The organism is Acinetobacter entericus, from assembly GCF_026168575.1.
Classification (GTDB): domain Bacteria; phylum Pseudomonadota; class Gammaproteobacteria; order Pseudomonadales; family Moraxellaceae; genus Acinetobacter; species Acinetobacter bouvetii.
In genome coordinates, this window is sequence record NZ_JAPEQW010000027.1 from 1 (window position 1) to 44,699 (window position 44,699).

35 protein-coding genes and 1 pseudogene are annotated in these 44,699 nt (G+C 42.5%); 29 read left to right on the forward strand and 7 right to left on the reverse strand.

What is annotated here, in order from left to right; all coding sequences use genetic code 11:
• Positions 1-270: 270 nt before the first annotated feature.
• Both OKC24_RS16105 and OKC24_RS16110 read left to right on the forward strand, forming a co-directional pair.
• Positions 271-486, forward strand: coding sequence for a DUF1653 domain-containing protein (locus OKC24_RS16105; RefSeq protein ID WP_130147519.1), 216 nt, complete (start codon positions 271-273; stop codon positions 484-486).
• A gap of 49 nt (positions 487-535) precedes the next feature.
• Complete coding sequence (locus OKC24_RS16110; protein WP_131275952.1) at positions 536-1,126, forward strand: O-methyltransferase; 591 nt, start codon at positions 536-538, stop codon at positions 1,124-1,126.
• 107 nt (positions 1,127-1,233) lie between these two features.
• Here OKC24_RS16110 and OKC24_RS16115 read toward each other — a convergent pair whose 3' ends face one another.
• Complete coding sequence (locus OKC24_RS16115; RefSeq protein WP_005010728.1) at positions 1,234-1,440, reverse strand: hypothetical protein; 207 nt, start codon at positions 1,438-1,440, stop codon at positions 1,234-1,236.
• Between the two features lie 497 nt (positions 1,441-1,937).
• Between OKC24_RS16115 and OKC24_RS16120 the strand changes: the two genes are divergently transcribed.
• Positions 1,938-2,984 (forward strand): linear amide C-N hydrolase, encoded by a 1,047-nt coding sequence (locus OKC24_RS16120; RefSeq protein ID WP_131275951.1) that lies wholly within the window; start codon positions 1,938-1,940, stop codon positions 2,982-2,984.
• A 113-nt stretch (positions 2,985-3,097) separates the two neighbouring features.
• Here OKC24_RS16120 and ahpC read toward each other — a convergent pair whose 3' ends face one another.
• Positions 3,098-3,661, reverse strand: a complete 564-nt coding sequence (gene ahpC / locus OKC24_RS16125) for an alkyl hydroperoxide reductase subunit C (RefSeq protein ID WP_005010724.1) — start codon at positions 3,659-3,661, stop codon at positions 3,098-3,100.
• 409 nt (positions 3,662-4,070) lie between these two features.
• On the opposite strand from ahpC, the gene hrpA reads away from it, so the two are divergent.
• The 16 genes and pseudogenes from hrpA (at position 4,071) to OKC24_RS16205 (ending at position 24,600) form a co-directional block, all read left to right on the forward strand.
• Positions 4,071-8,006 carry an ATP-dependent RNA helicase HrpA gene (gene hrpA / locus OKC24_RS16130; RefSeq protein WP_131275950.1) on the forward strand — a complete coding sequence of 1,312 codons (3,936 nt, stop codon included), beginning with the start codon at positions 4,071-4,073 and terminating at the stop codon, positions 8,004-8,006.
• Positions 8,007-8,036: 30 nt separating this feature from the next.
• Positions 8,037-9,152 (forward strand): beta-ketoacyl-ACP synthase III, encoded by a 1,116-nt coding sequence (locus tag OKC24_RS16135; protein ID WP_265465999.1) that lies wholly within the window; start codon positions 8,037-8,039, stop codon positions 9,150-9,152.
• A gap of 11 nt (positions 9,153-9,163) precedes the next feature.
• On the forward strand, positions 9,164-9,928 hold the full coding sequence (locus OKC24_RS16140; RefSeq protein WP_131275965.1) for a lysophospholipid acyltransferase family protein: 765 nt from the start codon (positions 9,164-9,166) through the stop codon (positions 9,926-9,928).
• 176 nt (positions 9,929-10,104) lie between these two features.
• On the forward strand, positions 10,105-12,120 hold the full coding sequence (locus OKC24_RS16145) for a PcfJ domain-containing protein (RefSeq protein ID WP_265466000.1): 2,016 nt from the start codon (positions 10,105-10,107) through the stop codon (positions 12,118-12,120).
• A gap of 139 nt (positions 12,121-12,259) precedes the next feature.
• Positions 12,260-13,975, forward strand: coding sequence for a DEAD/DEAH box helicase (locus OKC24_RS16150; RefSeq protein WP_131275947.1), 1,716 nt, complete (start codon positions 12,260-12,262; stop codon positions 13,973-13,975).
• Positions 13,976-14,067: 92 nt separating this feature from the next.
• Positions 14,068-15,054: an ion transporter gene (locus OKC24_RS16155; RefSeq protein ID WP_130147501.1), complete on the forward strand. Its 987-nt coding sequence runs from the start codon at positions 14,068-14,070 to the stop codon at positions 15,052-15,054.
• Positions 15,055-15,244: 190 nt separating this feature from the next.
• On the forward strand, positions 15,245-16,165 hold the full coding sequence (locus OKC24_RS16160) for a LysR family transcriptional regulator (RefSeq protein WP_130147499.1): 921 nt from the start codon (positions 15,245-15,247) through the stop codon (positions 16,163-16,165).
• A 151-nt stretch (positions 16,166-16,316) separates the two neighbouring features.
• The gene (locus OKC24_RS16165) at positions 16,317-17,324 is read left to right on the forward strand and encodes a sensor domain-containing diguanylate cyclase (RefSeq protein WP_219189603.1); all 1,008 of its coding nucleotides are present in this window, start codon (positions 16,317-16,319) and stop codon (positions 17,322-17,324) included.
• 316 nt (positions 17,325-17,640) lie between these two features.
• Positions 17,641-18,054: a RidA family protein gene (locus OKC24_RS16170; protein ID WP_086212132.1), complete on the forward strand. Its 414-nt coding sequence runs from the start codon at positions 17,641-17,643 to the stop codon at positions 18,052-18,054.
• Positions 18,055-18,074: 20 nt separating this feature from the next.
• Entirely contained in the window at positions 18,075-18,746 is a 672-nt protein-coding gene (locus tag OKC24_RS16175) for a DUF1028 domain-containing protein (RefSeq protein ID WP_131275964.1), read from the forward strand.
• A gap of 34 nt (positions 18,747-18,780) precedes the next feature.
• Entirely contained in the window at positions 18,781-19,758 is a 978-nt protein-coding gene (locus OKC24_RS16180) for a LysR family transcriptional regulator (protein WP_130147493.1), read from the forward strand.
• Positions 19,759-19,768: 10 nt separating this feature from the next.
• On the forward strand, positions 19,769-20,896 hold the full coding sequence (gene argE / locus OKC24_RS16185) for an acetylornithine deacetylase (protein WP_131275963.1): 1,128 nt from the start codon (positions 19,769-19,771) through the stop codon (positions 20,894-20,896).
• 239 nt (positions 20,897-21,135) lie between these two features.
• Positions 21,136-21,786, forward strand: a pseudogene (locus OKC24_RS20125) (amino acid ABC transporter permease); the annotation flags it as partial.
• A 135-nt stretch (positions 21,787-21,921) separates the two neighbouring features.
• Entirely contained in the window at positions 21,922-22,644 is a 723-nt protein-coding gene (locus OKC24_RS20130) for an amino acid ABC transporter ATP-binding protein (protein WP_228738008.1), read from the forward strand.
• Positions 22,645-22,837: 193 nt separating this feature from the next.
• A complete protein-coding gene (locus OKC24_RS16200; RefSeq protein ID WP_130147487.1) occupies positions 22,838-23,683 on the forward strand; it encodes a transporter substrate-binding domain-containing protein in 846 nt (281 codons plus the stop codon).
• Positions 23,684-23,730: 47 nt separating this feature from the next.
• A complete protein-coding gene (locus OKC24_RS16205) occupies positions 23,731-24,600 on the forward strand; it encodes a phytanoyl-CoA dioxygenase family protein (RefSeq protein WP_131275944.1) in 870 nt (289 codons plus the stop codon).
• A 401-nt stretch (positions 24,601-25,001) separates the two neighbouring features.
• On the opposite strand, the gene OKC24_RS16210 is transcribed toward OKC24_RS16205, so the two are convergent.
• Positions 25,002-25,727, reverse strand: coding sequence for a class II aldolase and adducin N-terminal domain-containing protein (locus tag OKC24_RS16210; RefSeq protein WP_131275943.1), 726 nt, complete (start codon positions 25,725-25,727; stop codon positions 25,002-25,004).
• Between the two features lie 160 nt (positions 25,728-25,887).
• On the opposite strand from OKC24_RS16210, the gene OKC24_RS16215 reads away from it, so the two are divergent.
• Complete coding sequence (locus OKC24_RS16215; protein ID WP_252151866.1) at positions 25,888-26,760, forward strand: ABC transporter substrate-binding protein; 873 nt, start codon at positions 25,888-25,890, stop codon at positions 26,758-26,760.
• A 45-nt stretch (positions 26,761-26,805) separates the two neighbouring features.
• Complete coding sequence (locus OKC24_RS16220; protein ID WP_165499118.1) at positions 26,806-27,978, forward strand: hypothetical protein; 1,173 nt, start codon at positions 26,806-26,808, stop codon at positions 27,976-27,978.
• 343 nt (positions 27,979-28,321) lie between these two features.
• On the opposite strand, the gene OKC24_RS16225 is transcribed toward OKC24_RS16220, so the two are convergent.
• Positions 28,322-29,314, reverse strand: coding sequence for a TauD/TfdA family dioxygenase (locus tag OKC24_RS16225; RefSeq protein WP_265466001.1), 993 nt, complete (start codon positions 29,312-29,314; stop codon positions 28,322-28,324).
• A 136-nt stretch (positions 29,315-29,450) separates the two neighbouring features.
• Positions 29,451-30,725 carry a flavin-containing monooxygenase gene (locus OKC24_RS16230; RefSeq protein WP_131275941.1) on the reverse strand — a complete coding sequence of 425 codons (1,275 nt, stop codon included), beginning with the start codon at positions 30,723-30,725 and terminating at the stop codon, positions 29,451-29,453.
• Positions 30,726-31,077: 352 nt separating this feature from the next.
• On the opposite strand from OKC24_RS16230, the gene OKC24_RS16235 reads away from it, so the two are divergent.
• Positions 31,078-32,202, forward strand: coding sequence for an S-(hydroxymethyl)glutathione dehydrogenase/class III alcohol dehydrogenase (locus OKC24_RS16235; protein ID WP_131275940.1), 1,125 nt, complete (start codon positions 31,078-31,080; stop codon positions 32,200-32,202).
• 334 nt (positions 32,203-32,536) lie between these two features.
• On the opposite strand, the gene OKC24_RS16240 is transcribed toward OKC24_RS16235, so the two are convergent.
• Both OKC24_RS16240 and OKC24_RS16245 read right to left on the reverse strand, forming a co-directional pair.
• A complete protein-coding gene (locus OKC24_RS16240; protein ID WP_131275939.1) occupies positions 32,537-33,328 on the reverse strand; it encodes a phytanoyl-CoA dioxygenase family protein in 792 nt (263 codons plus the stop codon).
• Between the two features lie 483 nt (positions 33,329-33,811).
• Complete coding sequence (locus tag OKC24_RS16245; RefSeq protein WP_130147469.1) at positions 33,812-34,240, reverse strand: OsmC family protein; 429 nt, start codon at positions 34,238-34,240, stop codon at positions 33,812-33,814.
• Between the two features lie 147 nt (positions 34,241-34,387).
• Here OKC24_RS16245 and crp point away from each other — a divergent pair, with 147 nt between their 5' ends.
• From crp to OKC24_RS16280, 7 genes are all read left to right on the forward strand, one after another.
• Positions 34,388-35,095, forward strand: a complete 708-nt coding sequence (gene crp, locus OKC24_RS16250; RefSeq protein ID WP_005010706.1) for a cAMP-activated global transcriptional regulator CRP — start codon at positions 34,388-34,390, stop codon at positions 35,093-35,095.
• A 220-nt stretch (positions 35,096-35,315) separates the two neighbouring features.
• Positions 35,316-36,365, forward strand: a complete 1,050-nt coding sequence (locus OKC24_RS16255; RefSeq protein WP_265466002.1) for an NADP(H)-dependent aldo-keto reductase — start codon at positions 35,316-35,318, stop codon at positions 36,363-36,365.
• Positions 36,366-36,652: 287 nt separating this feature from the next.
• Entirely contained in the window at positions 36,653-39,232 is a 2,580-nt protein-coding gene (clpB, locus tag OKC24_RS16260; RefSeq protein ID WP_131275937.1) for an ATP-dependent chaperone ClpB, read from the forward strand.
• Between the two features lie 232 nt (positions 39,233-39,464).
• On the forward strand, positions 39,465-40,295 hold the full coding sequence (locus tag OKC24_RS16265; RefSeq protein ID WP_131275936.1) for a hypothetical protein: 831 nt from the start codon (positions 39,465-39,467) through the stop codon (positions 40,293-40,295).
• 2 nt (positions 40,296-40,297) lie between these two features.
• On the forward strand, positions 40,298-41,842 hold the full coding sequence (locus OKC24_RS16270) for a GH3 family acyl-acid amido synthetase (RefSeq protein WP_131275935.1): 1,545 nt from the start codon (positions 40,298-40,300) through the stop codon (positions 41,840-41,842).
• Between the two features lie 10 nt (positions 41,843-41,852).
• Positions 41,853-43,022 (forward strand): GNAT family N-acetyltransferase, encoded by a 1,170-nt coding sequence (locus OKC24_RS16275; protein ID WP_131275934.1) that lies wholly within the window; start codon positions 41,853-41,855, stop codon positions 43,020-43,022.
• Positions 43,023-43,710: 688 nt separating this feature from the next.
• Positions 43,711-44,679: an IS4 family transposase gene (locus OKC24_RS16280; protein ID WP_249312345.1), complete on the forward strand. Its 969-nt coding sequence runs from the start codon at positions 43,711-43,713 to the stop codon at positions 44,677-44,679.
• The last annotated feature ends 20 nt before the right edge of the window (positions 44,680-44,699 follow it).

A 44,699-nucleotide genomic window follows, 5' to 3' on the forward strand; every position in this document is an offset into this window, starting at 1 on the left:
AACGTTCAAGCAGAGTTTTTAATTGAGCAGAAGTATTTTGATCCAGCATTGCTAACGCCTCCAAAGGAGTCAATATTTATTTGATAAGTAGATAATAGGAGATTTTAATAAATAGGTAAAACAGTTTGTTTTTATATTATTAATCGTTTTATTGAATAAACTTCTTGTACTTGCAAAACCTGCTTTGAAAGTACAAGAAATTTGTCTGTTCACTGGAATTCTCCATGCTATGCTTTATACAGAAATTCATCACCATCTCTGGGTAAGTTTATGCTTCAAAAAGGTATTTATCAGCATTATAAGGGTCAGCTGTATCAAGTGTTTAATGTGGCGACGCATAGTGAAACAGAAGAAAAGCTAGTGGTATATCAATGTTTATATGGTGATTATTCATTATGGGTGCGGCCTTTAACGATGTTTAGCGAGACGGTAGAGCATGAAGGCAAAACAGTTGAGCGTTTTAAGCTGATTCAGGAAGTGGAATAGTCATTGCTGTTCTACTGTTGCAAATGTATTCACTAAGGCAGGAGGGCTGATGAGCATTCCGGAAGAATTTTTAAAGCAAGTTAATGCGCTGTATGAGCAATTTCAAGCGCATGACGCACAGCAGTCAGACCGTTTAAACCGTTACCGCAATATAGAACCGGAGTCAGCGCATGTATTGGCTGTGCTGATCCGTGCCCAGCAGGCGCAGAACATTTTGGAAATTGGCACATCGACTGGCTATTCAACATTGTGGCTGGCCAATGCTGCGCAAAGTACACAGGGCCATGTTACGACCATTGAAATTGATTCCGAGCGCACAAAGCAAGCCCAGTCATCTGCAGAACAGCTTCAGCTGCGCAATCTGGTTGATTTTCAAGTTGCAGATGCTTTGTGTTTTCTAAGACAATGTACTGAAATATATGATTTTATTCTGCTGGATGCAGAGCGCGATGCCTATGTTGAATATTGGGAGTATCTGCCGAATCTATTGAAAAAGAAAGGCGGATTGCTCGTGGTGGATAATGTGCTGTCGCATGCATCCGAAGTGGCGGAATTTATTGCTTTGGTGCAGGCGAATAAGCAATTCATGTGTGTCACACTGCCTGTAGGCGCTGGATTGCTCTTGGTCACAGCCAATTAAAATAATTCTGTATTATTCATGTAAAAAGCCATCAATTTGAATAGTTGATGGCTTTTAGAATTCAGCACAATTTCAAAGCATGTATTTTGATCAGCGAAAGAATTTAATTACTGGATGCTGACTCGGGTAAAGTGAAGATCATATTCTAAATATTTATGCACAAAGGCCATTTTGTCATTACATCGCATCATATTGTTATAAATAAATTCAGGCACAGGATGAAATAAATCACCTGTTCCATTGGTGTAAAAAATTTTTAGATAGCGTGAAGAAGCGCTGTATTTCCAAGTTTTTACAGCAAGCGGCGTTCCCATAAGCAACCCCCTTAAAATTATTATGTTTCAGCTGCTGAACTGCTGCAGGCTTCATTTGAACTTATGATAAATCTGAGTGGGGCGATGTAGCAGAATTGTAAAAATAAATCGAGTATTTAAGTATTTTTCAGCTGTTAAAACTGCTTTTATGATTTGGCGCTGAAGTGCGGATGGCCCAATAAAACGGCAATATATGCGCTGGCGTAAATACAGTATATTTTAAGAAATCTAAAAGTTTAACAATTATTAATTTTGCAGAGGGCATGTTATAAAAATAAATGCCAATCTGAATGGAAAAACAATCATTTTATGCTTGGGATAAGGGCTTAACTCGAACAGCCGTGCTTTTAGCCGGTTTTAGATCGGCGCTTGATAGGAAATTGAGTCAATTCTCGGACTGCTTCAGTCCGATAAGATAGCTGCGCAGTTTTACATATTTTACATCAACAGACTTTATAACAAATTTGTATTTTTTATGTTTTAGAGAGGTTTCAGGTATGAAAAAGACGATTTGCTGCGTATTAGCGGCTTCTGGAATTATGCTGTCGTCGTTGGCTGAGGCATGTACGCGCGTGGTTTTTCATGGTGAAAATAATAATATCATGACAGCCCGCTCTATGGATTGGAAATCTGATGTGGGGACTAATCTTTGGATTTTGCCCAGCGGTGTAAAGCGTACTGGACAGGCAGGGCCTCAATCTGCAAGCTGGACTGCGAAATACGGCAGTGTTGTTGCAACGGGCTATGACATTTCTACTACGGATGGTGTGAACGAAGCTGGCCTGAATGCGAATCTGCTGTGGCTGGTAGAATCTGAATATCCGAAAACTGGAAAATCAAAAAAACCAAAATTGAGTATTTCCTTATGGGCTCAGTATATTTTAGATAATTTTTCAACTGTGGATGAAGCCATTAAATTTCTGCAAAAAGAACCATTTGATGTGATTACGGATCAAGTTCCGGGTGAAAAGCGCCTCGCTACACTGCATTTATCTATTTCGGATAAAAGCGGCGATAGTGCAATTGTTGAATATATTGGCGGCAAGCAGGTGATTCATCACAGCAAAGCTTATCAGGTCATGACCAACTCTCCGACCTTCGATCAGCAGCTGGCGTTAAATCAGTATTGGAAACAAATTGGCGGCACAACCTTCCTTCCGGGAACGAATCGTGCGGCTGATCGTTTTGCGCGTGCATCTTTTTATATTCAAGCTATTCCAAATAAAGCTGATTCCAACAGCAGTCTAGCCAGTGTATTCAGTGTAATCCGCAATGTTTCCGTCCCATTTGGCTTGAACACGGAAGAAGAGCCGAATATTTCATCTACCCGCTGGCGAACCGTTGTGGACCATAAGCGCAAACTTTATTTCTTCGAGTCTGCTGTTTCACCGAATGTGTTTTGGGTCGATTTAAACAAAATTAATTTTAAAGACGGCAAAACAAAAATGCTGAATTTAGGCAAAGACCAAAGCAATACTTATGCAGGGGATGCAACGGCATCTTTTGTCGAAACAAAGCCTTTTGTCTTTTTAGGCATTAGTTAATGTAAATCGGAAGAGCTGAATCAGCTAACTTTACGGGCGGGTTCTAGACTTAACGTGAAGCAAAAAAAACCGCGCAATTTGCGCGGTTTTTGATCAGTTCAATCTAATGCAGATTAGATTTTACCAACTAGGTCGATTGAAGGAGCAAGAGTTGCATCGCCTTCTTTCCATTTAGCTGGGCAAACTTCGCCTGGGTGAGCGTGAACGTATTGAGCTGCTTTAACTTTGCGAAGAAGTTCTTGAGCGTCACGGCCAATACCGCCAGCATTGATTTCAACGATTTGGATTTTGCCTTCTGGATCGATAACGAAAGTACCGCGGTCAGCAAGGCCAGCAGATTCAATTAATACGTCGAAGTTTTTAGCAAGCGTCCAGTTTGCATCACCCACCATTACGTATTGGATTTTTTTGATTTCTTCTGAAGAATCATGCCAAGCTTTGTGAGTGAAGTGCGTGTCAGTAGAAACTGAGTAGATTTCAACGCCTAATTTTTGGAATTCAGCGTAGTTGTCTGCAAGGTCGCCAAGCTCAGTTGGGCAAACGAAAGTGAAGTCTGCTGGATAGAAGAATACAACTGACCATTTGCCTTTAAGATCGGCTTCGGTAACTTCGATGAATTTACCGTTTTGGAATGCTTGTGCCTTGAATGGTTTAACTTCAGTATTAATTAAGCTCATCATTGTCTCCATGATTGAGGTTTGTATTTAATTTCCAATAGAGTATAGGACTTCTTGTTATTGTTGAAATGGTATTTTTACATTAAATAGATCGGAAAAACCGAACTAAGCCAAAATGCCATCTCATCAAAATCATGATTTTAAACGTTTCAGCCACTTTTATGACGCTGTTCCAGCAAAGCTGTTTTAACATAGCCATATGATGCTGAAATGACAAAACCAGTAAAAAACATCTGTTCCTCAACTTGCCTAAGAACATGAAGCCATTGCTGTTAAAATTCAAGGCTAAATTAAAAAAAAGTTAAAATTAAACAAAATTTATCTACTTGATCGGGGCTGAGATGTTCTTCCGCTTCATGTCATTACAGCGTAAAATAGCGCTTTGTTGTTTTATTAGGAATCTTGTTCTGTGCAGAGTCGTTTAAATGTAGATCAGCTTGTGATGGCGCGTGACCTTCACCGTTTAAACCGACTGAAAAAGGGCAAAGATGCAGATCAAAAACAGCATCAGGAATTATTTGAAAAATCCAATGCTAAAGTCCGTGAGCGTATTCAACGCATTCCAAATGTCAAGCTCAATCAAGATTTGCCTGTTACTCAATATGCAGACCAGCTGATTGAAGCGATTCAAAAGCATCAAGTGATTATTGTGGCAGGTGAAACCGGTTCAGGTAAAACCACGCAGCTGCCGCAAATTGCCATGCTGGCAGGTCGCGGTTTAACCGGCTTGATTGGCCATACGCAGCCGCGGCGACTGGCTGCGCGCAGCGTATCTCAGCGTATTGCAGAAGAAGTGGGTGAAAAGCTAGGCGAATCCATTTCGTTTAAAGTCCGCTTTAATGAACAGGGTTCACAGGATTCAATACTCCGCTTAATGACGGATGGTATTTTATTGGCAGAGCTTTCAAATGACCGCTTTTTAACCAAATACGACACCATTATTATTGATGAAGCGCATGAGCGTTCGCTGAATATTGATTTCATCATGGGCTATCTGAAGCAGCTCTTGCCGCGCCGCAAAGATTTAAAAGTCATCATCACGTCTGCAACACTCGATGTAAACCGTTTCAGCAATTATTTTCATGGCGCGCCGATTTTTGAAGTAGAAGGCCGCAGCTTTCCTGTAGAACTGCGCTACCGTCCAATTTCAGAACTGAATATCGGCGGCAGCGATGATGATGAATTTGATAATTTTGAGGAAAATCTGCCGCGCGCTGTTGTACAGGCTGTCGAAGAATGCTTTCGGGATGCGCAGGAAAAAGGCCATCCAGAATATGCGGATACCCTCATCTTCGCCAGTACGGAACAGGAAATCCGTGAACTGCAAGAAACGTTAATTAAGCATGGTCCGCGCCATACTGAAGTCTTGCCGCTGTATGCGCGCTTAGCCCTTGCAGAACAGCAAAAAATCTTTAATCCCGCTGGTGGCGGGCGGCGTATTATTATTGCGACCAATGTTGCGGAAACGGCTTTAACCGTACCCAATATCCGTTACGTGATTGATAGCGGTTTTGCCCGTATTTCCCGCTACAACTACCGGTCCCGGGTGCAGCGCTTGCCGATTGAAGCCATCTCGCAAGCGGCAGCCAATCAGCGTAAAGGGCGATGCGGCCGTATTGCCCCAGGTGTCTGTATCCGCCTGTATAGCGAAGACGATTTCCAAAGCCGCCCTGAATTTACCGAACCTGAAATTAAGCGGACCAACTTAGCTTCGGTTATTTTGCAAATGCAAAGTTTGGGTTTAGGAACTTTAGAAGACTTTGACTTTATTGAGCCGCCCGATCATCGCTTGGTGAATGATGGCCGAAAATTGCTGATTGAACTTGGCGCGATGCAGGAGAAGAATAAAGCCCCGCTTTTAGAAAGTGTGAGCGGCGCTGCGGCGCAAAAAGCTTCTTCCTTTGGTCAAGGAGGGCTTCAAAGCAAGGGTGATTCTCTGACCAAAATCGGTCAGCAAATGGCGAAAATGCCGATTGATCCGCGTTTGGCGCGGATGATTTTAGGCGGCGCGCATTTTGGCGTGCTGAATGAAGTTTTGGTGATTGTCGCGGCTTTGGCGGTGCAAGACCCGCGTGAACGCCCTGCAGATAAGCAAATGCAGGCCGATCAAAAGCATGCCTTATTCCGCGAAGAGGATTCAGATTTCCTGTTCTATCCTAAGCTTTGGGAAGCCTTGGTTGCCAACCGTGACATGAGTGAAAACAAACGCCGCACATTTGCGCGCAATCACTTTTTAAGCTGGCTGCGATTGCGGGAATGGAAAAAAACCCATGAACAGTTGGTCGATTTGGCAAAAGGCTTAAAGCTTTCATTTAATGAAAAGAAAGCCAACTATGAAAATCTGCATCGCGCTTTACTTACAGGCTTATTGTCTTTTATTGCCAATAAGACCGATGAGCGCAATGTCTTTATGGCAGTGCGCCAGCAGAAGGCCCGGGTATTCCCGGCATCGACGTTGCACAAGAGCAATACGCCTTGGGTGATGGCTTTTGAAATGGTTGAGACGTCTCAAGTGTATCTGCGGACTTTGGCTAAAATTGAACCTGAGTGGATTTTGCTTGCTGCGGGCGATTTGCTGAAGCATCATTATTTTGAACCGCATTGGTCGAAAAAAGCCGGTGTGGTGAATGCCTATGATCAAATATCATTGTTTGGCTTAATTATTGAACCTAAACGTCAGATCAATTATGAAAAAGTGGATCAGCCCGCTGCGCATGAAATTTTCCTTCGTGATGCGCTGACGACTGGAAATCTTGGAATTTCACCGCCATTTTTGCAGCATAATTTGCTGAAACTGGAAGAAGTTGAGCGGGTAGAAGATAAGCTGCGCCGGCGTGACTTGGTGGTGGATGAAGAAACCATTTACCAATTCTATGCTTCTAAAGTGCCGGAAGAGGTGGCCAGCCGCCGTTCGTTTGAGGATTGGCGCGCTACGGTTGAGTCTAAAGAGCCGCGCTATTTATTCGTCGATGATGATGCGCTGTGGCTGAATGACCGTCCAGCCACGCAGCAGTTTCCTGATTATTTGCGCAATGGCGAACTGCGTTTAGCCGCCAGTTACCGTTTTGATCCAAGCCATGATGAAGATGGCGCAACAGTGAAAATTCCAGTTCAGGCGCTGCCGCAGGTGGATGAAAATATCTGGTCGTGGGGCATTCCTGGCTGGCGGCAAGATTTAATAGAAGCCCTGCTTAAATCTTTGCCTAAAGATAAGCGGCGTCACTTGGTGCCTATCCCAGATACTGCACGAAAGCTGTCTGAACGAATAGATGCGGTGCATCTGCAGCAGCATATTTTTAGTTTTTTAGCCTTCCAGTTGCGAGGCGAACAAATCACTGAAAAAGACTTTAGCTTTGAGCGGGTTGAACAATATTTATTGCCATTGATTAAAGTAATCGATGAAAAGGGCCGTGTGATTGAACAAGGCCGTGATTTATCTGAGTTAAAAGCGCGCTGCCGCACAGAGACTCACAGTCCAGTCAAGCAATTGAAAGGGGAATTCCAGACTTTTCCTGAAAATTTTGTTTTTGAAGCATCGCAAAAAGTCACGGGTGTGGTGGTGAAGCAGTATCAGGCGCTTGTCCCTGTGAAAGATTTTGCTTCATTGGAGCAAAAAGATGAATCGGGCGTCGTGATTCAAACCTTTAATGATCAATTTGAAGCGGTGAAGCAGCACCGTGAAGGGGTTATCCGTCTAGTGTATTTGCAGTTGGGCGACCTCGTGCGTCAGCTGAAAAAGCAGATTTCAAAACCGCTGGCATTAGCTTATTCCCCGCTGGGAGACCGGGCGAAATTAGAGCAAATGTTAGTTTATGCCACACTGCAGATTGCAATAAATGAGCTTCCTGTCAATGTTAATGAATACCAAAACTTAGTTTTAAATGTAAAAAAGTCTTTCTTAACGCATGGGCAAAACGTTTTGGCAATGCTTAGCGATATCTTCATTCAATGGCAGGATATACGGCGCAAACTGCTGGTTTTAGACGATTCTGTGTTTGGAAAAAATATTGATGATGTCGAAGATCAGCTTGACTTAATGAGCCTTTCTGATTTTGTCTATGTGAAATCTTCCGATATTTGGCAAGAATTTCCGCGTTATTTAAAAGCCTTGGTCTTGCGTTTGGAGCGCTTACCAAATAACCTTCAAAGGGACAATTCTGCCATTGATCAAGTAGATCCATGGATGGAAAAATTATTTAAGTTTAAAAATGACACTCGCCTTAAAGAATTGTATTTCATGGTTGAGGAGTTGCGTATCTCTTTATTCTCCCAGCCGATGAAAACCAAGATGCCGATTTCTCCTTCCCGCTTGCAGAAAGCATGGGAAAAACTTGGAATCAATTAAAATACAGGTAATTTGAAACAGGAGTTTTACATGGGCATCCGCATTACAGGTACTGGCTTATTTCATCCAGAAGATGTTATTACCAACGAAGAGTTAGTTGAAGGTTTGAATGCCTATGTGGAACAGTACAACTCAGAGAATGCTGAAAAAATCGCTGCAGGCGAATTAGAAGCGCGCCGCGGATCTAGCGCAGAATTCATTGAAAAAGCGTCTGGTGTAAAGCGGCGCTATGTGGCGGAAAAGACCGGTATTTTAGATCCGAAACGCCTGCGTCCGCTGTTGCATGTACGTTCAAATGACGAGTTGTCTATTCAAGCTGAATGGGGCGTTGCCGCAGCGAAGCAAGCGATGGAAAATGCAGGCGTCACTGCGGCTGATATTGATGTCGTGATTCTGTCTTGCTCAAATATTCAGCGTGCATATCCAGCTGTAGCCATTGAGATACAAACAGCGCTTGGCATAGAAGGCTATGCTTACGATATGAATGTTGCATGCTCTGCAGCAACTTTCGGTATTAAGCAGGCGTATGACGCCATTAAGGCTGGCGCGCGCCGCGTATTATTGGTGAATGTGGAAATTACCTCTGGCCATACAGACTTCCGTTCGCGAGACTGCCACTTCATCTTCGGTGATGTTGCTACAGCTTCGATTATTGAAGACACAGAAACTAAGACGGGCTTTGAGGTGCTTGATTTCAGCCTGTTTACGCAGTTTTCTAACAATATCCGCAACAACTTCGGTTACTTGAATCTGAGTGAAGTGGATGCGGATATTGACAACAACCGCTTCCGTCAGGACGGGCGCAAAGTGTTTAAAGAAGTCTGCCCGCTGGTTGCCAAAATGATTACCAAGCAGCTTGAGAAAAACGAAATTGCGCCGCAAAGCGTGAAGCGTTTCTGGCTGCATCAAGCCAATGCCAGCATGAATGAACTCATTTTAAAACTGGTGGTGGGTAAAGAAAATGCACAGCCGGATCTTGTGCCGATTATTTTAGATGAATTTGCCAATACTTCTTCAGCAGGCGTCATCATTGCATTGCACCGTACCGCAGACCAAGTGGATGACGGTGAATTCGGCGTATTGTGTTCATTTGGCGCGGGCTATTCCGTGGGTTCAATCCTCGTGCAAAAACACGTTGCAGCCTAAGAAAAACAGCATTGCAGGTTGAGCATGATGCAAAATGGATCAAGCGTGTTAGCGCTTTGTCTAAACTGTATTTCAGGCCAACATTTTTAGGCGCGGAGCATTTAGACGCATCTAAGCCTGCAATGTATGTCGGCAATCATACGATTTACGGTGTGCTGGATGCGCCGATGATTATTGATTACTTGTTCAATGAACATAAAGTGGCTGTGGTGAGCTTGGCTGACCATAGCCACTTTTATTTGCCGGTTTGGCGCAGTATTGTCAAAAAGTTTGGCGCTGTGGATGGCGTGCGTGAGTATGCGCGACCCTTAATGGCGCAGGAGTATTCCATCCTGGTTTTTCCAGGCGGGGGCCGTGAAGTGCTGAAACGTAAAGGCGAAGCCTATCAACTGATATGGAAAGAGCGTTACGGCTTTTTAAAATTGGCACAAGAGTTTGGCTATGACATTGTGCCTTTTGCCGCCTTAGGCGGTGATGAAGTTTTTGATTTGGGTTTTGATGCCAACCATATTATTCAAAATAAATACTTTCAGAAATTGTTGAAAATTCCAAAGCTGGGCAAACTGCTGCGTCATGGCGATGTTATTCCGTCATTGCCGAGCCACTTGATTCCGAAGCGGATACCGTTTTATTTTCAGTTTATGCCGCGGCAAAGCCTCAAGCAGATTGAAAACATGGAACAGCTGGGCGCTTTCAGATTGCAAATTCAGCAAGCAATTTACCGTTCATTAGACGATTTAAAAGAATTAAGAAACGGCATGGCTGATAAGCTGTAAAAATAGCAAAGTCATTTTGCCTGGCTGCTTATCATAGGTAGTGCATAAAGATTTTTCTTGAAGGCGTGAGCCAGCGGCGGCGCTTGAGTCCAAAATTAGATAAAAAACATAGAGGCATTGATTTAGTTTGATTATATTGGATAAATTGAGAGCGCATTGAAGATGCAGGAGGCGTTATGCACAAGGAGCGGTCAGTTTCCGAATTGGCGAATGCTGCGCAGCAGCTTTTGCGCATTTCTCCTGAGCTGAGTTATTTGGTTCAAGATCAGCAGGATTTAGCGTCTCAAATCACTGCGCATCAGCTGTTTAAAATCAATCAAGAACAGCGCAGAATTCAGATTGCGTATCCATTTTTTGATATTCAGTTTTTCACGCCTCAGCCCACTGCAGAATATGCAGCTGACAGTTTGGTCCGCAGCAATTTTGATTATCAGCATCACAAGTCGGAACAGCTGGAAGATTTTTTGCTGCAAGATATTCATTTTCAGACCGGTGATTTAAAAGCGCAGCATCCGCTTTTTTTGCGCGGGAAAGCCCAGCAGTTAAGGGAGATCTTGGCTGATGATATTTTCAATCGGGTATTGGGGGAACAAAAGCTGGCCGCGGCGCTGCAGCGCATGAATCCGTCTCAAGCGCAGTTTACCGATCAGCTGATGATGGATTTACAGTTTTATCATGTGCCGGCGGTTCAGAATTCTTTGGTTGATCAAACGCCCATAGCCAAAAATATTTTGCAGTGTTTTCAACAGCTGTGCCGCTTAGATACGGTCTTGACGCATGATTTTCTGCCTTTGCAGCCATTAATGGAAAGTTTTGATGAGTTTTGTTTTAGTGCTGCGCAATTTTTAGATCCCGCAGTTTATCGAATTGTATCGTTGTTCTATCGCGAGCAATTTAATCTGAATGAACTGATAGAGCTGGAAGATGATGTCCGTTTGCTTTATCTGCATGCCAAGGAGCAGCCGCATCTTTTAGGTTTTGTGCGTTTGATGAATCGTGAAGTGTGGCACCGTTCTGACCTGCTGTCTAAGCAGTATTTCTTAACGGCAAACCACCGGATTTGGCAAAAAAAGGCAGCGCTGCTGCCGTTATTTGACTGCAAGCGCGCTGTGAATTGGCTGTTTAAGCAATCCGCTGAGGTCTTGGACTGGATCAGCCTAAATATTCAGCATAGCAACATCCGCACTGCGGTGACTGCGCTAAGCTTTGTGGATTGCAGTCAGATGCACCCGCAGATTATTCTCGCCGTCTTGCAATATTTTCAGCATGTGTGCGCACGCTTATTTATACAAAGCTGCCATGCCATCGCGATAGAGCAGAACTGGTTTGAACACCCGCAAAATCAAACGGTCGTGCTGCAGGGGACTAAGCAGGCCATGGATGATCACCGCGTGGCCATCCGCCCCTCTATTTTGTATTTAGATGAATGGATGGCTTTGGCCAGCAATATTGCCAAGCATGATGATTTAGCCTTGAAAAAAGTTTATCTGCGCTTGAGCCGTGTCATGCAGGCTTTCATGCTGCATTTGCAGAAAGTCACCCTGAATTTTCCAGAAGATCTGATGGCTTTTATTTTGCCCGAAACGCAGCGGGACAGAGACTTCTATACAGTACTGCAGCGCCATAAAATGCCGCAGGATGTATTCCGTCAGCAATTTTATGTGCAGAACAACGGCACAATACGCAAAAGTATTTTCGACGCCTATGTGCGGGACTATTTAAGCGCGTATTTTGCAGAAACAAAAGCGGTGCCAAAAACTGTGACATGGTCAGGACTGTTTCAGCAATCAGTGGCTTGGCACGAAAATAATCAGAAAGAGGAAATACTGGCAAAATTAAAAAAAGAGTTTTCTTTAGCCGATTGGAAACCGTTTTGTGCAGCGGCTGATGTGTATTTTGAGCAGTGGCGTTTTCAGGAGCTGCAAAGTGTGGAACGCATTATCGAAGAGTCAAAAAAATTTCAGCACTGCCTTGCTGCCAGTTATGCGCAGCGCATTATAGAGGGGGAATATGCGGCTTTTCACATGTCGCATTTGCTGCATCCGCTGCGGATGACTTTAGGCTGTATCCGTCAAAATGGGCAGCTGAGTTTTGATCAGCTGGAATTGCCTAATAATGAAAAAGCGGCTGAACATTTGGTACAGGCAGCCCGGAAGTTTATTCAGTGGCTGAATGCTGAAATCGATAAATAAAAATTCAGGATAAAACTTTTTAAAATTTATAGCGTTGGATTGCTGATGGTTGCTTTGATGTATTGGAAATTTCTTTGCGTGCTTAACTTTTTAGCCAAAACTCGGTAGGCTATAGCCGTTCTTTCACGGTCTAGGTCATATGAAACAGGAAACTGCACTCAAGTTATTAAAAGCGGGCGAAAATGTCTTTTTGACAGGTTCAGCCGGTGCAGGGAAAACCTATACGCTGAATCAATACATCAATTATTTAAAAGCGCGCAAAGTGACGGTCGCCATTACTGCATCCACAGGGATTGCGGCTACCCATATGAATGGCATGACCATACATACATGGGCAGGCATTGGCATTAAAGATGCCATTTCAGAAGATGAACTGAAACGCATGAAAGAGCGCAAGTACCTCAAGGAACATCTGGAAAACGCGCAAGTGCTGATTATTGATGAAATCTCAATGCTACATGCTAAACAGCTGAATTTGGTCAATAAAGTGCTGAAATATTTTAAAGAGAGCGATGAGGCTTTTGGCGGCATTCAAGTGATTGCGGCTGGAGATTTTTTCCAGTTACCGCCTGTGGGGAAAAAAGAGGAAAGCAACCGTGACAAATTCTGCTTTATGTCTGAGGCTTGGGTGGAAGCAAAATTCCGCGTGTGCTATTTGACCGAGCAGCACCGTCAGGGGAATGATTATTTAAATGATATCCTGAATGCGATTCGCGGACAGAGCATTACAGAGGTTCATTTGCAGGCCTTAGAGCAAACCCGCAATCAAGATGTCGGAGATACCTTTACCCGCCTGTATACCCATAATATGGATGTGGACAGCATCAATTTTAAGCACTTGAATGAAATTGATCAGGAATCCCGTCAATTTGATGCGCAGTGTGACGGCAATGAAAAACTGATTGATACTTTAAAGTCATCTGTGCGCGCGCCGGAAAATCTGACTTTAAAGAAACATGCCAAAGTGATGTTTGTGAAAAATAACTTTGACTTAGGGTATATTAATGGCAGCTTAGGTGAAGTGATTGCCTTTGAAGAAGATGATGAATATGGCGTACTGCCGAAGGTGAAACTGACGGATGGAACCACCTTAATTGTGGAGCCAGAAACATGGTCGGTAGATAATGATGAAGGCAAAACTATTGCCAGCTTTCAGCAGATTCCGCTGCGATTGGCTTGGGCCATCACCATTCATAAATCTCAGGGCATGACGCTGGAAGCGGCGGAAATTAATTTGGCGCATACCTTTGAAAAAGGTCAGGGCTATGTGGCTTTATCACGCTTAAAAAGTTTGGGCGGTTTAAGATTGCTGGGCATGAATGCGCAGGCGCTGGAGCTGGACAGTTTAGCCATTAAAGCGGACCGCCGTTTTCAAGAGCTTTCTGAAGAAGCGGATGTGCATTTTGAAAATGCAGATTTTACTGTGCAGCATAAAGCGTTTATTCGCCATTGCGGCGGCACTTTGAATGAATATGAAATTGAGCGCAATGAGAAAAAACTAGCAAAATCGGGCGGCAAGCAAAGCTTTGCATCTGCAACCTTAGATGAAACCCGCGCCTTGTTTGAAGAAGGCTATGAAATTCAGGATATTGCTGTGGAGCGTGGTTTAACGCCAGCAACCATCATCAATCATTTAGGCCGGTTGCGCAAAGAGCAGGGGCTGGATATTTCTGTTGCGAATCCAGGCGAAGAATCCGTCGAGCAAGTCCGCAAAATTTATAAGCGCTTAACTAAACGCAATGATGCGGAGCATTTTAATGATGACGGCAGCATTAAGCTGCGTCCGATTGTCGAGCTGACCAGCCCGCGCATGGGCTATGATCAAGTCCGCTTAGCGCTGCTGTTTGTAGAGTGACGCGGATTTGGGCATAGAATGCCCTAGCAGCTGGTTTTTTCTAAATAATATCAGTTAAACTGATGCATATTTTTAGATGAAATCCGATCGCTATGGCATTTACGGCTTGGTATACGCTTCGAAAGTTTGTCTATAATAATTTGCATAATGATGAATACGAAACGGCCTTTAGCCGCGCAGTTAATTATTTTCTTATTCTGTTGATTCTAGGCAATGCCACAGCCGTGCTGCTTGAATCCGTCAATGATATCTATCAATCTTACCGGCTGCTGTTTGACAGCTTTGAACATATTTCAATTTTCATTTTCAGCATGGAATATTTACTCCGGCTCTGGTCTATTGCGGAACAGGAACCCTTTGAATCGGGCTGGAAAAACCGGCTGAAGTGGATTAAAAGCGGCGGCGCCATTATTGATTTGCTGGCGATATTGCCAGCTTATATTAACTTCTTTGTGCCTATTGATTTAAGATTCCTTCGAATTTTACGTTTATTGCGCCTGCTGAAACTGACACGTTATTTCGTCTCTCTGCAAATTTTGCTTCGGGTTATAGAGCGTGAAAAGGGTTCATTTCAAGCGGTCATCTTCATCCTCAGCATTATGATTGTGATGGCTGCTGCCTGTATTTATGTAGTGGAAAATAAAGCGCAGCCTCATGTGTTTACGTCTATTCCCGCCTCGATGTGGTGGGCGGTGGTAACGTTGACTACAGTCGGCTATGGCGATGTTACCCCGATCACGCCTTTGGGCCGGTTTTTAGGCGCCCTGATTACGATACTGGGCGTGGGGCTGGCAGCCTTGCCTGCGGGTATTTTGGCTAATGGCCTGGCCAATGAATTGGAACAGCGCAAACAATTTCTGGAACTTAAATTTAGGGAACTTTTACAGCATTCGGAAATTGATTTAGTTGCTGATCAGGAAAAAATAGAAGAAATACGTAAAGATGTAGGCCTAACCAAAGAGCAGACACAGGATATTCTTTTGCAGTTGATGCGCGAACAGCGTGAAGAAGCCTTGAAGCAAGAACGCGATCTATATGAATATTGTCCGCATTGCGGGAAAAAATTGCCAGAATTGTAATAGGGGTTTTATTTAAAACTGTAATATCAGATGTATTAAACGCCGAAAGAATGGTCTATTTGCCAGCGATTAAACCCGAAGATGAATAAAATGATCCTAAATTATGTTAAAATGAATTATATTCAATAATAATGTGAAAAGCTGTATACTTTTCATTAATAGCCTATTCGTTGCGCGGGAAATAGCAGATATGCTAGAAATTCGTCATTTAAAAACATTAACTGCACTGAGAGAGCATGGTTCACTGGTTTCTGCTGCCAATGATTTATGTTTAACGCCATCAGCGATCTCACATCAACTGAAAGAATTGGATCATTGGTATGGGGTAGAAGTGGTTAATCGGCGTACCCGGCCTGTGACTTTTTCTAATGTTGGACAGCGTTTGCTGAAATTAGCTGATGATGTTTTGCCGCAAGTGCAGATTGCGCAATCGGATATAACCCGCATTGTGCATGGTCAAACTGGACGGATCACTTTTTCTTCAGAATGCCACAGCTGCTTTGACTGGCTGATGCCGCTGCTGAATGCTTACCGCCAGCAATATCCTGATGTCGATTTAGATTTCGCCTCTGGTTTTGAAGCCAATCCGCACGAGCTGCTGCAAAATGCAGAATTTGACTTACTGATTACGGCAGATCCGATTACCTTAAAAGGTATCGAATATTTTCCGATTTTTGAATATGAATCCAGACTGGTGCTTTCGCATACGCACCCGCTGGTGCGGACGGATAATATTACGGTACAGGATCTGGCGAATGAAACGCTGATTACCTATCCTGTCGATAAGCACCGATTGGATATAATGGCGAAGCTGTTTATTCCTGCGAATATTCAGCCTAAACATATCCGCACGACAGATTTGACGCAAATGCTGATTCAGCTGGTGGCCAGCGGCCGGGGCATTGCTGCTCTGCCGGACTGGGTGGTCAATGAATATGAGCAGAAGGGCTGGGTAACATCCCGCCGCTTGTCTTGCGTGTCGCCTAATGGTCTGCGCCGTACCTTATATGCCGGTTTTAGAACAGAAGAGAAAGACAAAAGCTATTTTGAAGGTTTCTTGAAGCAGCTGGAAAAATTTTCTCAAAAGCGCGCTACATATTATTCTTCATAATGTACCTTGGTCTGGATGGATAATTATGCAGACTGCATCACATATGCGGTCTGTATTTTTTGACAGGGTTATCAAATTATTGATTTTGAGCCTATACAGGGTTGCAAATAATTTTTAAAATTAAATTAATTTGAGTTTTCAAGAGCTTTTCATGCCTAAGTCTAAGCAGCCGACGCCGAAGCAATTAATGTCTGTCATTCAAACACAAACAGCTATTGCGAAATTGGGTCTGGATTTGAATGCCGTGATGACTTTGGTGGCGGAACAGGCGCAGTCTTTAACTCATGCGAAAGGTTCGGTTGTTGAACTGGCGGAAGATGGCGAAATGGTATACCGAGCGGTTTCGGGCGGTGCAAGCCATTTGCTGGGTTTGCGCCTGAATCAGAAAAATAGCTTGTCTGGCTTGTGCATTGAAGAAAACAAAACACTTTATTGCCAGGATTCAGAATCAGATGCACGGGTTGACCGTGAGGCTTGCAGAAAGGTTGGGCTGCGTTCAATGGCTGTGGTGCCGCTTGTGCATTGTAATGAAGCGATTGGCGTGCTGAAAATATACTCAGAATGCGCGGATGCCTTTAAAGAAGGTGATCTGCAGCTGTTAGGCTTAATGTCAGAACTGATTGCGGCAGCCATGTATCATGCCACCAAATATGGCGCGCAGGAGCTGTATAAGCTGGCAACACAGGATAATTTAACGGGCTTAGCCAACCGCGCGTTATTTTTAGACTGTTTGCGTCAAGGTTTGGAAAGCGCCAAGAAAAATAAAAAAGTTATCGGCATTTTAATGATTGATATGGATGGCCTGAAACCGATTAATGATAGGTATGGACACCGGGCAGGGGATGCTGCCTTAAAGGAAATTGGCCAGCGTATTGCCAGCCATACCCGTAATGACGATTTAGTGGCGCGTTTGGGCGGTGATGAATTTGCCGTGATTCTGACGAATATTGCCGATTTGGATTTGGCGACTAAAGCAATGAACCGTATTGCGGAAACTTGCGGCTTGCCTTTTGCCTTTGAGAATGTCAGCTTGAAAATAGGCGCAAGTATAGGTCTAGCAGTATTTCCTGAAGATGCGCAATCCATTGACCAATTAATGGAAACCGCTGATTTAAAAATGTATCACAACAAACGCCAGCGTAAAATGGCTGATGTTTAGAGACGTCAGAACTGGCAAATGATTGCTGTCAGAATTTTAAAGTCTAATTTTAAAATTTTAATTTGGACCATGATAGGCAGGATATGCTGTTAATCCTTGTAAGTATTAACAGCTCATTTCATGTGTTGCTTCAGTATTTGTATAGTATAAAAAGCAATGAATTAGGCAGTTTTAATTGCCGAATAGACAATAATAAAAATTTTCATACGCGATATATTTTAATAAGGAAAAAACGAATTAATGCCAAGGAAAAGGGAAATTGCCTTAATAAGTGATTGATTCATACTGAGGCTGTACCGAAAAAGGAACAGTTAAAATGAAACACACTCGCATTCGAACTTTCAACACAAAAAAAACCTATCCAGAGCAGAATCTTGATAATGACTTATGTCAAGCCGTTGTGGCGCGAGGCAGCACGGTTTTTCTGCGCGGTCAAATCGGCCAGAACTTAGATACTTCTGAAAATGTATGCATTGGCGATGCTGCAGGGCAAGCTGAGCAGGCCATGTACAACATTGATATGCTGCTGAAAGAAGCAGGCGGTGAGCTGGAAGATATCTGCAAAATCACTATTTACATTATTGACCCGCGTTACCGTGAAGACGTTTACCGTGTGGTCGGAAAATGGCTAAAAGGTGTTTTTCCAGTCTCTACAGGTATTGTTGTATCTGCGCTGGCGCGTCCTGAATGGCTGGTAGAAATTGATGCTACTGCTGTCATTCCAGACTAAAGCCAAGGGAGTTATTGCCTATGACATTTTCAATTATTGCCCGCTGTAAAAAGACTGGACAATTCGGAGGGGCGATCAGCTCCTCGTCTCCTGCGGTGGCTGCGCGCTGCCTGCAGGCTAAAGCTGGAGTTGGCGTTGCCACTTCGCAAAACATCACAGATCCATACTTGGCAAGCATTTTGCTTGATATGGTTAAGTATGATCTTGCACCAGAAGAAGCCATTTCTGAATTAGTGAAAAATACCGATTTTATCGAGTATCGACAGCTATCTGTGGTGAATTCGGATGAGCCTCCTGCTGTATTTAGTGGCAAAAATACACTGGGTGTTCATTCTGAGTGCGTTGGGGAGCACGCCGTTGGTGCGGGAAATCTTCTAGAAAATGAAGACGTTCCTGCAAAAATGGTTGAAATTTTCCACTCCTGTGAGGGCACTTTAGCCGAACGGTTACTTATTGCGCTGCAGGCGGGTTTGGATGCAGGCGGTGAGGCTGGAGAAGTTCATTCTGCGGGTCTTTTAGTGGTCGATAAACTCGAATGGCCGATCATTAATTTACGTATCGACTGGTCAGAAACACCGATACAAGACTTATGCCAACTCTGGAAATTATATGAGCCGCAGGTTGAGGATTATGTAGTCAGGGCGCTAGATCCATCAGGATCGCCAAGTTATGGTGTGCCGGGCGATGAATAATCTGCATGCATGCGGATAAAAATAAGGAATCGCGTTGTTAAATCGTATCTCTTTGCGGCAAATGCAATATTTTGTCGCTACGGCAGAAAGTGGCAGTATTATTATTGCATCCGAGAAAATTCACGTTTCTTCTCCTTCAATTTCTGCAGCTATTGCGCATATAGAATCTGAACTGCAAGTTCAGCTGTTTATTCGGCAGCATGCGAAAGGTTTGATTTTGACCAATATTGGCGACAAAGTGATGCAGGAATGCAAATTCATTTTAAGCCAAGCCAGCAGTTTATATTCTTTGGCTGCGGACTTTTCAGGTTCAATACGCGGGCCGTTGAAACTCGGCTGCTTTACTGCATTTTCACCGATGATTTATGCAGAAATTATTCACGGTTTTACGCATTTATATAAGAATGTCACACTGGATTTGAGCGAAGAAGATCAACAGGTCTTATTAAATAGCTTGATTCGCAATGAGCTGGATGTGGTGTTGACCTATGATTTAAACATTGATCATGACTTAATTAATTTTGAACCGCTTGCCGTGCTGCCGCCGCATGTACTGGTGAGTGAAGCACATCCTTTGGCTAAGAATGTTGCCGTTACCCTTGAAGAACTGGCAGAACTGCCGATGGTGCTGCTGGATATGCCTTATAGCAACGATTATTTCATTTCTTTATTCCGTAATCATAAATTGAGTCCACAAGTCGCGCATTCATCTAGACATGTTGATGTGGTGCGTTCGATGGTGGCCAATAATTTGGGTTACACCATTTTAAATGTAAGGCCAAAAAATAATTTTTCATTGGATGGCAAACGTTTGGTACGCATTCGTATTGCTGGGGAACACCGCCCAATGAAAATAGGTCTGGCAACGGCTAAAAATGCAGTGCTGAATACGGTGTCTCAAGCTTTTATCAGTCGATGCCGCGCATTTTTATCCAATCAATATATTCCAGGTATGGGCGATGCGCATTTTTTTGATCCGCATGTAAAAATTAAAACTCCAGCTGAGGCCTGAAAATCAAGTGATGAAAAGCAGTGAACTTTTAGCGCAGTTGATTGCGTTTGATACGACCTCTTATAAAAGTAATTTAGATTTAATCCTGCATGTAAAGGCGCTGTTTGATCAGCATAAAATTGAGACGCTTCTGAATTTTAATGCTGAAAAAAATAAAGCCAATTTACTTGCAACTGTTGGACCTAAAGATTTGCCGGGAATTATGCTGTCAGGACATTCTGATGTTGTGCCTGTAGAAGGTCAGCAATGGGATAGTCCAGCTTTTGAGGCACAGCAGAAAGACGGCAAGATTTATGGCCGTGGTACAGCAGATATGAAAGGTTTTTTGGCCTGCGCCATTATGACTATGCTGGATGCTTCTAAGCTGACACTCAAACGTCCGCTGCATTTATGCATCTCATACGATGAGGAGATAGGCTGTATTGGTGTGCGCGGCATATTGGATCAGCTGGCTGCAACAATCAAGCCGCCAATGCTTTGTGTGATTGGCGAGCCAACCATGATGCAGCTGGCTTTGGCGCATAAAGGGAAAACTGTATTTCGTGCGCATTGTTGTGGTGAAGAAGGTCATTCTGCTTTGGCGCCTAATTTTGTGAATGCCATACATGTTGCCAGTAGTTTGGTTGAGTCTATTCAAAGGGTTCAGCAAAATTTGCAAAGGGATGGGCATCAAGATTTAGGATATGACATTCCCTATACCACAGTACATGTAGGCAAAATTGCTGGAGGTACGGCTCTGAATATTGTGCCCAATTCATGTACCGTAGATTATGAAATCCGTCATTTGGCAGAAGACAGCAGCACGGATATTCAAAATCAGATCTTGCAGCAAATCACCGCACATTTCCAAGATCAGATTGAGGTTAATGAAGTCAATCAATATCCGGGATTGAAAACATCACCCACAATAGATGCAGTCAAATTTATGCAGGAATTGTTGCCGCCAGATACAGCCATTGGCAACATTTCATTTGGCACAGAGGGTGGGTTATTTCAAAATGCCTTGCATTGCCCTGTGGTGGTGTGTGGGCCGGGGGATATTGCTGTGGCGCACCGGCCAAATGAGTTTGTTGAAGTCTCGCAAATACAATTGTGTGAGATCTTTTTAAATAAACTCTTAGAGAGTATTAAATACTGAAGATTTTATTTTAAACGTTTTATTTAAACTAAATTAAAATTTATATTGCTGTGAATAATAATTTCATGTATATATTTTTGTGCAGTATTTATTTTGAATATAAAGGTCAATTTTTTAATTGGCCTTTTTTATTGCTTTTATTTTTCCATATTAATACCTCAATTTTTCAGAATTACATCTTTAAATAAAATTCGATATAACAAGCTTAATAGAACAGAATGATGTAAGCGGGGTCTGGAATGGATTTTAATTGGGATTACACCTTAAATTTATTTTTAAATAAAAACTTTTGGCAAGCGACTTGGACCGTGATTGAGTTGAGTGTCCTTGTTTGGGTTTTAGGCATTGTATTAGGCTTTGTCTTGGCTTTTGGCAAGCAATCAAAACTCAAAGTACTGGCTTGGTCAAGCGATGTGTATATCTGGTTTTTCCGCAGTCTACCGCTATTGGTACTGTTGGTTTTTGTATATAACTTGCCGCAAATCTTCCCAGCGTCTAGTGTGGTACTAGCATCGCCATTTATTGCGGGATTATTGGCAATGACATTGAGCGAAGCGGCGTATATTGCAGAAATTCACCGCGGCGGCTTAACGTCTATTCACAAAGGGCAAATCGAAGCTGGTAAGGCCCTAGGCATGAAGCCTACAGGTATTCAACGTCTGATTGTTATTCCGCAGGCATTTCGTGTTGCATTGCCAGCTCTGGGCAATGAATACGTTTCAATTGTGAAACTTACTTCTTTAGTTTCTGTCATTTCATTAACAGAAATTCTGTTGGTTGGTCAGCGTCTGTATACGCAGAACTTTTTGGTTATGGAAACCATGCTGGCGGTGGCATTTTATTATGTGTTGATTGTGACAGTTTTTGGCTGGCTAATCGGTTGGTTTGAACGCCGTATCGATATTGCAAACCGTAAACCTGGCATGTTGATCGAATCTGATCCGTTGCTGCAGCTACCTAATGCGTCAATCCGTGCACGTAAAGAAATTCAAGCAGAACGTCAGGGCGAATATGCGCTAGAAGCGATGAATATTCACAAAGCGTATGGAGAGCATGAAGTTTTAAAAGGCATTAATCTTAATGTGCATTGGGGTGAGGTGATTTCAATCATTGGGCCATCAGGTTCAGGCAAGACTACGCTTATCCGTACATTAAATGGCTTAGAGGCACTGAATCAAGGCACGGTTAATTTATTGGGTCAGCCGTTTTTAAAAGACCAATCCATCACTGAAGATTCACCTGAATATAAACAGCAAATTGTGCATGTCGGGATGGTTTTCCAAAGCTTTAATTTGTTTCCGCATAAAACGATTTTAGAAAATGTCATGCTGGCGCCGCTGTATCACAAAATGGGTACGGTACTGGACAATAAAGTAACAGCACTGGCCATGCTGGAAAAAGTTGGAATGAAACTGCATGCCAATAAGTATCCGCATCAGCTTTCTGGCGGTCAACAGCAGCGTGTTGCCATTGCTCGGGCGCTGGCAATGCAGCCTTCTATTATTTTGTTTGATGAACCTACTTCTGCCTTAGATCCAGAGTTGGTCAATGAAGTTTTAAAAGTCATTGAAGAGCTGGCCCAAGAAGGCTTAACCATGATTATTGTGACGCATGAAATGCGCTTTGCATTTAAAGTTTCAGACCGTGTCGTGTTTATGGAAAATGGTCATGTTGTATTAAATGATACGCCTGAAGTTTTACTGCAATCTGAAAATGAACGTTTCCAAAAATTTATATCTAAGGAGTAAGTAATTTAAATATATTTAATTTGGGGTTTATTGCAATTTAAATATTTTAAGCAGTCACTTTGGCTGCTTTTTTTATTGATTTTTATAATTCAATTTTTATGAATGAGTAAATAAAAAAATCCTAATCGGATTGTATAAAAAATGCCGTTATATTGAATTGAACACAAAATCTAATATAGCGTTGGGGTTGGGAATGAAAAACAAAACATTATTCACAGTAAGCGCATTGGCTGGCGCATTATTATTTAGCGGCTGTGCAAAAAAAACAGAAACCGCAGCTGAATCACCTGCTGCAGCAACAGAAAAGCGTTTGGTGACAGTGGGCTCGGATTTAACTTTCCCGCCATATGAATATATGAAAGATGGTGTACCAAGCGGTGTCAGCGTTGAAATTATGGAAAAAATTGCGGAAGTGGACGGCAGTTACAAAGCAGACTGGATTGATACGCGTTGGGCCAATCTAATCCCAGGGTTAAAAGGTGAAAAGTACGACATTTTGTTCTCATCAATGTACATCACTAAAGAGCGCCTTGAACAAATTGACATGATTCCTTATTACAAAACTGACATTTCACTTCTTGTGCGCAGCGACTCAGATTTGGCGCCTAAAGGCCCGAGTGATTTATGCGGCAAAGTTGTTGGGGCAATGAAAGGAACTGCATTTTCAGCTCAAGTACAGGAAATTTCTGAAAAACGTTGCGTGGCCCAAGGTAAAAAGGCGATCACTGTCCGTGAGTTTGAAACCTCACCGCAAACTACACAGGCTTTGCTGGCACATGCGGTAGACATCCAATATGACGATGCAGCAGTGATGAAGGCGGCAGAAAACAACTTAAAGGCTAAAGTGAAAATTACTTCAACGGAACAATTCTTCCCAATCGTAGGCGGTATCGGCATCCGTAAAGGTGATACAGCAACTTATAAGCTGGTAGAAGAGGGTTTAAATCGAATTAAAGCATCAGGTGAATACGCGAAAATTTTGACCGCTTATGGCTTGAAAGAACCGACTGCAGAAGATATTGCTGCGGTAATGAAATAAATCGAATTGGCACAGACGGAACTCGTCAAATTATTGAGGATAGGTACATGTTAAAAGCGGAACAAATTGAACAATTTCATCGTGATGGATATTTAGTCGTTGAAAATGTACTAGATGCAGAAGAATTACAGGGCTTGCGCTCACAGCTTGAAACATGGGTAGATGAAAGCCGTGCTTACACCGAAGCTTATGGTGAAACTATAGATGGCCGTTCACGTTTTGATGTCGACCCAGCAGACCACAGTGAGGATCATCCTGCACTGCGCCGTGTCAGTTCTCCAACTGAGATTTCAGAGGCTTATTTTAAAACTGCAATGCAGTCTAAAATGGCAGAAATGGCGGGTCAGCTGATTGGCGGTTCAGGCACGCGTTTTCATCACAGTAAAGTAAATGCCAAACTGCCGCATACAGCAACTACAGTGAAATGGCATCAAGATTTTCCATTTACGCCACATACCAATGACGACATGATTACCTCACTGCTCATGGTCGGTGAAGTCACTCAAGACAATGGACCATTGCAAGTGATTCCGGGCAGCCATAAAGGTGAGCTGTATAATCATTGGCAAGATGGCCATTTTACGGGCAAAGTTGAAGATTCAGTCGAAGCGCGAGAGTGTCAGAAATATCTATCTTGCATAGGTCCAGCAGGTTCTGTTTGCTTTATGCATACCCGTTTACTGCATGCCTCAGGCGCAAATAATACTGAATTGCCACGCTACTTATTTATTACTGTTTATGCGGCTGAAGACGCTGTTGCATTATCGGACAATCCATTGCCAAGTCAGCATCAAGGTCATTTGGTGTATGGCACAGAAAGCGGTCAAATCCGTATGTCGCCAAATGCGCTAAGAATGCCGAAAAAACCGAAAGGCGCGTCTTTCTTTGTACAGCAAGCGGGTTTAGAAATGGCATAATTGGCTCTGCTTCATGTTCATTGCATAGCAAATATATAAAAAAAGAGCTTCTTCGGAAGCTCTTTTTAATTGAATGGGATAGTGAATATTTAAGCTTTATTTAATAGATTTTTGCAAAATTCAAAAAATATTCAGAATTAGCTATCAATAGAATAATGAAAGGTCATTCATACTCACCATATATGGCTTTGGTAGAAGGCTAGTGTGAATTAATTTTATAAAAACTCTCTCCCTAGACCTCTCCTTTAAAAAAGTAAAGGGAACATTCATTGTGAACTTAGGGTTTGTAAACATTTGATTTATATTTAAGTGTACTGCTTTGGATTTAATGTTTGAGCATGGATATTCTTAAACGTTACAAAGTGAGCAGGAGCGGGTGAATGCTCCTGCACTGATTTTTGTTAATCCATAAAGCTTGGATCTTCTGCAAGTAAAATGCCCTTCATTTCTTCAAAATGCGCCATGCTGAAATCTTCAATTTTTTCCCAATCCTGCGCAGTTTTTTCTGCCACAGCATCGCCCAAAATATTGAGCGTTTGCCCAGTAGAATAGGCTGCCAGCAAGATTTGGCTAGAACGCTCAAAGGTATACATATCATCAAAGGCGACACCGATGTCGTGTGAGCCAATCAGGACGCCATGATTACACATCATCAGGCGGCTCTTGTCTTGCAGCAGCTGCGCTAAACGCTGTCCTTCTGCAATTTGATCAGCCATACCGCTGTAATGGTGGTCATAAGCAACGCGGTTAAAATAGCGCGCACTATTTTGCTCTACAGGCAGCAGAGTTGGATTTTTGAGGCAAGAGAGTGCCGTGGCATAGATTGGATGCAAATGCATAATCACGCGAATATCAGGGCGAAGTTTATGGATTTGTCCATGAATTGCCCAAGCCGTGGAGTCAATTTGACCTTTTTCGAAACTGTCTGGATTATCTGCATGCACCAAGATTAAGTCACTGGCTTTGACTTTAGAAAAGTGCATCCATTTGGGATTGAGCAAAAATGCTTTGCCATCTGCAGATACTGCGGCGCTAAAGTGATTGGCGACCGCCTCATGCATACCTAATTTGGCGCTTAAGCGTAAAGATGCGGCCAAATCAATACGGATTTGCTGTTCTGTTTTCATGGGCTAACTCACATAGAAATATCAGAAAATTCTATGGTGCTTTAGGTGGTTTCTTGCATCGCATTTTTTGGAGTATTGACTAGGATTTTCCAAATTACATTCATAAAAATTCTCACGTATAACAAATATAAAGCTCATAAAAGCCACGGAGAATTTGTCCATGAAATCTATTCTAAGTACGCAATCTCGTTTAAACATGAAACCGCTTGCAGCGATCCTTTTGACCGCTTTGGGATTGGCTGCCTGCAGCCAAAGCTCAGAACCTAAAACAGAAACTGCGCAAAGCAATTCTGCTGATGCCAAGGTCTATAACATTGGCAGTGATATCACATTCCCTCCATTTGAATATATGGAAAATGATAAACCTGCAGGTTTTGATATTGATATTGCCAATCAAATCTTTGCGCACTCAGGTGCAAAAGCTAATTTTGTGGATAGCCGCTTCTCAAACTTAATTACTGGCTTAGAAGCGAAGAAATTTGATCTGGTGATGTCTGCTTTATACATCACCAAAGAGCGCTTAGACAAAGTGGACATGGTGCCGTATTACATGACCACAGAGGCATTAATCGCGCTAACAGGCTCAGATTATCAACCAAAAACACGTGATGATTTATGCGGTAAAACCATTGCTTCACAAAAGGGCTCAATGTTCCCTAAGCAGCTGCATGAAATGTCTGAACAGAGCTGTGTTGCAAAGGGTAAAGCACCAATTACTGTGCGTGAGTTCGACACTTCTCCAGAGTCAGTTCAGGCCCTTTTGGCAAAAGCTGTAGATGCGCACTATGACGATGCCAGTGTGGCCAAAAGCACGGTTGAAAAATTAAAAGGCCGTATTGTCATTAGTTCTACAGAACCCTTCTTCCCAGTCCTAGGCGGTATTGCAATTCCAAAAGGCGATAAAGCAATGCTGGACAAAGTTACAGCTGGTTTAGATGCCATGAAAAAATCAGGCGAATACGACAAGTTGATTGCGAAATACAACTTGCAAGCGCCGACTGATGAAGAAATTCAAAAAAACATGCCGAAATAAAACCTTACAACATTATTCACTTCTGTTTTAAATGAGAGCATTTTTATGCAAAAAAACGCTTTAAATTCGGGGATTTCACTGATTCTCCTAGGGTGCATGGGGACACCTGTTTATGCCGCAGATTTAAAAATTGGCGATGCAAAAACAGATTTAGGCGAACTATCTGTTTCAGGTTTTGTTCGTGCGAAATATCAAGATAAAAGCTGGTCTGATAATGATCATAAACTCAGCTTTGATGCGGCTAAAATCAATCTGGATTATAAGTCACCAAAAATCTTTGGACATCTAGAATACCGCTGTTATCAATTTGATAAGCTTTGTGATTTCTCTACGCTAGTTGATGCTTATGCAGGCTACAATTTTAATGAAAACCACTTGATTCAAGCGGGTTTACAGCCTGTGCCTTTTGGGCCTGGACGCTTTTGGGAGAGTAACTATTATGGCGGGATTATCACCCAAATAGGCTTGGAAGATGTGCATAATCTCGGCCTGAAATATCAAGTTAAATTCGATACAGGCACTCAAGTAGAACTGGCCTATTTTACAGGGGATGGCGGCAAATACAGCGGCCCTTATGCGGATGATGCAAGCCGATACACCACAAACTTTGTGAAACCTGAAGATTCATCTCTTACGCATCTAGATGAGCAAAATATGTTTATTACGCGGGTGCAGCAGGATTTGAGCGGTCTGCCTGAAGGTATGAGCACTACACTTGGTGCATCTTACTGGTACTCAGATATTAAAAATAAAACCAATGGTCAAACAGGCGATCGCAAGGCGTGGTCTGTATTTGGCAATGTGGCCTATAACGATCTGACTTTTGGACTCACAGCGGGTAAAAATGATGTTGATAATAAAGATCCAATGACACCTCAGGCTTCTTTGATGGGTTCTTTTGACGACAATTTTATGGTGGCAAATGAGGGGATGTTCTATACAGCAGATGTCAGCTATACCTTTAAAAATGTCGGTAAATTAGATGCCGTGACGCCATATGCCATGTATAGCAGCTATGATAAATCGGAGAAAGGCTTTAAAAATTCATCGCGTAACTTAGTGGGTGTAGCTGCTTATTACAAAGATCTGTCTTTTGTCGCGGAATATATTGTCGGCAAAAACGACTTCCTTATTGGCGGGCCATCTGATTCATATGCAGCTGGCAGCGACACAGACACGCATGAACTGTTAAACCTGCAGGTTTACTACAACTTCTAATGATCAAGTGTGTTGTATTAACATCTAAACCACCGCATAAATAAGTTATGCGGTGGTTTTTTCATTGGTGTTTTATAAATTCATCACCTAAAGCAGTCATGATTTTAGTTTGGATGGTTTACTTTATATTTTTAATTAGAGCTGAGTATTATCCGTTTCAAGTAATTTAAAGTGACGTTGAGCCGTCAGTGTGAACAATTATATTAATGGAAGGAATGTCTTTATTGCTCTAGGTGAGGGGCTTTAGATTATGTCGCATATAATTGTGTTGATATAAACCATTTAGACCAATGCTTCCGCCATAAAAAAAGAGGCTTTAAGCCTCTTTAATATCATTCTGAAATTATGCCGCTTGTCCTAAACCTTTCGGAATGCCATTGCGGCCAGGGAAGTCTTTTGCCAATTTACGTGCATTAGGCATTTTAAGCCAGAGACGAAGCAGCTTGCGGCGTTCTGCCAAATCATCATAATCTTCAAAAGCATTGCGTGAATGCATGACACAGTAATTATTGCAGAACTGTATATCACCCGGTTCCAGCATCATATCTAGTTTTAAAGCAGCATCATGGCTAATTTGATCAAATAAATTCAGGGCATCAATTTGCACTTGTGACAGAGGAATATTACGTCGCTCATGCCCCAGTTCTATATACGCACGCAGGTAGCGGCAGGCGAGTTTGCCTTCAAAATAGCTAAAGATCGGGCTAAGTGATGGATCAACTTCACCTAAGTGGTCATACCATGCAGGATGGTAAAAATAACTTAAATATTCAGGATATTTTTCTAAAATTGTATTGTAGACACTGGCGGAGCTGACCAAACTGCTGAGTCCACCTTGCTTGGCTTTACGGATGGACATTAGACCCACTACATCCGACATATCTGAATGGTAAGGCAGGTAACTGTTGGTCTCGTAGACACGGGTCATTTTTTGTTTTTTATCGCCAATATTTTCTACATAGCCAATTAAATCGCCGCGGGCATTTTGGGTCACAGGTTCGCCTAAATATAAGCCTAGGGCATAGTACATATTGCTCATTTGCACTTCATTATATTTTGCTGCATCGATACCGCGAAGCACAATAAAACCGTAGCCATTCTCTAATTCTTCCGCAATTTCAGCTAGCTCTTTCAATACTTCAGCATCAGAAATCAACACATCTGATTGGGTGAAATTGGGTGCAGTCAGTTGTTTTTGCGCTAATTGTACTAGGCAATCATCCAGTGCCTTGAGCGTTGCAATAGACAGCTGATGAATCCAGTCAGCTTGCTGCGCTATGTCTTCACCGCGCCAAGCGCATTTGTCGGTAATAGGGGATTTTAAAATAGTGTTCATACTTCGGCCTCGTGCAATTTAATCGTTAAATAAGAGTCAAAATAGAGATGTCAGAATGTGCGGGAAAATAAAATTTAAGATTGCATATAATATATCCAAGCCTCCGTAGAGACTTGGATATACAGGGGAGAAGGAATTATGCAGAATCTTTCAGTGGGCTTTTGGGCGCTTCATAGAGGTGATATTTACGCTGAATATCGATGTGTTCTGCGATATGTTTTGCATCGTGCCACACCCCCCAAATAAAGCTCGAACCGCGTCCTGTTAAGTACGGTAAGCCAAGGAAATACACACCGCGCTCAGGGGAAATACCTTGCTTATGTTTTGGGCGCTGCTGCTCATCAAAGGCATTCACTTGCAGCCAGCTGAAATCATAGCTAAAGCCTGAAGCCCAAATGACGGAAGTAATATTTGCTTCATTCATATCTAGTTCTAAGATGGGCTGAGTCACGCAGGCTGGGTCTGGAAGCACATGGCGCAGTTCAGGTTCTGCAGGCAGATCTAACCCATTGTTCAGTACATAGGCATCGGCATCGTCTAAAAATTGCATCAATGCTTCATCGCCAATGTCCAAATTGGTTTTTAAATCATCTGCAAATTTGATTTTTTGCTGTTCAAAAGACTGCGTCATGCCAACCAAAGTCACACCTTGATTTGCTAAAGCGCGGAAATCGATATTGATGCCGCCATGCGCGCCGCTGACTGCCAAACCACGCAGCGGGCCATTGTCTGTACGCATGTAGTCCCAGCCGCCTAATACGCCAAGCCACCACACATTGTCACGGCCGCGGTAATTGCGTGGCGGACGTTCATGCTGACCAATAGACAAATATACTTTTTTGCCTGAACTGTTAATTTCATCGGCAATTTGCACGCCAGATGAACCAGAACCAATCACCAATACTGCGCCTTCTGGCAGTTGCTGCGGGTTTTTATACTGATCTGAATGAATTTGGTAAAAGTCAGGATTTTGCGGCGCTACAGCAGGAATCACTGCTTTTTGAAATGCACCCGTAGCAGAAACAATACGCTGTGTTTGAATCGTGCCTTCAGATGTTTCGACACTGAAACCCGATTTTTTAACATTTTTATATGCCTTTTGAACGGCTACGCCAGTGTGAATAGGCATTTTAAATTTGGCAGCATACTGTTCAAAGTAATCTGCAACTTTGTCGTGATGAACAAAGGCATCAGGGTCTGCATCAAAGGCCATATTTGGAAAACAGTCATGCCAGCAAGGGCCATTGGCAACCAGTGAATCCCAGCGGCGTGTGCGCCAAGCTTCGGCAATGCGGTTTTTTTCTAAAACAACATGGGAAATCCCCAAAGCAGACAAATGTTCACTCATTGCAACACCAGCCTGACCAGCACCGACCACAACCGTATCGACATTTAAATGATCTAATTTCATGTTTTAGTTCCTCCATGCACATGACAGAAAACGTGTTCATGCGATATGTGTTAATTCATTTTCAAAGCGGATGAAGCGCCAAAAATGAAATTTATGTTTTGATGAATTGAATATATGGAGAGAGTTGCATTTGCGAAAATCATATAAGCAGAACATATGCATCAAAAAAACCGAATTGCTTAGCTGGCTTGATGTTCATATAAAAGTGAGACGAATTTTAATTTCAAAAAATTACTATTTTCTGCATACACGGCTATGAGTTTTGATGAAGACCAAGCTGTACTTTGATGCTATGCAGCAGATTTTTTGAAGGTGTAATCAACCGCTTTTAATCAATGATGAAGGACATAAAATGAAATCACGCGCAGCCGTCGCCTTTGCTCCGGGCGAGCCTTTAAAAATTGTTGAACTGGATATAGAGCCGCCTAAAGCAGGAGAAGTGTTGGTTAAAATCACCCATACAGGCGTCTGCCATACCGATGCATTTACGCTTTCTGGTTCAGATCCTGAAGGGGTGTTTCCAGCTGTTTTAGGGCATGAAGGTGCAGGCATCGTTGTGCAAGTGGGTGAGGGTGTTACAAGTGTGCAGCCCGGGGATCATGTTATTCCACTATATACAGCAGAATGCGGCGAGTGCTTATTTTGTAAATCTGGTAAAACCAATTTGTGTGTTGCTGTGCGCGCGACGCAAGGCAAGGGCGTAATGCCAGATGGCACGACACGTTTTTCCTATCAGGGTCAGCCTATTTACCACTATATGGGCTGTTCGACTTTTTCTGAATATACTGTCGTGGCTGAAGTTTCTTTGGCAAAAATCAGCCCAGAAGCCAACCCGCAGCATGTTTGTCTACTGGGTTGCGGTGTGACGACAGGCATTGGCGTCGTACATAACACAGCAAAAGTTCAAGAGGGCGACACCGTTGCTGTATTTGGACTAGGCGGTATTGGTTTGGCTGTAGTACAAGGGGCGCGACAAGCCAAAGCTGGCCGTATTATTGTGGTAGATACCAACCCAGATAAATTTAAATTGGCAAAAGAATTTGGCGCAACAGACTGCTTAAACCCGAAAGATCATGCTGACCCGATTCAGCAAGTGATTGTAGAAATGACGGGCTGGGGCGTAGATCATTCTTTTGAATGTATTGGCAATACGCAAGTGATGCGTTCTGCGCTGGAATCTTCCCACCGCGGTTGGGGACAGTCCGTGATTATTGGGGTTGCAGGCGCGGGTCAGGAAATCTCGACACGGCCATTTCAGTTGGTCACGGGCCGTACATGGAAAGGAACAGCTTTTGGTGGCGTAAAAGGCCGTACACAGCTGCCGAAAATGGTGGAAGATGCAATGAAAGGTGATATTCAACTTGAACCTTTTGTGACCCATACCATGGGGTTAGATGAAATCAATCATGCTTTTGATTTAATGCATGACGGCAAATCTATTCGTACAGTTATTCATTTTACTGAACCGTCTGCTTAAAGCTCAGGCTGGCTATTTATAAAACGTTCATCGTTTGAAATCTAGCTCTGCTGATACAGGGCTTTTTTTGTTTAATTTAAGTTGCAGTAATGAAATGTGGAGAATACTTAGAAATTAAATATCTAAAATAAATAAACTAATTTTTATAAAGTATTGCCGTGATTTGAGATGAGTTCATCAGACGACAAGTTATTTGATATGCAAATTAAACACAGCATAGATCGTATTAAAGCCAATAAAATGTAAGTCAGGACTATTTAAGTAAAGCCATACAAAAAAGCCAATGTTTAAATGGGTAAACATTGGCAAAAAGAAAAACTATTAAAACTAAGATTTAGGCAATAATCGGAAATTCATCCTCTGGTAACGGATCTCCAGTTGCTAATTTTTCTGCCAAATGTGGATACTGTGGAGATGTTTTTCCACCGCGGTTGACGTATACCGCGTCATCGCCTAACCAGCGAAAAGACACCGCGCGCCGTGAATGTTCATTGGATAAATTGCCCGGTGCGCCATGAATGGTTAAATAATCAAAGGCAATTGCATCACCTGGATGTAAATCCCAGCCCAAAATATTGTAGTCTTCACGGTGCTGGTCAATATCTGGCAAAATTTCTTCTTTAGCGCCAGCATGATCGTAGTATTCGCCATTAAAGCTTTGCGCTTTAAAATGTTTGCCCCATAGATGCGAGCCTGCAATAAATTCAATGGCAGATTCTCTAGAGACAGGATCGAGTGGCACCCATAAGCTGAGGGTTTGCTTAGCATCTACAGGATAATAAGGCGCGTCATGATGCCATGGCGTCACCTTTGATGAACCGGGACCTTTGACCAGCACATGTTCATGAAACATGCGAGCTTGTGCAGATTGCATTAATGTTTTGGCAATTTCAGCAGCAGGGCTTTGCTTAATAAATTGCTCAAATGCTGGATTATTCTGCCAGTTGCAATAGTCTGCCCAAAAGCGGCCTTTAGATTCATTTGGCGTATAGTCTCGGAACCATTGCCCCGGATTTTGTTCATTGGTTTGAATGCCGTCTTGTAGCACGTCAATCCAATCTTTAAATAGGCCGCGCAATACAACGGCGCCATCACGTTTAAATAACTTCTGTTCTTCGGACAACATGATATTTACCCCAATGCGTAAATGAAGAGTTGTTAGCTCAGTGTTGGTGTCATTTGCATCAAATTATTGATGATGCAAAGACTATAAAAAGAACAGAAGATTTAAGAAATGCGTGCTTTATGAAGCACTAATTTGGTTTTTCTAAAGCAGCGAAAGCATAGCTGCCTTAATGTGATCAGCTACCGGAAATAGAAGGAATGCTTTGCATTATTTCCAGCTAAATAAGGCGCTGGAAGAGCGGAAATTTGGTATGGAATTGAATTATCAGCTGCTGGAGGTTTAGATGATATGCAAAAGCCGGCAGTTTAAATGAAACAGCAAGGCAGATGATCGCAATGCTATGAGTTTGAGGGCTTGCTGCAATAGGAATGTATTGCATGAATTTCATCTTATTAAGTCTGAACACATGAATTTATTCTGTTCAGGCTGAGTGGAACGTAATGCATAAAAAAGCCGCAAAAAATGCGGCTTTTCTTGAAATGCTTAAACCGTTTCAGCTTCTAAAATTTCAAAATCGTGGGTAATTTCCACACCGCCGTCCATTAGCATTTTGCTGGCGGAGCAGTATTTTTCTGCAGAAAGCTCGATGGCTTTTGACACTTGCTTTTCTTTAACACCATTGCCTGTAATCACAAAATGCAGATGAATTTTGGTAAATACAGCAGGAATTGTGTCTGCCCGGTCAGCTTTAAGTTCACAGCGCACATCAGTAATATCTTGGCGAGCTTTTTTCAGAATGGTCACAATGTCAAAAGAAGCGCAGCCGCCAAGCCCTGTCAGGATAAGCTCCATTGGGCGGGCACCGCGGTTTTCACCGCCGTATTCAGGCGATCCATCCATGATTATAGTGTGGCCGCTTTGAGTTTTTGCTTCAAAAGCGACATTCTCTAGCCAATGAACACTCGATTGCATTGCAAGTCCTTAAAAAAAGCTATAAATTTACGCAGTACCTGTACACTAACATAAATTGAGATGATAAGGAATTTCACCTCTTTCGTGTGACAAGTTCATTTTAGGTCTTGTGCGATCTATAAATTATCCATAATCGGAATTGTTAGCATGACTTCAAGCTTTTCACAACTAAGCACTGATGCGCTGTCTCCTGGTCAACTCCCTGAGTCAGTTAAAGCATTATTAAAACGTGCATACATTAATCGTTATCCTAAACGCACGACTATCGTGGATGCAGGGTCAGAGTCAAAATCTTTATATTTGATTCTGAAGGGGTCTGTATCAATCATCTTAAGTGAAGATGATGAGCGAGAAATCGTAGTAGCGTACTTAAACGCGGGTGATTTTTTTGGGGAAATGGGTTTATTTGAAACCAATGCACAGCGCACAGCGGAAGTCCGCACACGTGATGTCTGTGAAATTGCTGAAATTACCTACGAAAACTTCCATGAATTAAGCAAGCAATACCCAGACCTGAGCTATGCAGTATTCGCTCAGCTGGTGCGCCGCTTGAAAAATACAACACGCAAAGTGACTGACTTGGCGTTTATAGATGTTTCAGGCCGTATTGCCCGCTGCTTAATTGATTTGTCATCGCAGCCAGAAGCAATGATTCTGCCAAATGGCCGTCAAATCCGCATTACCCGTCAAGAAATTGGCCGTATTGTAGGCTGTTCGCGCGAGATGGTTGGCCGTGTTCTGAAAACTTTAGAAGAACAAGGCATGATTGAGACTGACGGTAAAGCAATCTTGATCTTTGATGCATCTTTAGAGGCAAACAGTGAATTCTCTTCTGAGGAATTTGAAGAAGAATAAGTTTCTGATTTCAATGATGAATAATTAAGCCAAAACGCGATTTAGCCAGATAGCGTTTTGACAAAAAAGCAAATCTTCGGGTTTGCTTTTTTTATGGCAGCCTTTCTAATATTTAGGAACAAACTATCATGAAATAATGATTTAACCCGAAGATAAGATTTGGTTAGTCTTTAAGTGCATTTTGATATATCTGAATAAACTAAAAAGGAAAGGAAGAAGTATGCAATTTAAAACGCTGGGACATTCAGGAATTCAAGTGCCGGAAATTTGTCTAGGCACCATGACATTTGGGGAGCAGAATACCCAAGATGAAGGCTTTTCACAGCTGGACTATGCTTTAGACCGCGGACTGAATTTCTGGGATACTGCCGAAATGTACCCTGTACCGCCCAAGCCTGAGACCCAAGGATCAACAGAAGCCGTAATTGGCAATTGGCTGGCATCGCGCGGCGGGCGGGACAAAATCATTTTGGCTTCTAAAATTGCAGGGCCTTCTCAGGGCGGCAGTCAAATCCGAAATGGGCAAACCCGCTTTATTGCCTCAGACATTGAGTCGGCTTTAGATGGCAATTTAAAACGCCTGCAGACGGACTATATTGATGTGTACCAATTGCACTGGCCGCAACGTCCAGTGAACTTTTTCGGCAAGCTGGGCTATGACAATGCAGAAGCCTTCAATGAGCGTGAAGTGACTGATTTAGCTGAAACTTTAACTGCACTCAGCAATGAAGTGAAGAAAGGCCGAATCCGCCATATAGGCTTATCTAACGAAACCCCATGGGGAACACTGAAATTTTTGCATTTGGCCGAACAGCTGGGTTTAGAAAAAGTGGTCAGTGTGCAAAACCCTTACAGCCTGCTGAACCGCACTTATGATATTGGCATGTCTGAAATTGCGAAATATGAAGGTGTGGGCCTGCTGGCTTATTCGCCGTTAGCTTTTGGCTATTTAACAGGAAAATTCCGCAATGGCGCGCGTCCAGAAAATGCCCGGGTAACTTTATATAGCCGCTTCAGCCGCTACAGCAATCCTGAAAGCGAGTGGGCGGTAGAACAGTATGCTCAGCTGGCAGAAAAGCATAATTTGACATTAACCCAGCTGGCGCTGGCATTTATTAAACAGCAGTTCTTTGTAACCAGCACCATTATCGGTGCAACCAGTTTGAATCAGCTGAAAGAAAACATTGATGCTTTTGAAATTGACTTTTCTCAAGATGTTTTACAGGGCATTCAGGCGATTCACCAAAAACAGCCCAATCCTGCACCTTAATTTATCTTACTGAAATGAGAAAAAGCGCTTTTTGATGAGCGCTTTTTTTTGGTATAAAAAACATGATTATTATCATTTTTAATGGTACAAGTGCTTAATACAAAACTTGTTGAAAAAAATACTATTTGTCACTTGAAATAATTTTTCTTTATACCCATATTATACATAAGGTTTAATATTAAGCTGATTTAAGTTTTTGAAAAATATATTAAAATATTGTTTTGAAAAATGATAAACCGTTCCCATATATCCATTAAGTACACAATTTGTTGTGAGGAATAACAAGAATGCGTTTTGAAAAATTTACAAACCGGCTGCAACAAGCTCTCTCAGATGCCCAATCTTTAGCAATGGGAAAAGACCATACTGCGATTGAGGGGATTCATATCCTGGCGGCGTTGCTGGAGGAACCATCTAATCTAAGTTTGCTGCAGCAGGCGGGTGCAAATCTGCCGGAGCTGAAAACTAAGCTTCAGCAAGCATTAGCAGATACAGCAACCATCGCAAATCCAACAGGAGATATTAATTTAAATCCAGAAGCCGTAAAGGCGCTTAACTTGGCAGACAGTTTTGCGCAAAAAGCTGGAGATGAGTTCTTATCTACCGATTGGGTCATTTTAGGTTTGGCTGAAACAGGCAAAACAAAGTCTTTATTAAATAGTGCAGGCGTAACTTCAGATAAGCTGCGTAAAGCCATTGAAAATATACGAGGCGGTGAACAAGTAATGAGTAATAACCATGAAGATCAGCGTGATTCACTCAATAAATATACACTGGATCTGAATGCGCGCGCTTTAGAGGGAAAACTTGACCCTGTAATTGGCCGTGATGAAGAAATTCGCCGCACGATTCAAGTATTGTCTCGGCGCAGTAAAAATAACCCTGTGCTGATTGGTGAGCCGGGTGTCGGGAAAACAGCCATTGTTGAAGGCTTGGCGCAGCGCATTGTGAATGGTGAGGTTCCTGAAAGCTTAAAAGGCAAACGGGTGCTGTCGCTTGACTTGGGTTCATTGCTTGCGGGCGCTAAATACCGCGGTGAATTTGAAGAGCGCCTGAAAGCCGTGCTGAAAGATTTGGCCAAATACGATGGGGAGATCATTCTCTTTATTGATGAGCTGCATACCTTGGTGGGTGCCGGTAAAGGCGACGGCGCAATGGACGCCGGCAATATGTTGAAACCTGCTTTAGCCCGCGGTGAATTGCGCTGTGTCGGTGCCACCACCTTAGATGAATACCGCCAGTATATTGAAAAAGATGCTGCGCTTGAACGCCGTTTCCAAAAAGTGATGGTTGATGAACCGAGTGTAGAAGATACCATTGCAATATTGCGCGGACTCAAAGATAAATATGCCACCCATCATGGTGTGCAAATTTTAGACTCTGCAATTATCGCGGCTGCAAAAATGTCGCACCGCTATATTACTGACCGTCAATTGCCTGATAAAGCCATTGACTTGATTGATGAAGCCGCTTCACGCATTAAGATGGAAATTGATTCAAAACCAGAGCCTTTAGACCGTCTTGACCGCCGCCTGATTCAATTAAAAATGCAGCTTGAAGCGGTTAAAAAAGATGCTGATGCTGTAAGCAAGGCAGAAGTTGAGCATCTCGAAAAGCAAATTGCTGAAGTTCAGAAAGAATACAGTGATTTGGAAGAAGTCTGGATTGCGGAAAAGCGTCTGGTTGACGGTACAAACCAAGCGCAGATAGAACTGGATAAAGCGCGGACCGCTTTTGAAAAAGCTCAGCGTGAAGGCGACTTGGCAGAAGCGAGCCGTTTGCAATATGGTGTCATTCCAGAATTGCAAAAACGCTTGAATGAAGAAGAAGTTGCGGAAATCAATGAAGAGCCAAAACTGATTCGAACCAAAGTGACTGAAAATGAAATTGCTGAGGTTGTCAGTGCTGCCACAGGCATCCCTGTTGCGAAAATGCTGCAGGGAGAGCGTGAGAAGCTGCTGCATATGGAAGACTTCCTGCACAACCGTGTTGTGGGCCAGGATGAAGCTGTAGTGGCTGTATCCAATGCGGTGCGCCGTTCACGCGCAGGCCTGTCAGACCCGAACCGCCCAAGCGGATCGTTCTTATTCTTAGGCCCAACAGGTGTAGGTAAGACTGAGTTAACCAAAGCTTTGGCAAACTTCCTGTTTGACAGTGATGACGCCATGATCCGCATAGACATGTCAGAATTTATGGAGAAACATTCGGTCAGCCGTTTGGTTGGCGCGCCTCCAGGCTATGTGGGTTATGAAGAAGGCGGTGTGTTAACTGAAGCGGTACGCCGTAAACCTTATAGCGTTGTCCTGTTTGATGAAGTTGAGAAAGCGCATCCGGATGTATTCAATATCTTGCTTCAGGTTTTGGATGATGGACGCTTAACGGACTCGCAAGGCCGTGTCATTGACTTTAAAAATACGGTCATTGTCATGACATCGAATTTGGGCTCAAATGATGTGCGTGAATTGGGTGAAGATGCCACAGAATTTGAAATGCGGGCAGTTGTCATGAGCGCAGTAACACAGCACTTCCGCCCAGAGTTTATTAACCGTATCGATGAGTTGGTGATTTTCCATTCACTTAAAAAAGATCAAATTCGCGGTATTGCTGATATTCAATTGGCACGCTTACGTTCACGTTTAAGTGAAAAAGATATGAGTTTAACTGTAGATGACAGTGCCTTTGATCAATTGATTGATGCAGGATTTGATCCAGTATACGGCGCCCGTCCATTGAAGCGCGCAATACAGCAGCAAGTTGAAAATCCTTTAGCTCAGAAGATCTTATCGGGAGAATTTGAAGCTGGAGATACTATTGTAATTAAGGGTGGAAATGGGCATCTTAATTTTGAAAAGCTGAAATTAAGTTAATTTTGACTCTTTATATTCATTGATGTTTCATAAAAAAACCTAGCTTCGGCTAGGTTTTTTATAGGTATATTTATTTAACGCTTGTCGTATTTTTCGTTTCAATACGTAAACCAGATTGCATTTTTTTGAATGATACAATTAATATGACCACCGTTCCAAAGAGAACAGGGTCTTTGATCTGGCTGTTAAAACAAAAAAAATACTGCCCAAAGGGCAACAGGAAATAAATACAATGATCGAATTTAAGATTTTACGCCGTTTAAATAATGAGCCATACAGTGAGTATAAGCTGGCTGCAGATATTTCAGTTTATGAACTCAAACGGATGTACAGCGTTTATAAAAAATATTATGCCAATACGGAATATGAAATTTTTGAAAAAGATTTCATGCAAAAGACGGGTGTATTTTTAATTAGAGATCCTAAGTCCAAAGAGGTTGTCGGATTTTCAACAGTTCTAGAACGTGATTTTATTGTCGATGGCAAAGCGTATCATGCTTTTTTCAGCGGCGACACGATCATTGAACAGCAGTACTGGGGCAGCAGGGCGCTGCAGCGGGCTATGTACCGCTACATTATCACTTATAAAATTCGCCATCCTTTTGCGCCATGCTATTGGATTCTTATTTCTAAAGGGTTCAAGACCTACCTGCTGCTGGCCAATAATTATTACAGCTATTTTCCGCATTATGGAGAGAAGCACCAGCGGTTGGAAAAATACATTAATTCCTATTGTGAACAGTATTTCAGTGAATATTTTGACCAAAACTCAGGGTTGTTGAATTTTGGCGAGGAATATCAGCCTTTGAAGGCCGATGTCGCGCCGATTACGAATGAAATGCGTGAAAAAAATGTCAAGATTGCATTTTTTGAAGACATGAACCCGACATGGGGTGATGGAACGGAATTGCCTTGTATTGGAGAATTGACATGGTTGGATTTGTACCGTTATGTTCAGCGATTCTTATCCAAATCGGACAGTAAAGGAAAACGGGACAGCTTAAAGAAAATAAAGCCGGCACTGCATATTGAATCTGCAAATACTAATTCAAAGGTGGCTTAACAATGGGGATATTGCTTGCCGCTTCCCACCGTGTCCTAGAGGCTGCATGCCGAAGCGCTTTTCAGCGTTTTCGGCAGCAAGCGTCCCAGCTGGAATGGGTGCAGCGTAAAAAACTGAAGCATTTGGTGCTGCTGCATACTGGCCAGCAGTTAAGCTATGAGCAATTCGCTAAAAAGTATCAGCTGACTCGGTATGCGGATTGGAAATCCAATATTGAACAGTCCCGCCGCAGCGGGAAAAACTATTTAAGCGCAGAAAAAATTATCCGGTTTCAGCCGACCAGCGGCTCAAGTGAAGCGCTGAAATTTATTCCTTATACCCAAACATTTTTAAATGAATTGGATCAGGCGATAGGACACTGGCTAAGAAGCCTATACCGCCAATACCCTAAGCTGAGAAATTCAACACATTACTGGTCTGTATCATGGCTGCCTGAAAGTCAGCGGAAGCTGCTGGAAAATGACAACCTCAATGATGACAGCGCATTGCTGAATGTATCAAAGCGCATATTGAGCAAAATTACGCAGTCTGTGCCAGCTGAGATTGCATTGGCAGAATCGGCAGAAGATGCCATGTTCGCGACGGTCACTTATTTGGCCGCAGACAAGCATCTGGGCATGATTTCGGTGTGGAGCCCAACTTTCGCTTTGCAGCTGTTTGATATGATTGAACAAAATCAAGCAGAAATTTCGATGATCTTAAGGACTGGAAAATGGCAGCGCAAGAGCTTGGACTTTCTTAAAGCGCCTAAATCCTGTGAACAAAGTTACAAGTTAAGGGGGCTGGATTTTCAAAGTTCAGGCGTGTGGAAGCAACTGTGGCCGAAACTGACGTTAATTTCCAGCTGGGATACTGCCGGCGCTGAACAATGGGCAATTCAGTTGCAAAAGCGGGCAGCGGGAGTCAGCTTTGAAGGCAAGGGCTTATGGGCGACTGAAGGTGTAGTGACGCTGCCTTTCGATGGCCAATACCCCTTGAGCTATCAATCTCATTTTTATGAATTTTTGCTTCGAGATGCAGAACTGCCCATTCCAAGCTGGCAGCTCAAGCAAGGCGATATTGTCAGCCCAGTCATTACAACCGGTTCAGGGTTAATGCGCTATGTTATTGATGATGAATTAGAGGTTACGGGCTTTTATCAGCAAGTTCCTTGCTTTAAATTCCTGGGCCGTAAAATGACGGTAGATTTGGTGGGGGAAAAACTGGATCATAGTGTTGCAGTCAATGTGCTCAGCCAATTTCAAATAGAAGATTATGTGCCTATCAGTTTATTAGGCATTGAGCAATGCTCAGATAAAAAGCCGCATTATGTGCTGCTGAGTGAAGGCAATGGACAGTACCAGCCTTCAGCCGCGCAGTTAGATGAACATTTAAAACAGAACTTTCATTATGAGCTTGCAAGAAATTTAGGCCAACTGGATGAGCCTGAAATTAAGCATGTAGATGATGCATGGCATTATTATAAAACTCTGGCGATGCACAACGGCATGATAGAGGGCAATATCAAGCCAGAACCTTTAAAGAAAATGAAAATAAAAATAGATTGAGTAGGTTGTCATGAATGCAGAAATATCTAATGCTTTAGAAGGTAATGTTGAAAAAATATACCGTTCCAAAAGAGTGCCGCATTTTTATGTAAGGGCTGCAACGGGGGAAGATGATGTGCAGCTGAGAACATTAATTTCCGAAAATATGCCCAGTAACGGCATGATCTTATCATTCGAGCGTAATCCAAGTTATTTACATGCAACGCATACGCAGTACAACCGTCCAGATATCAGGGTGATTGTTCCAGAGAATCAGCCGGGCAAAGTAGTTGGTATGATGAATTTAGGCTGGAAATACTGTTTTATCAATGGCAAACCAGATGTACTTCGCTATGTTTCAGATTTGCGTTTAGATCGGGACTATCGCGGACAGAAAATACTGCGGTTATTGATGGATTATCTGCAGGATAAATTGCCTGCAGACAGCCTGCTGGAAAGTATTGTGCTTGAAGGCAATGCGCCTGCGCGCCAAATTTTGCATGAAAAGCGGAAGGGCTTTCCTGTGCCATATCATTATGATGATATTCAGACTTTTATGGTATCTCAAATGAAAAAGCCACAAACCTATGAGCAGTATCGTTTTGAGTGCTTAAGCCCCGAGAAGATTGCTGCGGCGAATGCTTTTGCTGATGCGATGAAAGCGCATTATAATTTTTTGCCGAATTATGACTTTTCTAACCTGATCACTGGGCATCATCCATTTTGGCGCGGATTAAAGCTGGATGATTTTCATCTCATTTATAATTTGGAAAATCAAATTGTCGGCATATATGGGTTATGGGATCAGAAGCCATTCAAGCAAACACGGGTTGTGCATTATTCGTGGCCTTTGACGCTGGCTAAGCCGTTTTATAATTTATATGCACAATTTCAAGGCGCGCTGCTGCTGCCGAAAAAAGATCAGGCGATTGATTATCTGGCGCTGCATAGCGCCTTATGCCATCCACAGCACACCCAAGTGTTTGGCAGCCTTCTGTATCATGCCAAAAGCCAAATAAAATATTATAGAAAATACGCATTTTGCATCACTTTAGCGAAGAATGATCCTAGAATTAAGCTCATGGACAATACCCGTTCGCATGTCATTCATGCAATACATGCATTTCATAGTTTTCAGGGAGATCCTTGCGGATATTTTGACCGTTCGAAAATCAGCTATTTTGAAAGCGGTCGAATTTAGTTCACAAAATTCCCTGAAAATATGAAAAACCTCTCTGCACACGACAAAAAAACAAAAAAGTCTGTTAAAGCAAAGGCNGGCTATTTCTCATAATCGCCATTATGTTAAATAGAAAAATCTATGGAGTTTAATTAACGAAAATTCTCCAAATCCATTTAAAGATATTACCCACCATATTAGGAAATAAATAACCTATAACGAAGCAGCAAATTACTGTAAAAATTACAATTTTAGGTGAGCTAATGGTAGAGCTTAGATATAGGGAGGAAAATATTGCTAGCCCTAGACCTAAAATAATCCCACCTAAAGAATAGTAAAATGCTGTAATTAAGCGTTCAGAATTATCCATTATTAACCCAATATTCTAAGTATTTTCTCTGCACACGACAAAAAAACAAAAAAGTCTGTTAAAGCAAAGGCATAATAGTAATTTTTAAGACGAATCAGACCATGCCAAACTTTAACAGACTTAGTGAAACTTTAACCCAAAACCTGAGCATGAACAAGGCAAGAATCAATTGTTTGAGCCNCATAATAGTAATTTTTAAGACGAATCAGACCATGCCAAACTTTAACAGACTTAGTGAAACTTTAACCCAAAACCTGAGCATGAACAAGGCAAGAATCAATTGTTTGAGCCTAATGATAATAGCCCTGATTACTGCTCAAAGCAGTAATCTTAAAAAAAATAGCAAGACACCTTCCTAAGGGTGGCAAGACCGACAGTCACTATCGCAGACTACAGCGATTTTTTGCCGAAGCGAGGATAGACTACGATCAACTGGCTTTAATGATATATCGACTATTTGGGCTAGGCAAAGTCACCTTAACCATTGACCGCACCAACTGGAAATGGGGTAAAAGTAACCTCAACATCTTTATGTTAGGGGTGGTATATAAAGGGATAGCCATCCCCTTATACTGGCACATGCTAGATAAGCGAGGTAATACAAACCATCTTGAACGCTGTGAACTTATTGAGCGGTTTATCAAACAATTTGGCAAAGATAACCTTGAGATGATAGTAGCAGACAGAGAGTTTGTTGGCGAAAAATGGTTTAACTGGCTCACCAATAATCACATACCCTTTGCCATACGGATTAAGAAGAACAGTAAAGTTAAGAATCATCATGGCAAGTTGGTACAGATTAAAGAGTTATTACGCCATGTTAGCCATCAAGAAACATATCGACATGGACGAATACTGACTGTCGATGGTTGTTTGGTTCGAGTATTTGCCAAGCGTGATAAAGACTATGGTTTAGTGATTGTGGCCACCAATCAACTAGAAACAGTGGATGCGATGACAAGCTATGCTAAGCGTTGGGAGATTGAGACTTTATTTGCTTGTCTAAAGGGCCGTGGCTTTAATCTTGAAGATACCCACTTAACCCATCTTGATCGGGTCAGTAAATTAGTCGCAGTGAACGCCTTAGCATTTTGTTGGGCTTATCATGTCGGTATTTATAAAGACAAAGATAAGCCGTTAAAACGCAAGTTGAAGTCAAACGCTCGACCTCAAGCCAGTTTGTTTGCGCTTGGTCTGGATGTGTTGATTGAGGGCCTTCACTTGGTGTTCTTTAACAATGATAAGACTGTATTTCGACAGTTAGTTAGCTTTTTAACCCCTAAACCTATGAAAATCGGGTGGGGATGATTTTTTTGTCGTGTGCAGAG

What these genes read in the sequence shown, in the direction of transcription:
- OKC24_RS16225 (WP_265466001.1), bottom strand. Translation starts at nt 29,314, where the DNA reads ATGAACACTATTTTAAAATCCCCTATTACCGACAAATGCGCTTGGCGC.
- OKC24_RS16155 (WP_130147501.1), top strand. Translation starts at nt 14,068, where the DNA reads ATGGCATTTACGGCTTGGTATACGCTTCGAAAGTTTGTCTATAATAAT.
- OKC24_RS16240 (WP_131275939.1), bottom strand. Translation starts at nt 33,328, where the DNA reads ATGTTGTCCGAAGAACAGAAGTTATTTAAACGTGATGGCGCCGTTGTA.
- ahpC (WP_005010724.1), bottom strand. Translation starts at nt 3,661, where the DNA reads ATGAGCTTAATTAATACTGAAGTTAAACCATTCAAGGCACAAGCATTC.
- crp (WP_005010706.1), top strand. Translation starts at nt 34,388, where the DNA reads ATGACTTCAAGCTTTTCACAACTAAGCACTGATGCGCTGTCTCCTGGT.
- OKC24_RS16120 (WP_131275951.1), top strand. Translation starts at nt 1,938, where the DNA reads ATGAAAAAGACGATTTGCTGCGTATTAGCGGCTTCTGGAATTATGCTG.
- OKC24_RS16265 (WP_131275936.1), top strand. Translation starts at nt 39,465, where the DNA reads ATGATCGAATTTAAGATTTTACGCCGTTTAAATAATGAGCCATACAGT.
- OKC24_RS16145 (WP_265466000.1), top strand. Translation starts at nt 10,105, where the DNA reads ATGCACAAGGAGCGGTCAGTTTCCGAATTGGCGAATGCTGCGCAGCAG.
- OKC24_RS20130 (WP_228738008.1), top strand. Translation starts at nt 21,922, where the DNA reads ATGAATATTCACAAAGCGTATGGAGAGCATGAAGTTTTAAAAGGCATT.
- clpB (WP_131275937.1), top strand. Translation starts at nt 36,653, where the DNA reads ATGCGTTTTGAAAAATTTACAAACCGGCTGCAACAAGCTCTCTCAGAT.
- OKC24_RS16230 (WP_131275941.1), bottom strand. Translation starts at nt 30,725, where the DNA reads ATGAAATTAGATCATTTAAATGTCGATACGGTTGTGGTCGGTGCTGGT.
- OKC24_RS16275 (WP_131275934.1), top strand. Translation starts at nt 41,853, where the DNA reads ATGAATGCAGAAATATCTAATGCTTTAGAAGGTAATGTTGAAAAAATA.
- OKC24_RS16170 (WP_086212132.1), top strand. Translation starts at nt 17,641, where the DNA reads ATGAAACACACTCGCATTCGAACTTTCAACACAAAAAAAACCTATCCA.
- OKC24_RS16105 (WP_130147519.1), top strand. Translation starts at nt 271, where the DNA reads ATGCTTCAAAAAGGTATTTATCAGCATTATAAGGGTCAGCTGTATCAA.
- OKC24_RS16270 (WP_131275935.1), top strand. Translation starts at nt 40,298, where the DNA reads ATGGGGATATTGCTTGCCGCTTCCCACCGTGTCCTAGAGGCTGCATGC.
- OKC24_RS16175 (WP_131275964.1), top strand. Translation starts at nt 18,075, where the DNA reads ATGACATTTTCAATTATTGCCCGCTGTAAAAAGACTGGACAATTCGGA.
- OKC24_RS16245 (WP_130147469.1), bottom strand. Translation starts at nt 34,240, where the DNA reads ATGCAATCGAGTGTTCATTGGCTAGAGAATGTCGCTTTTGAAGCAAAA.
- OKC24_RS16220 (WP_165499118.1), top strand. Translation starts at nt 26,806, where the DNA reads ATGCAAAAAAACGCTTTAAATTCGGGGATTTCACTGATTCTCCTAGGG.
- OKC24_RS16210 (WP_131275943.1), bottom strand. Translation starts at nt 25,727, where the DNA reads ATGAAAACAGAACAGCAAATCCGTATTGATTTGGCCGCATCTTTACGC.
- OKC24_RS16215 (WP_252151866.1), top strand. Translation starts at nt 25,888, where the DNA reads ATGAAATCTATTCTAAGTACGCAATCTCGTTTAAACATGAAACCGCTT.
- OKC24_RS16150 (WP_131275947.1), top strand. Translation starts at nt 12,260, where the DNA reads ATGAAACAGGAAACTGCACTCAAGTTATTAAAAGCGGGCGAAAATGTC.
- argE (WP_131275963.1), top strand. Translation starts at nt 19,769, where the DNA reads ATGAAAAGCAGTGAACTTTTAGCGCAGTTGATTGCGTTTGATACGACC.
- OKC24_RS16110 (WP_131275952.1), top strand. Translation starts at nt 536, where the DNA reads ATGAGCATTCCGGAAGAATTTTTAAAGCAAGTTAATGCGCTGTATGAG.
- OKC24_RS16255 (WP_265466002.1), top strand. Translation starts at nt 35,316, where the DNA reads ATGCAATTTAAAACGCTGGGACATTCAGGAATTCAAGTGCCGGAAATT.
- OKC24_RS16205 (WP_131275944.1), top strand. Translation starts at nt 23,731, where the DNA reads ATGTTAAAAGCGGAACAAATTGAACAATTTCATCGTGATGGATATTTA.
- OKC24_RS16200 (WP_130147487.1), top strand. Translation starts at nt 22,838, where the DNA reads ATGAAAAACAAAACATTATTCACAGTAAGCGCATTGGCTGGCGCATTA.
- OKC24_RS16160 (WP_130147499.1), top strand. Translation starts at nt 15,245, where the DNA reads ATGCTAGAAATTCGTCATTTAAAAACATTAACTGCACTGAGAGAGCAT.
- OKC24_RS16235 (WP_131275940.1), top strand. Translation starts at nt 31,078, where the DNA reads ATGAAATCACGCGCAGCCGTCGCCTTTGCTCCGGGCGAGCCTTTAAAA.
- OKC24_RS16115 (WP_005010728.1), bottom strand. Translation starts at nt 1,440, where the DNA reads ATGGGAACGCCGCTTGCTGTAAAAACTTGGAAATACAGCGCTTCTTCA.
- OKC24_RS16165 (WP_219189603.1), top strand. Translation starts at nt 16,317, where the DNA reads ATGCCTAAGTCTAAGCAGCCGACGCCGAAGCAATTAATGTCTGTCATT.
- OKC24_RS16135 (WP_265465999.1), top strand. Translation starts at nt 8,037, where the DNA reads ATGGGCATCCGCATTACAGGTACTGGCTTATTTCATCCAGAAGATGTT.